This is a genomic window from Treponema sp. Marseille-Q4132, assembly GCF_014334835.1.
GTDB classification, from domain to species: domain Bacteria; phylum Spirochaetota; class Spirochaetia; order Treponematales; family Treponemataceae; genus Treponema_D; species Treponema_D paredis.
Window position 1 is genome coordinate 2246705 of sequence record NZ_CP060591.1, and the last position, 57671, is coordinate 2304375.

The 57671-nt window shown below is 51.5% G+C and carries 50 protein-coding genes and 2 tRNA genes (2 of these 52 running past the window's edge); 26 read left to right on the plus strand and 26 right to left on the minus strand.

What is annotated here, in order from left to right; translation table 11 throughout:
- From H9I35_RS10255 to H9I35_RS10265, 3 genes are all read right to left on the minus strand, one after another.
- Window positions 1–764, minus strand: partial view of a mannose-1-phosphate guanylyltransferase/mannose-6-phosphate isomerase gene (locus H9I35_RS10255; RefSeq protein ID WP_187419287.1) — the 5' portion only. Its footprint begins 286 nt before the window's first position; 764 of the gene's 1050 nt are visible here — the first part of the coding sequence; it begins with the start codon at window positions 762–764; its stop codon lies off the left edge, out of view.
- A 113-nt stretch (window positions 765–877) separates the two neighbouring features.
- Window positions 878–1348, minus strand: a complete 471-nt coding sequence (locus tag H9I35_RS10260; RefSeq protein ID WP_187419288.1) for a type II toxin-antitoxin system VapC family toxin — start codon at window positions 1346–1348, stop codon at window positions 878–880.
- The gene (locus H9I35_RS10265; protein ID WP_016520659.1) at window positions 1335–1595 is read right to left on the minus strand and encodes a type II toxin-antitoxin system Phd/YefM family antitoxin; all 261 of its coding nucleotides are present in this window, start codon (window positions 1593–1595) and stop codon (window positions 1335–1337) included. The genes H9I35_RS10260 and H9I35_RS10265 overlap by 14 nt, the downstream gene beginning before the upstream one ends.
- Before the next feature lie 184 nt (window positions 1596–1779).
- On the opposite strand from H9I35_RS10265, the gene aspS reads away from it, so the two are divergent.
- Both aspS and H9I35_RS10275 read left to right on the plus strand, forming a co-directional pair.
- Entirely contained in the window at window positions 1780–3624 is a 1845-nt protein-coding gene (gene aspS, locus H9I35_RS10270; RefSeq protein ID WP_187419289.1) for an aspartate--tRNA ligase, read from the plus strand.
- Window positions 3625–3665: 41 nt separating this feature from the next.
- Window positions 3666–4748 carry an FAD:protein FMN transferase gene (locus H9I35_RS10275; protein WP_252722650.1) on the plus strand — a complete coding sequence of 361 codons (1083 nt, stop codon included), beginning with the start codon at window positions 3666–3668 and terminating at the stop codon, window positions 4746–4748.
- An 87-nt stretch (window positions 4749–4835) separates the two neighbouring features.
- Here the strand turns inward: H9I35_RS10275 and H9I35_RS10280 are convergent, their stop codons facing one another.
- Window positions 4836–5609 carry a TetR/AcrR family transcriptional regulator gene (locus tag H9I35_RS10280; RefSeq protein ID WP_187419291.1) on the minus strand — a complete coding sequence of 258 codons (774 nt, stop codon included), beginning with the start codon at window positions 5607–5609 and terminating at the stop codon, window positions 4836–4838.
- Between the two features lie 105 nt (window positions 5610–5714).
- On the opposite strand from H9I35_RS10280, the gene pepF reads away from it, so the two are divergent.
- From pepF to H9I35_RS10315, 7 genes are all read left to right on the plus strand, one after another.
- Window positions 5715–7517, plus strand: coding sequence for an oligoendopeptidase F (gene pepF / locus H9I35_RS10285; RefSeq protein ID WP_187419292.1), 1803 nt, complete (start codon window positions 5715–5717; stop codon window positions 7515–7517).
- Between the two features lie 60 nt (window positions 7518–7577).
- The gene (gene add, locus H9I35_RS10290) at window positions 7578–8609 is read left to right on the plus strand and encodes an adenosine deaminase (RefSeq protein WP_187419293.1); all 1032 of its coding nucleotides are present in this window, start codon (window positions 7578–7580) and stop codon (window positions 8607–8609) included.
- A 34-nt stretch (window positions 8610–8643) separates the two neighbouring features.
- On the plus strand, window positions 8644–10575 hold the full coding sequence (locus H9I35_RS10295) for an AMP-dependent synthetase/ligase (RefSeq protein WP_187419294.1): 1932 nt from the start codon (window positions 8644–8646) through the stop codon (window positions 10573–10575).
- A 12-nt stretch (window positions 10576–10587) separates the two neighbouring features.
- Window positions 10588–11802, plus strand: a complete 1215-nt coding sequence (locus H9I35_RS10300; RefSeq protein WP_187419295.1) for an aminopeptidase — start codon at window positions 10588–10590, stop codon at window positions 11800–11802.
- A gap of 65 nt (window positions 11803–11867) precedes the next feature.
- Window positions 11868–11939, plus strand: a tRNA-Cys gene (locus tag H9I35_RS10305).
- Window positions 11940–11990: 51 nt separating this feature from the next.
- Window positions 11991–12932 (plus strand): thioredoxin-disulfide reductase, encoded by a 942-nt coding sequence (gene trxB, locus H9I35_RS10310; protein ID WP_187419296.1) that lies wholly within the window; start codon window positions 11991–11993, stop codon window positions 12930–12932.
- Window positions 12929–14632 (plus strand): glycoside hydrolase family 3 protein, encoded by a 1704-nt coding sequence (locus H9I35_RS10315; protein ID WP_187419297.1) that lies wholly within the window; start codon window positions 12929–12931, stop codon window positions 14630–14632. Before trxB ends, H9I35_RS10315 begins: the two co-directional genes overlap by 4 nt.
- Window positions 14633–14755: 123 nt before the next feature.
- Here the strand turns inward: H9I35_RS10315 and H9I35_RS10320 are convergent, their stop codons facing one another.
- Window positions 14756–15436 (minus strand): tRNA-uridine aminocarboxypropyltransferase, encoded by a 681-nt coding sequence (locus H9I35_RS10320; RefSeq protein WP_187419298.1) that lies wholly within the window; start codon window positions 15434–15436, stop codon window positions 14756–14758.
- Window positions 15433–15744, minus strand: coding sequence for a thioredoxin (gene trxA, locus H9I35_RS10325; RefSeq protein ID WP_187419299.1), 312 nt, complete (start codon window positions 15742–15744; stop codon window positions 15433–15435). The genes H9I35_RS10320 and trxA overlap by 4 nt, the downstream gene beginning before the upstream one ends.
- 144 nt (window positions 15745–15888) lie before the next feature.
- Between trxA and H9I35_RS10330 the strand changes: the two genes are divergently transcribed.
- Window positions 15889–17232 (plus strand): MATE family efflux transporter, encoded by a 1344-nt coding sequence (locus H9I35_RS10330; RefSeq protein ID WP_187419300.1) that lies wholly within the window; start codon window positions 15889–15891, stop codon window positions 17230–17232.
- 71 nt (window positions 17233–17303) lie between these two features.
- On the plus strand, window positions 17304–18602 hold the full coding sequence (hisIE, locus tag H9I35_RS10335) for a bifunctional phosphoribosyl-AMP cyclohydrolase/phosphoribosyl-ATP diphosphatase HisIE (protein WP_187419301.1): 1299 nt from the start codon (window positions 17304–17306) through the stop codon (window positions 18600–18602).
- 393 nt (window positions 18603–18995) lie between these two features.
- Here the strand turns inward: hisIE and H9I35_RS10340 are convergent, their stop codons facing one another.
- The 3 genes from H9I35_RS10340 to era all read right to left on the minus strand — a co-directional run bounded on the left by H9I35_RS10340 (window position 18996) and on the right by era (window position 22703).
- Complete coding sequence (locus H9I35_RS10340; RefSeq protein ID WP_187419302.1) at window positions 18996–20570, minus strand: D-alanyl-D-alanine carboxypeptidase family protein; 1575 nt, start codon at window positions 20568–20570, stop codon at window positions 18996–18998.
- Window positions 20567–21658, minus strand: coding sequence for a chorismate synthase (gene aroC, locus H9I35_RS10345; protein ID WP_187419303.1), 1092 nt, complete (start codon window positions 21656–21658; stop codon window positions 20567–20569). The genes H9I35_RS10340 and aroC overlap by 4 nt, the downstream gene beginning before the upstream one ends.
- Window positions 21659–21785: 127 nt before the next feature.
- Complete coding sequence (era, locus tag H9I35_RS10350) at window positions 21786–22703, minus strand: GTPase Era (protein ID WP_187419304.1); 918 nt, start codon at window positions 22701–22703, stop codon at window positions 21786–21788.
- A 119-nt stretch (window positions 22704–22822) separates the two neighbouring features.
- Here era and glgX point away from each other — a divergent pair, with 119 nt between their 5' ends.
- The 7 genes from glgX (at window position 22823) to H9I35_RS10385 (ending at window position 32776) form a co-directional block, all read left to right on the plus strand.
- Window positions 22823–24937 carry a glycogen debranching protein GlgX gene (gene glgX, locus H9I35_RS10355; protein WP_187419305.1) on the plus strand — a complete coding sequence of 705 codons (2115 nt, stop codon included), beginning with the start codon at window positions 22823–22825 and terminating at the stop codon, window positions 24935–24937.
- Between the two features lie 61 nt (window positions 24938–24998).
- Window positions 24999–27455 (plus strand): glycogen/starch/alpha-glucan phosphorylase, encoded by a 2457-nt coding sequence (locus tag H9I35_RS10360; protein ID WP_187419306.1) that lies wholly within the window; start codon window positions 24999–25001, stop codon window positions 27453–27455.
- On the plus strand, window positions 27452–28354 hold the full coding sequence (locus H9I35_RS10365; protein WP_187419307.1) for a DMT family transporter: 903 nt from the start codon (window positions 27452–27454) through the stop codon (window positions 28352–28354). The genes H9I35_RS10360 and H9I35_RS10365 overlap by 4 nt, the downstream gene beginning before the upstream one ends.
- A gap of 427 nt (window positions 28355–28781) precedes the next feature.
- On the plus strand, window positions 28782–29555 hold the full coding sequence (locus tag H9I35_RS10370; protein WP_187419308.1) for a transporter substrate-binding domain-containing protein: 774 nt from the start codon (window positions 28782–28784) through the stop codon (window positions 29553–29555).
- Between the two features lie 395 nt (window positions 29556–29950).
- Complete coding sequence (locus tag H9I35_RS10375) at window positions 29951–30613, plus strand: amino acid ABC transporter permease (RefSeq protein ID WP_252722761.1); 663 nt, start codon at window positions 29951–29953, stop codon at window positions 30611–30613.
- A complete protein-coding gene (locus tag H9I35_RS10380) occupies window positions 30600–31322 on the plus strand; it encodes an amino acid ABC transporter ATP-binding protein (protein WP_187419309.1) in 723 nt (240 codons plus the stop codon). Before H9I35_RS10375 ends, H9I35_RS10380 begins: the two co-directional genes overlap by 14 nt.
- Before the next feature lie 59 nt (window positions 31323–31381).
- Window positions 31382–32776 carry an MATE family efflux transporter gene (locus H9I35_RS10385; protein ID WP_187419310.1) on the plus strand — a complete coding sequence of 465 codons (1395 nt, stop codon included), beginning with the start codon at window positions 31382–31384 and terminating at the stop codon, window positions 32774–32776.
- Between the two features lie 55 nt (window positions 32777–32831).
- Here the strand turns inward: H9I35_RS10385 and H9I35_RS10390 are convergent, their stop codons facing one another.
- Window positions 32832–33527 carry a DUF3298 and DUF4163 domain-containing protein gene (locus tag H9I35_RS10390; RefSeq protein WP_187419311.1) on the minus strand — a complete coding sequence of 232 codons (696 nt, stop codon included), beginning with the start codon at window positions 33525–33527 and terminating at the stop codon, window positions 32832–32834.
- A 131-nt stretch (window positions 33528–33658) separates the two neighbouring features.
- Here H9I35_RS10390 and H9I35_RS10395 point away from each other — a divergent pair, with 131 nt between their 5' ends.
- From H9I35_RS10395 to H9I35_RS10410, 4 genes are all read left to right on the plus strand, one after another.
- The gene (locus tag H9I35_RS10395; RefSeq protein ID WP_187419312.1) at window positions 33659–34591 is read left to right on the plus strand and encodes an ABC transporter permease; all 933 of its coding nucleotides are present in this window, start codon (window positions 33659–33661) and stop codon (window positions 34589–34591) included.
- A complete protein-coding gene (locus tag H9I35_RS10400; RefSeq protein WP_187419313.1) occupies window positions 34588–35391 on the plus strand; it encodes an ABC transporter ATP-binding protein in 804 nt (267 codons plus the stop codon). The genes H9I35_RS10395 and H9I35_RS10400 overlap by 4 nt, the downstream gene beginning before the upstream one ends.
- A gap of 252 nt (window positions 35392–35643) precedes the next feature.
- Window positions 35644–36771 (plus strand): PTS sugar transporter subunit IIC, encoded by a 1128-nt coding sequence (locus tag H9I35_RS10405; RefSeq protein WP_187419314.1) that lies wholly within the window; start codon window positions 35644–35646, stop codon window positions 36769–36771.
- 162 nt (window positions 36772–36933) lie between these two features.
- Window positions 36934–38553 carry a Na+/H+ antiporter NhaC family protein gene (locus H9I35_RS10410; RefSeq protein WP_187419315.1) on the plus strand — a complete coding sequence of 540 codons (1620 nt, stop codon included), beginning with the start codon at window positions 36934–36936 and terminating at the stop codon, window positions 38551–38553.
- A gap of 49 nt (window positions 38554–38602) precedes the next feature.
- Here H9I35_RS10410 and H9I35_RS10415 read toward each other — a convergent pair whose 3' ends face one another.
- The 4 genes from H9I35_RS10415 to H9I35_RS10430 form a co-directional block, all read right to left on the minus strand.
- The gene (locus H9I35_RS10415) at window positions 38603–39358 is read right to left on the minus strand and encodes an NAD-dependent protein deacylase (RefSeq protein ID WP_187419316.1); all 756 of its coding nucleotides are present in this window, start codon (window positions 39356–39358) and stop codon (window positions 38603–38605) included.
- A 313-nt stretch (window positions 39359–39671) separates the two neighbouring features.
- Entirely contained in the window at window positions 39672–40409 is a 738-nt protein-coding gene (locus H9I35_RS10420) for a DUF4469 domain-containing protein (protein ID WP_016520626.1), read from the minus strand.
- 822 nt (window positions 40410–41231) lie between these two features.
- Window positions 41232–41669 carry a DUF6884 domain-containing protein gene (locus H9I35_RS10425; RefSeq protein ID WP_187419317.1) on the minus strand — a complete coding sequence of 146 codons (438 nt, stop codon included), beginning with the start codon at window positions 41667–41669 and terminating at the stop codon, window positions 41232–41234.
- Between the two features lie 336 nt (window positions 41670–42005).
- Window positions 42006–43277: a leucine-rich repeat domain-containing protein gene (locus H9I35_RS10430; protein WP_187419318.1), complete on the minus strand. Its 1272-nt coding sequence runs from the start codon at window positions 43275–43277 to the stop codon at window positions 42006–42008.
- Between the two features lie 817 nt (window positions 43278–44094).
- On the opposite strand from H9I35_RS10430, the gene H9I35_RS10435 reads away from it, so the two are divergent.
- Window positions 44095–44949: an Rpn family recombination-promoting nuclease/putative transposase gene (locus H9I35_RS10435; RefSeq protein ID WP_187419319.1), complete on the plus strand. Its 855-nt coding sequence runs from the start codon at window positions 44095–44097 to the stop codon at window positions 44947–44949.
- Window positions 44950–45063: 114 nt separating this feature from the next.
- On the opposite strand, the gene H9I35_RS10440 is transcribed toward H9I35_RS10435, so the two are convergent.
- From H9I35_RS10440 to H9I35_RS10460, 5 genes are all read right to left on the minus strand, one after another.
- Window positions 45064–45762 (minus strand): ABC transporter ATP-binding protein, encoded by a 699-nt coding sequence (locus H9I35_RS10440; protein ID WP_187419320.1) that lies wholly within the window; start codon window positions 45760–45762, stop codon window positions 45064–45066.
- A complete protein-coding gene (locus tag H9I35_RS10445) occupies window positions 45755–47395 on the minus strand; it encodes an ABC transporter permease (RefSeq protein WP_187419321.1) in 1641 nt (546 codons plus the stop codon). Before H9I35_RS10445 ends, H9I35_RS10440 begins: the two co-directional genes overlap by 8 nt.
- Window positions 47392–48426 carry a thiamine ABC transporter substrate-binding protein gene (locus H9I35_RS10450; RefSeq protein ID WP_187419322.1) on the minus strand — a complete coding sequence of 345 codons (1035 nt, stop codon included), beginning with the start codon at window positions 48424–48426 and terminating at the stop codon, window positions 47392–47394. The genes H9I35_RS10445 and H9I35_RS10450 overlap by 4 nt, the downstream gene beginning before the upstream one ends.
- A 328-nt stretch (window positions 48427–48754) precedes the next feature.
- Window positions 48755–48828 (minus strand) — tRNA-Arg (locus H9I35_RS10455).
- Window positions 48829–48865: 37 nt separating this feature from the next.
- Window positions 48866–49720, minus strand: coding sequence for an MBL fold metallo-hydrolase (locus H9I35_RS10460; protein ID WP_252722651.1), 855 nt, complete (start codon window positions 49718–49720; stop codon window positions 48866–48868).
- A 165-nt stretch (window positions 49721–49885) separates the two neighbouring features.
- On the opposite strand from H9I35_RS10460, the gene H9I35_RS10465 reads away from it, so the two are divergent.
- Both H9I35_RS10465 and H9I35_RS10470 read left to right on the plus strand, forming a co-directional pair.
- On the plus strand, window positions 49886–50071 hold the full coding sequence (locus H9I35_RS10465) for a type II toxin-antitoxin system HicA family toxin (protein WP_187419323.1): 186 nt from the start codon (window positions 49886–49888) through the stop codon (window positions 50069–50071).
- Window positions 50068–50445, plus strand: a complete 378-nt coding sequence (locus H9I35_RS10470; RefSeq protein WP_187419324.1) for a type II toxin-antitoxin system HicB family antitoxin — start codon at window positions 50068–50070, stop codon at window positions 50443–50445. Before H9I35_RS10465 ends, H9I35_RS10470 begins: the two co-directional genes overlap by 4 nt.
- A gap of 7 nt (window positions 50446–50452) precedes the next feature.
- Here the strand turns inward: H9I35_RS10470 and H9I35_RS10475 are convergent, their stop codons facing one another.
- Genes H9I35_RS10475 through prs form a run of 3 tightly spaced genes read right to left on the minus strand, consistent with a single transcriptional unit; the run spans window position 50453 to window position 53582 of the window.
- Complete coding sequence (locus H9I35_RS10475) at window positions 50453–51106, minus strand: HAD family hydrolase (RefSeq protein ID WP_187419325.1); 654 nt, start codon at window positions 51104–51106, stop codon at window positions 50453–50455.
- Window positions 51103–52326: an FGGY-family carbohydrate kinase gene (locus tag H9I35_RS10480; RefSeq protein WP_187419326.1), complete on the minus strand. Its 1224-nt coding sequence runs from the start codon at window positions 52324–52326 to the stop codon at window positions 51103–51105. Before H9I35_RS10480 ends, H9I35_RS10475 begins: the two co-directional genes overlap by 4 nt.
- Complete coding sequence (gene prs, locus H9I35_RS10485; protein ID WP_187419327.1) at window positions 52323–53582, minus strand: ribose-phosphate diphosphokinase; 1260 nt, start codon at window positions 53580–53582, stop codon at window positions 52323–52325. The genes H9I35_RS10480 and prs overlap by 4 nt, the downstream gene beginning before the upstream one ends.
- A 140-nt stretch (window positions 53583–53722) precedes the next feature.
- Here prs and H9I35_RS10490 point away from each other — a divergent pair, with 140 nt between their 5' ends.
- Window positions 53723–54646, plus strand: a complete 924-nt coding sequence (locus tag H9I35_RS10490; RefSeq protein ID WP_187419328.1) for an MBL fold metallo-hydrolase — start codon at window positions 53723–53725, stop codon at window positions 54644–54646.
- A 211-nt stretch (window positions 54647–54857) separates the two neighbouring features.
- Here H9I35_RS10490 and rpmB read toward each other — a convergent pair whose 3' ends face one another.
- The 4 genes from rpmB to H9I35_RS10510 form a co-directional block, all read right to left on the minus strand.
- Entirely contained in the window at window positions 54858–55112 is a 255-nt protein-coding gene (gene rpmB / locus H9I35_RS10495) for a 50S ribosomal protein L28 (protein WP_187419329.1), read from the minus strand.
- A 64-nt stretch (window positions 55113–55176) separates the two neighbouring features.
- Complete coding sequence (locus tag H9I35_RS10500) at window positions 55177–56079, minus strand: CobW family GTP-binding protein (RefSeq protein ID WP_187419330.1); 903 nt, start codon at window positions 56077–56079, stop codon at window positions 55177–55179.
- A gap of 76 nt (window positions 56080–56155) precedes the next feature.
- Complete coding sequence (locus H9I35_RS10505; protein WP_016520612.1) at window positions 56156–57211, minus strand: NAD(P)-dependent alcohol dehydrogenase; 1056 nt, start codon at window positions 57209–57211, stop codon at window positions 56156–56158.
- 120 nt (window positions 57212–57331) lie between these two features.
- Window positions 57332–57671: the 3' end of an FAD-dependent oxidoreductase gene (locus H9I35_RS10510; RefSeq protein ID WP_187419331.1), read on the minus strand. Its footprint extends 1007 nt past the window's final position; only the last 340 of its 1347 coding nucleotides appear in the window; the start codon falls outside the window, past its right edge — the gene reads right to left on this strand; it ends in the stop codon at window positions 57332–57334.

The window sequence follows — 57671 nt, forward strand, 5'->3', positions numbered from 1 at the left end:
TGTTCCATGACGGCGTAGTCGATTGAATTGCCTTGTACGGCTTCGAAATCGCTTTTATCGAGTTTAACGGCAGTATCCGTCCGTTCGGCATTTTCGTACGCATCTTTTACGTGCGACAGCATTTCCGGCGCGAACGCTTTCATTTCCGCGAGGTACAGTTCGGCGGGGATCACAAACATACCGCTGTTCCAAAAATAATTTCCTTCCGCGACGTATCGCCGGGCGGTCATTTCATCCGGCTTTTCTTTGAACGCTTTGACCGGACGTACATCTTCGAGCGTAGTCGCTTCGGTTTCGATGTAGCCGTATCCGGTTTCCGCCCTCGTAGGTACGATGCCGAACAGCACGTATTTGTTTTTCCGTGCGGCTTTATGCGCTTTTACGACCGCTTTTTGAAAAGCGGGCACATTCAAAATCGTCGCATCCGAGGGGAGGACGAGCATAAGACCGTCGCTTTCGTATTCTTTGCAGTACAGTGCCGCGGCCGCAATCGCCGGTGCCGTATTGCGTGCGACCGGTTCGAGCATGACGGGGCGCTCCAGCTTACCGATATCCGAAAGCTGAGAGCGGACGAGAGCGATATGATGCTCGTTGCAAATCACGAGCGGGGACGATATAAAATCGAGACCGTCGAGCCGCATGGCAGTCTGCTGAATCATCGTTCGTTTTGCATCCGTGAGCGGGAGAAATTGTTTGGGTACGTCGGGTGTCGAAAGCGGCCACAGGCGCGAGCCCGAACCGCCCGAAAGAATTACGGGCAACATGAGAGTACTGTATCACGCTTGGCGCCGAAGAGCAAGGTATGCATTTGCGCGTATCATTCGTGCGATATGCATTTGTGTGCGCGGCGAATAGGAGCGCAGAGTATGAGCGTCTTTTAATTTTTTCGAGATGTGCGCTTTTGTACGCCTTCGGTACGAGATGCGTTTTCGAGCGCCGAATCGAAAGTGAGCAGCGGCAGCTGCAACCGCCCGGAAAGTTCGAGATAGGATGCGTCGTAAAACGAAAGCGAGTACGTATCGGCGAATTCTTGGATTCGCATCATGAGGGCAGTATCGCAGTTTCCGTCGATGACGATCGGAAGTTCGAACAAATCGTATTCGATTTCATGCCGCTCCGTTTTTGTAATGCGTTTGTGCGTCGCAGTGTGCAGGATATTGCCCATTTCATAAAAAAATATATTCGGCACAAAAAATTGTCCGTTTTGCGAAACGATTGCAGAAATCGCCTCACGCGCTTTTGAAAATCCCTGTTCGCGCGAAGTTTCTTTTCCCGTAAAAAGTCCGAGAAAATACGCTGCCATAAACGACGCATCAACGACGGCTGCCGGAGAGTTACGCTCTTCCATCGGTTTTCCACTTGTCTATTTCTTTCAGACTGAGGGGCTTGCCGCGCGAAGCGATGAGTTTTGCCCGTGCTTCGATACGGCGGCAGGCATCGCGCGCGCGCGTCGTATCGGCGGTCGCTTTTGTAAGCGTCGCGACGGGGCGGCCGTTTTTCGTTACGGTAACCGTAATGCCTTTTTCGATTTTACGGAGCAGTTCGGAAAAATGCGTTTTCGCGTCGAATGCACCGACTTCGATTGTACCCTGCATACACATACCTCCGTTGCATATAAGGTAACATAAAAAAAACGGAAAATCAACCGGTTGAAAAGACCGGTTGATTTAAATGAGTACTCTGAAAATAAGCTCCGATTTCACTGCGATGCGTATGTAAAAAAAATCCTTTCGTCCGTTCTCTTCCCACTTCGAGCGCAATGCATTACAATGCGACATTATGGAAAATTCAAAACGAAGCGTTACCTGCGGAGAGCTCCGAAAAAGCGATGTCGGTAAAACCGTAGTTTTAAACGGCTGGGTGCACCGCACGCGCGATTTGGGCGGTATCTTTTTTATCAGTTTGCGCGACCGTTACGGCATAACGCAAGTGCTCGTCGGACCCGATGCGGCGGAAAACGTCAAAAAAACTGCGGCTTCGCTCAAAAGCGAATACTGCGTTGCGGTGCACGGAACCGTTTCCGCGCGAAGCGATAAAGACGTCAACGCCGATATGCCGACGGGCGAAATCGAAGTCATTGCCTGCGATATCGAAATCTTTACGGCTTCCGATCCGCTGCCCTTTGCGATCGATGAAGTGCGCCAAAAAGACGGAAGTGTCGTATTGCCGAATGAAGATCTCCGTTTAAAATACCGCTATCTCGATCTGCGCCGCGCTCCGATGCAGCATCATATCATATTGCGCTCTCAAGTGACCTTCGCCGTCCGCGAATATCTTACGCAGCAGGGCTTTCTCGAAATCGAAACGCCGACTTTTATTAAATCGACGCCGGAAGGTGCGCGCGATTATCTCGTGCCCTCGCGCGTGCATGCGGGGAAATTTTATTCCCTTCCGCAAAGCCCGCAGCTGTACAAACAGCTTTTGATGGTTTCGGGTTTCGATAAATATTTCCAGATTGCCCGATGCTATCGCGACGAAGATGCTCGCGGCGACCGGCAGCCTGAGTTTACGCAGATCGATATGGAGATGAGCTTTACCGACCGCGAAGAAGTGCTCGGCGTGACCGAAGGCATGATGGGCTATGTTTTCAAAAAGACGATGAACTTCGATTTGCCTCTGCGTTTCGACCGGCTTTCGTGGGAGGATGCCTTCGATTTATACGGTTCGGATAAACCCGATCTCCGTTTCGATTTGAAAATGCGGGACGCGGCTTTTATGGCAGAACTTTCGGATTTCAACGCGTTCAAAGCGGGAGCCGCAAACTCGGGGCGCGATATCGAACGGCACAAACGTTCGGCGATAAAAGTGCTCGTTGTTAAAAACGTCGCCGACAAGTACAGCCGGAAAATGATCGAAGCGCTCGAAGCGGTAGCAAAGACGTATAAAGCGAAGGGGCTCGCGTGGATGAAAGTCGACGCTGAGGGCGCGTTCGAAGGCGGCATCGCGAAATTCTACGCGGGCAAAGAAAAGGAGATTTGCGAAAAGCTCGGCGCCGAAAAAAACGATTTGCTTTTGTTTGTGAGCGACGAAAGATGGCAGACCGCCTGCGTCGCACTCGGTGCCGTGCGCAAGCAGCTCGGCAAAGAGCTCGGCCTCTATGATCCCCGTGATCGCTTTCACTTTGTGTGGATCATCGATTTTCCGTATTTTGCGTGGAACGAAGACGAGGGCAAGTGGGAAACGGAACACCACATGTTTACGCTTCCGCAAAAAAAATATTGGGATGCGCTCGAGCGCGAGCCGGGTGCCGTCAAAGGCGATCTCTACGATTTGGTGCTCAACGGCTACGAACTTGCATCGGGTTCCATGCGTATCAACGATCCCGAACTGCAAAAACGTATTTTTAAAATCGTCGGTTACAGTGAAGAGCGTGCGCAAAAAGCGTTCGGCTTTCTCGTACGCGCCTTTCAATTCGGCGCTCCTCCGCACGGCGGCATCGCACCGGGTCTCGACCGCCTTATCATGCTCATGGAAGGGGAAGAGAGTATCCACGAAGTAATCGCCTTTCCGAAAAACAATTTGGCCGCTTCTCCTATGGACGAAAGCCCGAGCGAAGTGGAGCAGATACAGCTCGACGAACTGCACATCGCGATAACCGAAAAGGAAGATGCAAAAGACGTATGAAAAGCGTTTTTATTTTTAATAAGATCCGAGAAAATCGCGTTTTGAAAAATCGCTGTTTCCGCATACCTTTGTTCGAACAATATTTTCAACACTCGACATTCGCCTTATTAATTATTATTTTTTCGATCGGCTTTGCTTCCTGCGAGCGTACTGCGGAGCCGCGCACCGAAGCCCTTATGGGAACGGTGTGTACGGTCAACGCATATGAGGACGGCACGAAATCGCTGTACGACGAACTCTTTGCGCGGCTGCATGAAATCGATGAAACTTTCAGCGTCACTATCGACTCGTCGGAAATCTCCGCGATAAATAAAGCTGCAGGTGAACGAAGCGTTTCCGTTTCTTCCGATACGGCTTACGTCGTCAAAGCATCTCTTTCCTTTGCGGAACTTACCGGCGGCGCCTTCGACCCGACCGTCGGCCCGCTCGTAAAGATTTGGGGCATCACCACCGATCACGCGCGTGTGCCCGCGCAGAGCGAAATCGATGCGGTGCTGCCCTTGATAAACTGGCGCGACGTTTCCGTAACGGACGACAATACCGTCATGCTCAAACGGCGCGGTATGGCGCTCGACTTGGGCGGCATCGTCAAAGGCTACGCTGCAGACGAATTGACAAAAATTTTAAAAGCGCGAAAAGTACGCCGCGCCATCGTCGATTTGGGCGGCAATATCTTCGTGTACGGTAAAAAAAAGGACGGCTCTCCGTGGCGTGTCGGTATAAAAAACCCGAACGATCCCGAAGGCGTGCCTTCGATTGTTTTGAACGTGGCAAATTCGACGATCGTGACGAGCGGTGTCTACGAGCGTTTTTTTACGGAAAACGGCGTACGCTATCATCACATACTCGATGCAAAAACGGGATATCCTGCAGCCAGCGGTTTGCTTTCTTCGACGGTCATCTGCGAATCGAGCATGGCGGCCGACGCGCTTTCGACGAGCGTTTTCGTACTCGGCAAAGAAAGCGGTATGGAGCTGCTTCGCCGGATGCGGTCGCCTGAGCTTTCGGAGATCCCCGGGCTTCACGCGCAAGCGCTCGGTATATTTATCGAAGAGGACGGAAGCATAAGCGCATCGAAAGAGCTTGACGGTTCACTCGAAGCGCCTGCCGTAAAGTTCGAATAGCCTGCTTGCAGCGCAGCCGTGCGTCTGCCGAATCGGACGGTTTGTTAAAATTGCAACAAGAGGTTCGGCAGCGTTTTTTTGCGCTCGTCAGCGTGTCCAATACGAAACGGCTCTCGCGATGATTTTTGCAAGCGCCGAATCGTCTGCAGGAAGGGCAAAGAGACTTCCCGCGCCGCTTTCGGGATTTTGACGAAGCGTTTCTTTTTTTTCGACGATGTACGCGCTCAATTCCGCGCTCAACTCCCGTGCAAAAAACATCGCTCTTTTTTTAAGCGCATCGGGTGGCGCTGTTTGCAGCGTATGCGGTGCGTCTCCCGCGCTTCCGGCGTCGGTCGCGCCGTCAGTCTGTTTTTCAGCCTTTGCTTTTGTGTCCGCGCCCGACACATCTTTCAGTCCATATCCGTTTTCCGCAAGCGGTAGTTTTCCTTCCGCTGCAAATCGCGCGATAAAAGACGCCGTATCGTCCGCAATCTTTTGCGTTTCGCGTTCTGCCGCCCGAGATGCTTCGGATGAAAAAAATTTGCTCGAATGGATAAACGCATACATTTGAAAGAGCGGTTCGATTTCGTACGAACGGAAATACTGTTTGACGATTTTTGCGAGCGCATCGGAAAAGGAAAGCGGGGCGAGTGAATCCGCACTTTCGGGAATAAAGCGGACACCGCTCATATAGTCCGCGCAAAAATCGATCGCCGCTTCACAGATCGCATCTCTGCTCGAAAAGTGATTGTAGAGAGAGGCTTTGTTTACGCCGAGGAGAGAGGCGATGTCGGCGAGGGAGACGGCGCCTGCGCTTTTTTCGAACGCACACGTGAGAAAGGCTTGTATTATTTTATCGCGGTCGATCCGTTTTTTTGCCATGCCGTCATTATATCGAAAAGCGCCGAGTTTGTAATGTGATCCGTCAAGACAAGCTGCTTTGCGCTTTTTATTGTGAGAACATTCGATATGCGCTATAATGACGATATGACACAGCATTCTGTTCCGCTTCGAAAAGACGTTCCTTTTTCGGACAAATGGGATTTATCGTCGCTGTTCGCATCGGACGGCGATTGGGAAAAAGCGCTTTCGGAAATCGAAACGCTCATCGAAAAAGCCGCCGCGTACAAAGGCAGGCTTTCCGAATCCGATAAAACGCTGCTTTCGGCGCTCAAAGCGTACGAAGCTGCCGACAAAAAACTCGAAGCCGTTTTCAATTATGCGAGTTTGCAGCTGACTGCAGATGAAACCGACTCCGCCGCCCAAAACAAAGAAGGGCGCGCTCGTATGGCGTACACGAAATACCTCGCGGCAACGAGTTTTTTCAATCCCGAAGTCCAATCGATTCCCGATGAAAAGCTCCGGGTTTGGATGGAAGAGAACGCTTTCCGCGATTACCGCGTCTTTTTGTCGAAACTGCTCCGCATGAAGCGTTATATTTTAAGCGAAAAAGAAGAGCGCATCATGTCGCTGCAAAGCGAAAGCGCCTCTGCCGCACACAAAGCCTTTACCGTGTTTACCGACGCGGATCTGCGCTTCGGCACGGTGACGGTCGACGGAGCGGAAAAACCTTTGACGCAGTCGACGTGGAGCGTGTTTATGGACAATCCCGATCGGAGCGTCCGCGAAAACGCATACAAAAAATTCTACGGTACTTTCGAAGCTTACGAACACACGCTCGCTTCCCTCTATTCGGGGAGCGTCAATCAGGACGTGTTTTCGATGCGCGCGCGAGGCTATGCGTCCTGCCTCGAAAAAGCGCTCTATCCCGACAATGTGCCCGTAAGCGTTTACCGCAATCTCATCGATACCGTGCATAAAAATCTGCCCGCGCTCCACGAATATTACGCGCTCAGAAAAAAAGCGCTTCATCTTTCCGAACTGCGCCATTGGGACGTATACGTGCCGCTCGTCAAAAACGTGCGTACGAACACGAGTTACGAAGAAGCGGTCGAAATATGCCGCCAAGCGCTTTCTCCTCTCGGAAGCGAATACACCGATCGGCTCTGCAGCGGACTTCTCGGCGGCTGGGTCGACCGCTACGAAAACAAAGGAAAACGCAGCGGAGCGTTTTCAAGCGGCGTATACACGGGAAATCCGTTTATCCTGCTCAATTACAAAGACGACGTTATCCGCGACGTGTTTACGATGGCGCACGAAGGCGGGCATTCGATGCACACCTGGTATTCGGTGCACGCGAATCCCTATATGCAGTACAACTACACGATTTTCGAAGCGGAAGTCGCATCGACGTTTAACGAAGAGCTCGTGTTCCGCTATCTTTTAAAACGGGCGGAAACCGATGAGATGAAAGCGTATCTTCTCGCGACTCATGCGGGCGACATACTTGCGACGCTGTACCGCCAGACGATGTTCGCCGAATACGAATTGAAAGCGCACGAATTCGTCGAGGCGGGAGAACCGCTTTCCGCGGAACTGCTTCGAAAAACCTATCGATCGCTTCTCGAAAAGTATTTCGGAAGCGAAATGCATTTCGAAACAAACAGCGATATGGAAGGCTTGCGTATTCCGCATTTTTACAGCGCGTTTTACGTATACAAATACGCGACGGGGATTTCGGCCTCCCTTGCGCTTGCCGAGCGCGTATTGAACGGAGGCAAAACCGAACGCGACGATTATTTCGGTTTTTTGAAATCGGGCGGCTCGCACTATCCGATCGAATCGCTTAAAATCGCAGGCGTCGACATGAGTGAAAGCAAGCCGATCGAAGACGCGTGCGCCGTATTTGCGCGCATCGTAAAAGAGCTTTCGGCCCTGCTTAAGATTTAGCGAAAATGTGCCGATATATATAAAGTCGGATTTTTTGCAGAAATCTTACGGAGATTATAATTGAAAGAAACCGAGTTTAACTCTTTTTTGGCAAAGATACCGAAAGCGGAAATACACATCCACATCGAAGCCGTCATGTCGTTTCGCACGATCGAAAAATTGTACGAACGGCGCTTCGGCAAAAAGATGAGCGATGCGGATGAAGCCGAACTCTTTTCATACGATAATCTCAACGGCTTTATCAAAGCCTTTCTCGCCGTACAGGAGCTTTTTCAATCGGTTTCCGATTTCAAATACGTTTTCGACGACTTCGGAAAATATCTTGCCAAAAACAATATCGTCTATTGCGAAGCCTTTTTTGCACCTTCCGCATTTTTGAAAAAAGGATTCGACTACGGCGAAATGATTTCTCTTTTTTCGCAAAAGATTGCGGAGATCAAAGAAAAATACAATATCGTCATAAAACTTCTGCTCGACGTATCGCGGACATTCGGCTGCGACAATGCGATGAAAAACTACGAACTGCTCAAGCAGTACCCGTGTAAAGACATCATCGGTATCGGACTCGGAGGCGCCGAACAAAAAGGGCCTGCAAAAAATTTTGAGCCGGTATTTTCCCGCGCGCACGCGGACGGCTTTCACGCGGTCGCACACGCAGGCGAAGACGTCGGTCCCGAATCCGTGTGGGACACGGTCAAATTTCTCCGCGCCGAACGGATCGGTCACGGCATCACATCGGTGCAGGATCCCGAACTCATGGCCTACCTCGCCGAAACGCAGCTGCCGCTCGAAGTGTGCATCACGAGCAACGTGTTTACAAAGCGCTTTGTAAATGCCGTCGCAAATCATCCCATCCGCCGCATGTACGACGAAAATATCTTCGTCACCGTAAACACCGACGATCCTCTGTTTTTCAAAACGGATCTCATCGAAGAATATTGGAAGTGCTATAAAGATTTGCATTTTACGCTTCCCGAAATCAAACGTCTCATCTGCAACGGCTTTAACGCGTCTTTTCTCTCCGATACGGCAAAAAAATCCTACGTCAGACAAGTAAACGCCGCGTGGAAAGCTTTCGCGCCCAACGATTGACGAGCTTTGTTTTTTACAGTTATACTTTTCATCTATGGAACAAACGCTCCCGAAAATGCTGAAAAAAACAGCTGCCGATTTTCCCGAAATCGCGGCGCAGTATTCGAAAAATGCCGAAGGCGTTTTCGAACCGACATCGTATCGAGAACTGTATGAAGCTTCTCTGAATTTTGCCGCAGCTTTAAAACAGATAGGCGTAGTGCGCGGCGAGCCTATAGGTCTTATCTCCGATAACCGCAAAGAGTGGGAACAGGCCGATATGGGGATTATGGCGCTCGGCGCCGTTGATGTTCCCCGCGGCTGCGATGCGACGCTTATCGACTTGCAGCAAATTTTATCGTTTACGGAATGTGCCGTAGTCATCGCCGAAAACGCCGCACAGATTAAAAAGATCGTTTCCGTAAAGAGTGAATTGCCTCATCTGAAAACGCTCATTTCGTTTGAAGACGTCGGCGACGATATAAAAGCGGATGTAAAAAAATCCGGAATCGATTTATTATTTTTTAATAATTTATTGAACGAAGGTAAAAAGTACAATATCGAACACAAGGCTGAAATCGAAGCCGAACTTGAAAAAGGCGAGTGGAACGATACGGCGTGCATCATCTTTACGTCGGGTACGACGGGTATGCCCAAGGGTGTCGAACTTTCGCACGGCAATTTTTTGACGCAGCTCGACGAACTGCAGGAGCGAATTTATTTGAACCCCGGCGACCGCGCCCTGTGCGTGCTTCCGGTGTGGCACGTGTTCCAGCGTTTGTGCGAATATGTCATTTTGATTCAGGGAGCTGCGCTCTGTTATTCGAAGCCGGTCGGAAGTATTCTTCTTGCGGATTTTCAAAAGGTCAATCCTCATCTTATGCCCGCCGTTCCCCGCGTATACGAAGCGATCTACGACGGCATCAACCGCAAAATGCGCAAAACCGGCGGCTTCGTTTACATGCTGTTCCGGTTTTTCGTCGGAGTTGCGATTTTGCATTCGCGAATGGACAGACTCCTTTTCCGGAAAAACGTGCGCTTCGGACCGGACTACATCGGAGCGCTGTGGGCGCTGCTCGTCATTCCGTGGCTTTTGCTCTATCCTCTCAAATTACTCGGAAATGCGCTCGTGTTTCGAAAAATCAAATCGATGCTCGGAAAAAACTTCCGTGCGGGCGTTTCCGGCGGCGGTGCCTATCCGCGCAACATAGACGAGTTTTTTTGGGCGATCGGCGTAAAGGTCGTCGAAGGCTACGGTCTTACTGAAACCGCTCCCGTTATTTCCGTGCGACCGATAGCCGATCCCGTATTCGGCAATGTCGGCTCTCCCATCCGCGGCGTCAAAGTGCGCATCGTCGATCAGGACGGCTATGTGCTCGGCCGCTGCAAACAGGGCGTCGTGCAGGTAAAGGGCGGCACGGTTATGAAAGGATATTACAAGCGGCCCGATTTGACGGAAAAAGTGATGACCGTCGACGGCTGGTTCGATACGGGCGATATCGGCATCCTTTCGATTCATGACGAAATTATTTTAAAAGGCCGCATAAAAGATACGATCGTACTCCGCGGCGGTGAAAATATTGAACCGCTTCCGATCGAACAAAAGCTGCAGGAATCGCGCTTTATCAAAGCTGCCGTCGTCGTGGGACAGGACGAACGCTATCTCGGCGCCCTGATCCTCGTCGATGAAGAAGAGGTAAAGGGGTATGCTGCGGAGAACGGCATTCAATACGATACTTATGAAAATCTGCTCGCATCCGAATATATTCAAACGCTGTATGCGAACGAAATCAACGGACTTATCAATTCGAAAAACGGATTTAAGATGTTCGAGCGTATCAATAAATTCGCGCTTATCACAAAGCCCTTTGAAGTCGGCGTTGAACTTTCGGCGAAACAGGAAATCATGCGTTTCAGGATCGGCGAGATTTACGGTAAAGAAATCGCTTCGTTGTTTGTCCAGGATCCGAAAACGACGGATATGTAGAGGAAATTGAATATGAAAGACGTACTGCCTGCGGAGTTAATCATCCGCGATGTGTGCCGTGTAAAAAAAGGCGAGAGAGTTCTTATCGTTGCAAATCCGGAAACGAATATGATCGCGCAGGATTTATTCGAGTCGGTAAAAAAAGCCGGCGGCGTGCCGGTGCTCGTGTTCCAAACCGCAAAAAATTCGTTCGACAACGCATCGCCCGAAGTGCTCGCGGCGATCGCTACGAATCCCGACCTGTGTTTTTCCGTGTCTTCGTCAAAGCTCGGAAAAGACCCCGCGGCCTCGGCGCATCCCTATGTCGACGACAAGGGTACGAAATTCATGCATATATTCGACTTTCTGCTCGACGGTAAAAAATCGATGCGTGCCGTGTGGATGCCGGGCATCACGCAGGATATGTACGAACGTGCGGTCCAGATCGATTATAAAGAGCTTGCCTCCCGCTGCGCGGCATTGAAAAAAGCGTATGAAAAAGCCGTGAGCGTACGCGTTACTTCTCCCGGCGGAACGGATGTCGTCGTACCGGTTTCGGGGCGTAAAGCGCTCGACGACGACGGAGATTTTTCAAAGCCCGGTTCGGGCGGAAATATCCCCGCGGGAGAAGTGTTTATCAGCCCCGTCGTCGGTACGGGAAACGTGCAGGATGAGGGAAATCTCATCGATAAAATCAAACAAAAGATCGGAGCCCAGGGCGATGCCGAAGATGCGGATACTGCCGGCGTAAAGGAAGAAAAGCTTGCACCTTCCGCGTTCGGCACGAACGGTAAAATCGTGTTCGACGGTTCGATGTCTTTCGGCGACGGAGACGCGCTCCTTGAAACGCCGATCGTTGTACAGGTTTCGGACGGTTTTGTAACCGACATAGAAGGCGGAGAAGAAGCCGCGCGTTTGAAAAAAACGATCACCGATGCGGAAGCGAAATCGCTTGTGATGGAAAAAGAAGGCAAGCTTCCCGAAGGTATGGGAAGCGTGTACCGCAGAAATGCGCGCAATATCGGAGAACTCGGCATCGGCTTGAATCCCGCCGCCGTCATCACGGGGAACATGCTCGAAGACGAAAAAGCGTTCCGAACGTGTCACTTTGCCATCGGTGAAAATTACGACAACGATGCGCCTGCATTGATCCACCTCGACGGCGTCGTTCGCGAACCGACGATCGAAATAACGTATGAGGACGGCTCGACGCGGACGGTTTTGCAAAACGGAGATCTGATGCTCTAGGCTGTGTCAGCGCGATCGGAAAAATCGCGTTGACATAATGTGTTGTTTTTTGTTATAATCATTTCGGCGTCGTACCCAAGTGGTAAGGGACGGGTCTGCAAAACCCTTATGCAGCGGTTCAATTCCGCTCGACGCCTTGGGCCGGAATATCGCATGATGTTCCGGCTTTTTTTTCATCGGGGCGGCTTATGGAAACCATTTCGTGCGATTACATCATTGTCGGTGCCGGCAGCGCGGGGCTTGCTTCGGCTCAATATGCCGCGCGTGCAGGTTTGCGCACGGTCGTCTTCGATCCTCTCGGGCCGGGCGGACAAGTTCTGCAAATCTTCGACCTTGAAAATTATCCGGGCGTTTTTCCGGCCGTTACCGGAAGCGATTTTATCGATACGATGAAAAAGCAGGCGGAATCTTTCGGTGCGCGGATCGTACAGGCAAAAATTGATTCGATCGATAAAATTAAAAATACGTTTTACGTTCATACCGAAATCGGCGAATACAGCTCTTTTGCGCTCCTTATTGCAACGGGTGCCGAACACCGTATGCTCGGCGTTCCCGGCGAAAAAGAATTGACCGGAAGAGGCGTTTCGTACTGTGCGACCTGCGACGGACCTTTTTTTCGTAATAAAACGGTCATCGTGGTCGGAGGCGGAGATTCGGCATGTACCGAAGCTCTCTATCTTGCCTCAATTTCTCCGCACATTACGCTCGTTCATCGCAAAGCCCAATTCCGCGCACAGTATGCCGTCGTCGAAAAAGTGAAAAACGATAAAAATATAAACGTCAAATACAATACGGTCGTAAAAGAAATCCGCGGAAACGGACGGGTGCAATCCGTGCTGCTCGAAGATACGGAGACGGGCGATGAAACGGATCTGCCTGCCGATGCCGTATTCATCTTTGTCGGTATGAAAGCGCGTACGGAACTTTTCGATACGCTGCCGAAAGACGGGGCGGGCTATATCGTGACGAACGAAAAAATGGAAACGATTGTGCCGGGTCTGTATTGTGCGGGCGATGTGCGCGCAAAGCCGTTCCGGCAAATCGTCACCGCGGTTTCAGACGGCGCGATTGCGGCGCATGAAGCCGCCGAATACGTAAAAAGCATTTCGCCGTCCGGAGACCGAGCATGAATCGCTTTGCAAAATCAATATTATTAATTATTAATATGGCGATCGCCGTTTTACCGAACCTTTTTGCACAGAGCGGAACGAGCGCCGAAACGCTTCCTCAAAGCGTTACGTTTTGGAGCGATTATCCGGCGGAGACGCTTGCGCGCACGATCGTCGAGCGCATGAGCGACGCGGAAAGCCTTTCGCAGATTTTTATGTTCGGCTGGGCGGGTGCGGAGCCCGAACAGCTTTTGTACGATTGGGTTTCGCGAGGGCTCGGCAGCGTAAAAGTGTTCGGATGGAACACCGACGATATCCGCCTCGTTGCGAGTTCCGTTTTTTCGTTGCAGCGGAGCGCATCGCAGACGAGATTTAAAATACCTCTGTTCGTAGCGACCGATCAGGAGGGCGGCTGGATCCGCCACGTCAAAGGAGAAACCTCGATCACTCCCGGCAATATGGCGATCGGAGCTGCGGGCTATCCCGTCGATGCATGGTACAGCGCGTATTATATTTCGCGTGAAATCAAAGCGCTCGGCATCAATATGAATTTTGCTCCGACGGTCGACCTCTTTACCGATCGCACTTCTTCGATCATTGGTCCTAGATCGTTCGGAGACAATCCCGAACACGCAGGCATTCTCGGTGCGGCTTTTTCGGCCGGCAGCGTTGCGGCGGGCGTTATCCCGACGGCAAAACATTTTCCGGGACACGGAGACACCGACGGCGATTCGCACGTAAAGCTTCCCGAAATCGATATAGACGAAAAAACCTTTACGCATCGCGAACTCGTTCCGTTCGAATACCTTGTCAGGCAAAAAATTCCCGCGATCATGTCGGGACATTTGAGTTTTCCGAAAATCGATTCGAGCGGCGCACCCGCATCCCTTTCAAAATATTTTCTCACCGATTTGTTGCGCGGAAAGCTCGGCTTTGACGGATTGATAATTACCGACGATATGATGATGAACGGCGATACGCTCTACGCCGGCTCTTTGACGAACGCATTTTACCTTGCGATAACGGCGGGAAACGATATTCTCATTTCTTCGACGACGGCGCGCTTAAACGAACCTTTGTGGGCGGTAAACCTTGAACGCATGAAAACGGATGCCGCTTTCCGCGAGCGTGTAAAAGACGCGGCGTACCGCGTCCTAAAAGCGAAACTCGTTTATTTTAAAAGCGGAAATGCGGCACCGCTTTATCCCGATGCGGCTTCGATCGGCAAATATATTCCCGATAAAGAAGGCGAAAAGTTTTTTTTCGAACAGGCGTGCCGGTCGATTACGTTGTACAAAAAAGGTATGGTACCGCTTTCGAGCCGTGATGCCGGCCGCGTCCTCTTTGTCGGCTCTCCGTCTCGATTTTTCAGTGAAGGAAAGCGGCGCTATGCGTCTTCCGGCGATTATCGGTTTTCTTCGGAGCCGGGGCCGAACGAAACGCAGTATATGTGCGACCATATCCTCGAAAGCGCCGCACCCTACAATACGGTCGTATGCTGTGTTTCGAATGCGCAATCCGCGCGCATTGCCCGCACGCTCAAAGGAAGCGGAAAAAAAGTCGTGATCTTTTCGATCATGTCGCCGGAACACGCGCTTGAGTTCGGCTGGGCCGATTCCGTCGTTATGGGATACAGCTGGTCGGCATATACGTTCGACGCTATGTTCGGCGCACTCGCAGGCGAATACGAAGCTCAAGGTACTTTGCCGTTTAAGCCGTAAAGCGCTTGCACCGATTTTTGAGAGAGGTTTCGCACACTTTCAACCAACGTGCTTGCCGAACGGCATTCGCGCATTTTTAACCCGCTCTCCGCTATCGCCTTTTTTGATCCGCTGAAAAAATTATTAATTTTTCGGGATCGTAACTTTTTTCGTGTATTTCCAGTTGTAACTGTGCGTGTCGGGAAGCTTGCCGTCGATGCGGTCGTTTTGCGCCTGCAGCTGATCCCGAATGAGTTTTCGGAACGCCGTCATAAGCGGTTCGGGATTTACGTTTTCGTTTGCAAGGTGTACGGACTGCAGCTCTTTTATGAGATAATAACAGGATTCGACCGTGGAAATATAATCGGGAGAAGGTTCGCGCTTAAACGTAAACTCGGAGCGGTAGCTGCCTGCAAACGAGAGACGCGGAAGGTCAAGTAAAAAGGCGCTGTGCTCGATCACTTTGCGCGAACAAAACCACGTCGCGTCGATGACGATCACGAGAAGCGTTTTGTCTCCGACGAGATCGGCGAATCCTTCGGTACGCACCGTGTGCGCATCCTTTCCCGGGTAGAGAAGTACGGGAAAATAACGCGGATCGGCGAGGAGTTCGTGCAGCCGCACATTTTTTGAAAAATCGATTCCGACGAGGATCTCGGAATCGACGAGCGATACGTGCGCGATGCGCCCCGTTCCCGTGCGCTCGCGCTTTGCTTCTTTTGGATGCATGAGCAGTACGAATTTGACGCCCGCGTCTACCGGCTCCGCGTATTTGCAGAGACAGAAGCGCACGGGCCGAAAGCAGCGCCAGCAGCGATCGCTCATGCGCCGAGTGATTTTAATAAATCGTCTTTGCTCATCGCGCCCGTTCGCTGGGCTGCGGCTTTGCCGTTTTTAAACAGGATAAAGGTCGGAATGCTCATGACGTTGAATTGTGCGGCGAGACTTTCCTGTTCGTCCACATTGACTTTGCCGACTTTCAGCACGCCTTTTTTTTCTTCGGCGATTTCCGAAACGACCGGCCCCATCATGCGGCAGGGACCGCACCACGATGCCCAAAAATCGACGAGTACGGGAAGATCCGATTCCAGCACTTCGCTTTTAAAATTCTCCGCAGTAAACGTGAGCTCCATAATTGCCTCCGGTGTGTTATTTATTATATTTAAATATAGTCTTTTCTTGTTGTAAAAGCAAATAAAATTCGCTACAGTGATAATCGCGAATTTGCCGGTTTTCGCAATGCGGCCGACTTTCCGCACGTTTTTACGGGTGGTGTTATGACAAAAGATTTGACACGGGGAAAACCTTTTCCGCTCATCCTCGAATTTTCGATTCCGGTGCTGCTCGGCTATCTGTTTCAGCAGTTTTACAACCTCACCGATACGGTCATCGTCGGGAAATCGCTCGGCGTTCAAGCGCTCGCAGCCGTCGGTTCGACCGGCGCGGTGAATTTTTTAATAATCGGATTCGTTATGGGCGTGTGCAACGGTTTTACGATTCCCGTATCGCAGCGTTTCGGTGCAAAAGATTTTTCGCTCATGCGGAAGTACGTCGCAAATATCGTATATCTGTGTATCGCATTTTCCGTTATCATGGCGGTCGGTACCGTTATCTTTTGCGATCCGCTTATGCTTGCCATGGAAACGCCGGAAGACATCCTCGTGCGTGCGGGCGACTATATCAGGATAATCTTTGCGGGCATTCCGCTTACTTTTTTATACAATACGACATCCGGTTTGATCCGTGCGCTCGGCGACAGCAAAACGCCGGTGTTTTTTCTCGTGCTTTCATCGGTGCTCAACATCGCGCTCGATTTGATCTTTATCCTCGTATTTCACTGGGACGTGCAGGGAGCGGCGCTCGCTACGGTTATCTCACAGGGAGTCGCCGGCATCGCATGTTTTTTATATATGATCAAAAAATTCGATATCATCAAACCGAAAGGCGACGAGCGAAAATTTAATAAAAAATACTGCAGCGTATTGTGCGGCGTCGGCGTGCCGATGGGACTGCAGTATTCCATAACGGCAATCGGAAGCGTTATCCTGCAGGCGTCGGTAAACGGACTCGGTTCCGCCGCCGTCGCCGCAGTTACGGCCGCGACCCGCGTGGGTCAGTTTTTTTGTACGGTCTTCGATGCGCTCGGCACCACGATGGCGACTTACGGCGGACAAAATACGGGAGCCGGAAAAATCGACAGACTCGGCGCGGGTGTGCGCGATAGTATGATTATCGCCTGTGCGTATTCGGTGATTGCACTCATCGTATATTTTATCTTCGGCGATTATCTTGTCATGCTCTTTATGAACGGAGATCAAACGGAAATCGTTAAAAATGCGAAACTCTTTTTGCTGCAAAACGGTTCGGCTTATATCCTTCTGTCGGCTGTTAATATCTATCGTTTTATGATTCAAGGTATGGGATTTTCTCGTTTTGCGATTTTTTCCGGCGTATTTGAAATGATCGCGCGCATGCTCATGGGTGTTTTTATGGTGCCTCATTTCGGTCTTGTAAGTGCGGGTTTCGCTTCTCCGTTCGCATGGCTTTTGGCCGACTTCTTTTTGATACCAGCGTTTATCCACTGTAAGCGCAAACTCGAAAAACATTTCGAAAAGCGGTAGTCTCCGATCGGGCTCTGTTTTAATAATTTTTTTATGTTGCCAGTCCTTTCTCTTTCTGCTACACTGCGCCTATGGTCATATCTTCCATCGATTTAAAAGACGGACATGTCGTTCAGTTGAAAAACGGCGAACATCCGGTACTCGCGCGAGACGATGCGGAAGCGCTCATCGAAGAATTCGACAGGTACGGTGAAGTCGCCGTCATCGATTTGGATGCGGCGCTCGGAAACGTCGATGCGCGCGGCGACACGAAAAATACGCCGCTTTTAAAGAAGCTTTTGCGCAAAGGCAACGTGCGCACGGGCGGCGGCATACGCAGCGTGGAGCGCGCAAAAGAACTCGTGTCCCTCGGTGCGGAAAAAGTGATCATCGGTTCGGCTGCGTGGAAAAAAAATCCGAAAGCGGGGGAGTCCCCGATCGATGTCGATTTCCTCGAAGCTCTCGTACAGGCGATCGGCCGCGAGCGCATCATCATCGCCGTAGATGCGAAAGGCGGAAAAGTTGCAGTGCACGGATGGACCGAAACGACCGACGTGCCGTTTATAGAAGGAGCCGTGCTGGCTGAAAAATACTGCAGCGAAATTTTATTTACCTGCGTCGAAAAAGAAGGCTGCATGCAGGGCGCCGATACGGATGCGGTCAAAAAACTGCGCGAAGCGGTGCAGTGCCGCATCGTCGCCGCAGGCGGCGTTTCGTCGGCGGAAGAAATCGTACGGCTTGAAAAGCTCGGATGCGACGTGCAGCTCGGCATGGCGCTCTATACTGGAAAGGTTTCTCTCGCCGATGCGTTTATCGGCTGTTTGAATTGGGATAAAGTCGATCTCATTCCAGTGATCGCGCAGAGCGTAAACGGAGAGGTACTTATGCTCGGCTATGCGAACCGCGCGGCGTTTGAAAAAACCTTTGAAACGAACAAGCTGACTTTTTTCAGCCGTACGCGGGGAGTGCTGTGGACGAAGGGCGAGAGCAGCGGACACTGGCTTACGGTGCAAAAACTTCGCGCGGACTGCGATCGGGACACGGTGCTTGCGACGGTCGTTCCTCACGGGGGCGTGTGCCATACGGGAAGCTTTACCTGCTTTACGGGCGAAGCCGGCGAAGCGTCGTCCGCCGGAAGATTATACGACATCATTGCGGACAGGTTCGCGCATCCGAAGCCCGGCTCCTATACGGCGACGCTCGACGGAAAGCGCGTCCGCGAAAAGATTTTGGAAGAAGCCGAAGAGCTGTGCAGCGAAGCCGAGACGAAGCAGGATGTCGTTTGGGAAGCCGCGGATCTCTTTTATTTTATGAACGTACTCATGTACCGCGAAGGCGTTACCTGGCGCGACGTTTATGCAGAGCTGGACAGACGACATAAGAGCACATAAATCCGAGCAGTGCGCAGGATTTATGTGCGTCTCCTATCACAAAGCGCGCATAAACGCCGCGCTTTGTGTCCTCATAAGGAATTGCAGTCGGCTTTCATACCTTTTATAGCATCCGAAAGGATGTGGTATGAAAGCCTCCGCACGGATAAAAGAAAAACGGCTTTGCCGTTTTTCAACTCCCGACTTCAAGAATGATTCCGAACAGTGTTCGTTCGCGGTACATCCGTGTACCGCTCACTACCGCATTTTTGCTTTGCAAAAATGCGCAGTTGTTTTGCAAAAGTGCGACCCGGCATCCCTGCCGTGCATTGCATGAAGCGAAGTTTCCCGCGCGACTTGCAACGAGCGCGGAGCGCGAAGTTCCCCGCGCAGGAATCCGCCGGCGGCTCCCGGCTATTGCCTGTGCGCGAGTACTACCCGTGCAACGACGTCGCTTGCCGAAACGAAGGGGTTGGCTTTTGCGATGGAGCGGTCTGCAACGAGGGGGATCGCTTCGAGCGTTTTGCCGTCGAGTACGTATTCGATGCTGCCGTATTCGTTTCCGGCTCGTACGCCGCCCTCTATCGAACGCGGCAAGTTTACGAGGACACGCACGGATCGGGCGGCGTCTTCGGGCGAGGTGCCCAGTATAAACGGAACGGTGAGCGCGGTAAAATCGTAGGCGGGCGTGAGGTATGTCCACTGCGCTTTTGCACCGGTGACGGGGATAAAATAGCGGTGCACGGCGTCGGTTTTTTTGCAGTCGGCAAAACGCGCAAACGCCCATTCCATGAGCGTCGTTCCGTCCTGCACCCGATACGCATCTCCTTCTTTTCTGTTGCGTCCCGGCCCGTTCATCGTTACCGATAAAAAGCGCGTCGTTCCGCGGTGTGCGGTGAGCGCGAGGTTGTATCCGCTTTCATCGATGTAGCCCGTCTTTAAGCCGTCGCAGCCTGCGAGTTTTCCGAGCAGCGCGTTCGTGTTCTGCTGTGTAATACCCATCGTGATCTTTTCAGGCAAGCCCTTTGAAAAATCCTGCGCGGTCGGTTTGCTTCGGTCTTCGACTGCGAGGTTATGAATTTGGGGATAGGTAAACGAAAGACGCGAATGAAATTTGACGAGGGTGTCCGGAAACTTTGTGATATATACGCGCGCGAGCATCGCCATCTCCCGAGCCGTCGTTTCGTTGTCGGCGCTGTAGCCTGACGCTTCGGCAAAATGCGTTTTCGTCAATCCCAAAAGCCGCATTTCGCGGTTTATGCGTTCGACAAAAGCTTCCATACTTCCCGCGATATAATAGGCGAGTGCGTATGCCGCGTCGTTTCCCGAACACACATCAAGTCCGGTTAATAATTCTTCGACGGTGACGATTTGATCTTTGCCTAAAAACATGAGCGACGAATGGGGCATCATATTGCATGCCCATGTTTCCCGCGGCAGCGGTACGATATCGCCGTAGGAGATATTCCCTCGCTCGATTTCCTGCATGACGACGTACATGACGGCGATCTTCGTCATCGATGCCGGAGGGATGATCCTGTCCGCTTTTTTTTCGTAGAGGATGTTGCCGCTTGCGACGTCGATGAGGATGGCCGACCCCGCTTCGACGGAAAGCTTTGCCGGAACTACCGGGTAGGGAAGCTGTTTCAAAATATCGTTCCGTGCGGGATACGCTTTATCGAGCACGTTGTCGAGCAGCTTTCGCTCGTCTTCGGTGAGCTCTCTCGGAGGCGTCGCCTGCTTGAACCGATAGAGACGGATACCCGCAGTTCCGACGAACGAAGAGACGAACACCGCAGCGAAAATAATAATTATTAATCGTATACGCCGGATGATAGTTCCGTTCCGTGTGCGCGTCGCGCGTCGGACGATGTCTCCGCTCTGCGTGCGGGATTCCCGCCGTACCGCATTCCGTCCGCTGCCTTTTTGTCGTTCGCCTTTTGCCTTGCCGTCTTTTCGTTCGCTCATCTTTTTACTGTCGGTATTCAAATCCGTGCGCTCCGGTTTCGAAGAAGCATATCGGCGAGGACGATGGCTGTCATCGCTTCGATGACGGGAACGATCCTCGGGCACAGGCATGCGTCGTGCCGCCCTTCGACCGATATGTCGCTGTCGAAATAGGCGCCGCCTTCTTCGCGCACCGTCTCCTGTGTAAGTGAAATGCTCGGCACGGGTTTTATCGCCGCGCGGAAAACGATATCGTTTCCGTTCGATATGCCGCCGAGTATGCCGCCTGCGTTATTTGAAAGAAATTCGACTTTGCCGTCTTTGCTTTTCATCGCATCGTTGTTTTCGCTTCCCGTGAGAGAGGCCGCTCCGAACCCCGCACCGAATTCGATACCCTTTACCCCGCCGATCGACAAAACGGCTTTGGCAATTTCCGCGTCGAGTTTGTCGAAGACGGTTTCACCGAGACCTGCGGGAACGCCGCTCGCCGTACATTCGACGATGCCGCCCGCGCTTTCGCCTTTGGCGCGGAGACCGGCGACGCGAGAAGCCATCGATTTTGCGGCTTCTTCATCGCATGCGCGGAAAGAAGTGCGTTCGACTGCGTCCATATCGCGCGCTTTGCAGGAAACGCCGGCTGCGGAAATCGTATACGCTTTGACTTTTATGCCCGCCGTTTTAAGCACTGCGTTTGCGACGGCACCCGCGGCGACGCGCGAAGCCGTTTCGCGCCCGGACGAGCGTCCGCCGCCCCGCCAGTCGCGTACGCCGTATTTTTTGAAATACGTCCAGTCGGCGTGTCCGGGACGGAACAAATGCGCGAAGTCGGAATAGTCTTCGGATTTTTGGGAATTGTTTCGTATTGCGATTGCGATGGGCGTTCCTTCCGATACGCCTTCGAAGACGCCCGAAAGGATTTCCGCTTTGTCGCTTTCATTTCGCGATGTGACGGCGGGATTTTGTTTGCCGTCCGTCGCCCCGGGTTTTCGTCTGTCGAGTGCGCGCTGTATGTCGTCCGCATCGATATGTATGCCTGCGGGACAGCCGTCTATGACGACTCCGATAGCGCTTCCGTGGCTTTCGCCGAATGTCGTAACGCGGAAAATTGTTCCGAACGTATTGCCTGCCATAACTCGAGTATAGCATAAAAGCGGAAAGCGGGGAACACGCAGCCTGTTTTGGACAAGCCGTTGTCTTTCGGAGAGGCATGTGAATTTTTCGTTCTTTGGGATAATACTCCGATAACTCCGCGTACGGTTATTTTATTAATTTCTTCAAAACCGTATCTTTTTGACGCCAGTTTTTATCGACTTTAACTTGCAGGTCGAGATCGACAGCGTAATCGAAGACGGTGCGGAATCTGTTGATCGATGCCGTGCGGATCGCTTTTATCATCGAGGCGCCCTTACCGATGACGATGCCTTTTTGACTTTCGCGTTCGACGCAGATGCTCGCTCTTACCCACAGCCGTTTGCCGCCGTCTTTCATTTCCATATCCATGATATCGACATAGAGGCAGTGCGGTATTTCTTCTTCGAGTCGGTTGATCGCTTCTCCGCGTATGATCTCCGCAATGCGAAAGCCGACGTCCTGATCGGTATAATATTCCCTCGGATATAATTCGGGAGCGACGGGAGCGAGTTCGTACAGCGCTTTCAGCACGTCGTCGATGTTTTCATCGTTTTTTGCCGATACTTCGATGACGCGATTTTCAGGAATTTCAGGCAGTGCGTTTTTTATAAAGGCGATGGCATCGGCGGTTTTTGCGTTCGGCGCGTCGCGCTTGTTGACTGCGACGACGGTGCGGTCGGCAAAGGGTTTGACGAGCTCTGTGACGAGCGCTTCTTCTTCTCCCGCAGCTCTCGTACTGTCGATGATGTAGAGCAGAGCATCGGCGGTTTTCAGCTGTTCGGCTGCAATCGATTTCAATTTGAGATTGAGTTTTTTTTCGCTCGCGTGGTAGCCGGGCGTGTCTATGCATACGAGCTGGCCGAGCGACGTATTGATGATGCCGCGGATCGCATCGCGCGTCGTCTGCGGTATTTCCGATACGATGGATACGAGCTCTCCGCATGCCGTATTGAGAAAGGTCGATTTGCCTGCGGAAGGCCGTCCGATGATTGCGACGATGCCCGCTTTCCGTCCGCCGCTTTGTGCCGTGTGTTCCGTGTTCATGTGTGCATCACAGTATAGCGATATGGCGTATGCTCGGCTACTCGGCGCTTGCATGCCGGCAATGCACGCCTTACAGGCAATGTTGCTTTTTATTATTGTCTTATGATAAAATATCACCTATGGATGCTTCTCGTGTGCTTGCAGGCAGACCCATGCAATGCGGTGCCGTCGTCGCGGACGGAGGCGTGAACTTTTCGCTGTTCAGCAGAAATGCGACGCGCGTCGTGCTCTATCTTTTCGACTCGCCTGCTGCAAAAACATTTTGCGATACGATCGAATTCGATTCGAAAATCAATAAAACCGGCGACGTATGGCACGTTTTTATCAAAGATTTGAAAGCGGGAGCGCTCTATTTGTATCGCATCGACGGGCCGTACAACCCTCCTGCAGGCGATCGGTTCAATTTTAATAAATATCTTTTCGATCCGTGCGCAAAAGCGTTTACGAACGGTTCCGTATTCCGCTCCTACCGCACGCAGCGTGAACACGGGAAAGCCGGTATCGAAAACGGCCTTCTTTCCGACTTGTCCGATTTTCCGAAATGCGTCGTTATCGACGATGCCGATTTCGATTGGCAGGGCGATAAGCCGCTTGCGCGCTCGCTCTCCGAAACGATCATCTACGAAACGCATGTAAAGGGCTTCACCCGTTCCCCGACGTCCGGCGTGCAAAATCCCGGCACGTATCGCGGCTTTATCGAAAAGATCCCCTACCTCAAGTATCTCGGTGTTACTGCCGTCGAACTCATGCCGATATTCGAATTCGACGAAGCGGAAAACGAACGCGTAAACCCGCGCACGGGACAATTATTGACAAATTATTGGGGCTACAATACGATCGGTTTTTTTGCGCCGAAAACCTCGTATGCTGCGGACACGTCTCCGGGAGGGGCGGTGAGGGAGTTCAAAGAACTCGTGCGGGAATTGCACCGCGCGGGTATCGAAGTGATCCTCGACGTCGTATACAATCATACGGCGGAAGGGAACGAACACGGGCCGACTTTTTCTTTCCGCGGCATCGAAAACGGCGTATACTACATGCTCCCTCAAAACCAAAAGCAATACTATGCCGATTATTCGGGCTGCGGCAATACGGTCAACGCGAATCATCCGACGGTGAGCGAATTCATCCTTGCGAGTTTGAGACACTGGGTCGTCGATATGCACGTCGACGGATTTCGTTTCGACCTTGCGACGGCCTTGAGCCGTTCGGAGCTCGGTCATTTTATCGCTTCGGGGCAGCTGCCCTATGCGATCGCCGAAGATCCGCTTCTTGCAAAAACGAAGATCATCGCCGAGCCGTGGGATGCCGGCGGCGGCTATGCAGTCGGTTCTTTTGCGGGGGGCAGGTGGTGCGAGTGGAACGGAAAATTCCGCGACGATATGCGCCGCTTTATCAGAGGTGATGACCGCTCCGCGACGGAAGCTGCGACGCGGATGACCGGCAGTTCGGATTTGTATAAAGCGAACGGACGTTCTCCGGTCAATTCCATCAATTACATCACGTCGCACGACGGTTTTACGATGTACGATTTGGTGAGCTATAATGTAAAGCATAACGAAGAAAACGGAGAGGGAAACCGCGACGGCAGCGACGACAATTTCAGCTACAATAACGGTTTCGAAGGCGATTCGACGAATCCGAAAATCGTGTCGGTGCGCCGCCGGAAAATAAAAAATTTCCTTACCTGTCTGTTTCTTTCGCAGGGAACGCCGATGCTCCTTTCGGGCGATGAGATGATGAGAACGCAGCGGGGCAACAATAACGCGTATTGTCAGGACAACGAAACGTCGTGGATCGACTGGCACGGCTGCGATAAAAACAAGGACATATTGCTGTATACGAAAATGCTCATCGAACTGCGCAAAGCGTATTCGCTGTTCCGCCGCAATACGTTTTTTACGGATTCGTCGGAAATCACGTGGTACGATGCGAGCGGAAAAAATCCCGATTGGGCGAAGCTCGACCGATTTCTCGCATTTAAAGTCGATGAAGCGGCCGACGGCATCGGCGTCAACGAAATCTACTTTGCGATAAATACCGACATCTACGATTTGACGGTTACGCTGCCTTCTCCCGCGGGCGGAAACGTATGGTACCGCATCGCCGACACGTCGATCGACGGAGAAGACGCGGTTCGGAAACAGGGAGACGAAGAATTGTTAAAGGAACAGTACCGCTATGTTTTGCCTTCCGACAGCCTCGTACTGTTGATAAGTAAACGGAGTCTCTGAAACGCCAAGCGATTTTCAGAGGTGTCGTCGATTTTTTAATTAAGTTTAAGGAGACAGGCGTATGCAGTTCAGCGCTGAAGAGTTCAAACGTAATCTTGAAAAAAGGCTTCACGACCGCTACGGCAAAAATATTGCACGGGCGACGAAATACGATCTGTTCGATGCGGTTGCCGCTTCCGTGCTCGATCCCATCGTCAAAAATTGGATGGCGACGAGAGAAGCTTACGAAGCGCATCCGGTACGGCAGCTTTATTATTTTTCCGCAGAGTTTTTGATGGGACGCGCGTTCGGCAACAACCTCATCAACGCGGGAATCGAAAAGCAGGTAAAGGAAGTGCTCAAAGACATGAGCATCGATTACGATATGATCGAAGACAGAGAACCCGACGCGGGTCTCGGAAACGGAGGACTCGGCCGGCTCGCCGCGTGTTTTCTCGACAGCCTCGCAACGCTCGATTATCCGGGTCACGGCTACGGCATCCGCTACGAATACGGCATGTTCGAACAGAGAATCGAAAACGGCCGGCAAGTCGAATACCCCGACCGCTGGCTCAAGCACCGCGATCCGTGGGAAGTGAAGCGAAGCGATTTGGCGGTAACCGTCCGTTTCGGCGGTACGATCGTGTACGACAGAACGCCCGACGGCCGCATGCACTTTTCTTTGCAAAACGCGGAAGAAGTGACGGCCACTCCTTACGATACGCCGATCGTCGGCTACGATACGAACACGGTGAACACGCTGAGATTGTGGGAAGCTTCTTCTCCGAACGGTTTTGACCTCCAGCTGTTCAACGATATGCAGTACAACCGCGCGGTCGAAAAACAAAACAGCGCCGAAAACATCAGCCGCGTACTCTATCCGAACGACAGCGGACCGAGCGGAAAAGCGCTCCGCCTCAAACAGCAGTACTTTTTTTCGTCGGCGAGTTTGCAGGATTTGACGCGCGCCTATGTTTCGCGCTTCGGAACCGATTTCGGCAAATTCGTCGAACTGCACGTCATCCAGCTGAACGACACGCATCCTGTCGTGGCGATTCCCGAACTGATGCGCATCCTCATGGACGAATACAACGTGGGCTGGGACGATGCGTGGAATGTCGTGACGCATACGTTTGCGTATACGAATCACACGATCCTTGCCGAAGCGCTCGAAAAGTGGCCGATCGAAATTTTTCAAGGTCTTCTTCCGCGCGTGTATCAAATCGTCGAAGAGATCAACCGGCGTCTGCTCATTTCGCTTCGCGAAAAATATCCGAACGATTTCGAACGTCAGCAAAAACTGTCGATCATCAACAACGGACACGTTTTTATGGCGTGGCTTGCAATCCATTCGTGCTTCAGCGTAAACGGAGTCGCCGAACTCCACACGGAATTATTGAAAACGCGGGAACTGAAATCGTGGTACGAACTCTATCCCGAAAAGTTCAACAATAAAACGAACGGCATCACACAGCGGCGCTGGCTTTTAAATGCGAATCCCTCTCTTGCGGAATTCATCACGGCGCGCATCGGAGGAGGCTGGGAAAAAGATTTGACGAAACTCAAAGCGCTCGAACGTTTTTCAAACGACGAAGTTTCTCTTAGGGAGCTTACGGCGATCAAAAGATCGAACAAACAGCGCTTGGCCGAATATCTCAAGCATACGCAAAACGAATTTCTCGACCCCGACAGCATTTTCGATGTGCAGGTAAAACGCCTCCACGAATATAAGCGCCAGCTTTTGAATGTTTTGCACATCATGTATCTGTATAACCGCATCATCGACGATCCCGATTTCAACCCGCCGCCTCAAACTTTTATCTTCGGTGCGAAAGCGGCGTCGGGCTACCGCAGAGCGAAAACGATCATCAAACTGATCAACACCGTCGCCGACCGCGTCAACAACGACCGGCGCGTGCACGGAAAAATCCGCGTCGTGTTCGTCGAAAACTACCGCGTCAGCGTTGCGGAAAAAATCTTTCCGGCTGCCGACGTTTCCGAACAGATATCGACTGCGGGCTTTGAAGCGTCGGGTACGAGCAATATGAAGTTTATGGTAAACGGTGCACTCACGCTCGGTACGATGGACGGCGCGAATATCGAAATTATCAAAGAAGCCGGAAAAGAAAACGCGTTCGTATTCGGACTTTCCGCCGAAGAAATTATTAAAATGGAAACCGAGCACAGCTATAATCCGCAGGAATACTTGGGACGGAACCCCGAACTTTCCCGCGTCGTACAGCAGCTCGTCGACGGTACCTACGATCCGACGCATCAGGAATTCAAAGAGCTTTACGATTCGCTCGTCTACGGCGTCGAAGGTCAGCGCCCCGACGTGTTCTACGTTCTTGCGGATTTCGGTGCATACTGCAAAGCTCACGAAGAAGTCGAAGCGGCTTATCAAAATACGAAAGAGTGGGCGCGGAAAGTGCTTATCAATATTGCGAACAGCGGCAAATTTTCTTCCGACCGCACGATCGAAGACTACGTGCGCGATATTTGGCATCTTAAAAAAGTGACGCCGCTTGCCGACGTATGAACGCAAAAAGCGTATCGTTTTTTGCGGGAGCAGGGCTGCTCCTTGCAGCGTGCATTTGGGGATTTGCGTTCGTCGTCGTAAAAGACAGCCTCGACTATATCGGCGCGATCTATATGCTCGCTTTCCGTTTTTCGATTGCGGCGGCGGCTCTCGCCCTTATCTTTGTGCGCTCTCTCAAACTGATCGATGCTTCGTATTGGAAGCGCGGGGCGATACTCGGCGCTCTGTTGTTTTTTGCCTACGCGCTGCAGACGGTCGGCTGTGATTATACGACCGCCGGAAAAAACGCATTTCTCACGACCGTGTATGTGATGCTCGTGCCGCTTTTCGGCTGGCCGCTTTATAAAAAATTTCCGGGCGGACACGTCTTCGCCGCTGCCGCGATTTCGCTTTTGGGCATCGGTTTGCTCGCGCTTTCAAAAAGCGACGGAGTTCTCCTTTCGATCAATTTCGGCGACGCCCTTACGCTCGGCTGCGGCGTTTTTTACGCGCTGCACATTCTCTATACGGCCGAATGCAATGCCCGTCACGATCCGATCGTGCTCACCGTTTTGCAGTTCTTTTTTGCCGCCGTCTTTTCCTGGGCCGCAGCCTTTTTCTTTGACGGCGCCTTTCCGGCTGCAGCCGTAAAAAATACGCGCGTTATCGTTTCGATGCTCTACCTCGGTCTTTTCAGCACGATGATTTCCTTTGCGCTGCAGAACGTCGGCTTAAAATACGTCCGCTCCTCTTTTGCCGCTCTCCTCCTTTCGTTCGAATCGGTGTTCGGCGTGCTGTTCAGTACCGTCCTTTTGCACGAACGTTTGACTTCGCGCATGACCGCAGGCTGCATTCTCATCTTTTTTGCCGTCATCCTCGCCGAAACGAAATTCGATTTCGGATCGAAAACGGCACGATAAAACAGGATCGCAGCGGTTTACGGACGGCACCTATGTGCGATCCCGCCCTCCGCGGCTCACTCGCGCTCGGCCTCCTCGCTCGCCTACGCTCGCTCCGGTGGCTGCCTGCGGCACCGCTCCGGCCGTGCGTAGGCGTCTCGTTTAAACCTTCCTATAAATGCGGCATTGCAGAAAATGTCAATTTTCGAAAATGCCGCGTTAGTGCGCGAGCCTCGCAACGAGCGCATAAGCGCGAAGTTTCGAGCGGCGCACACGTATATCCGCGAGTTTTCAAAAGAAAACTCGAAGTTAAACGAGACGCGCCATTTCAGCGGCTCGTTTAAACGTTGACATTTTGTATACCAAATTTTATACTTTCGCAGGCGGACAAAACTGCGTACGCAGTCTTTTGTCCCTTTTTGTTTTTTTTCAACAGGAGGAATACAATATGAAAAGGATTATGTTTGCGGTTTTTGCCGCGCTCGTGTTATTCGGCGTACTTTCGTGTTCGAAAAAAGCGCAGGTGAACATCGCTTCGGCGGAAGATTTGAACGGTAAAAAAATCGGATGCCAGGCGGGAACGACGGGTGAAATCTATGTTCAGGACAACGTAAAAGGCGCGACGCTGAAATCGTTTAAGACGGGTATGGACGCGGCTCTCGATCTGAAGAACGGCGCGATCGATGCGATCGTACTCGACGAACTGCCTGCAAAAGAAATCGTAAAACGCAACCGCGACTTAAAGGTGCTCGACATCCGCTTTGCAACCGAAGAATATGCGATCGCCGTAAAAAAAGGAAATACCGCTTTGCTCGATTCGATCAACAAAACGATTTCCGTAATGAAAGCGGACGGAACCTATGAAAAACTCGTAAAGGCGTTTATGCCTGCCGACGGCGCCATCGTCGTTCCCGAAGCAGTTCCGTCGAACGGAAGCGAAATTATTAAAATGGGAACCAATGCGGCCTTTCCTCCGTTTGAATATATCGAAGGTACGGATCCCGTCGGTTTCGACGTGACGATGAGTCAGCTGATCGCACGCGATTTCGGAAAAAAACTGCAAGTCGTCGATATGGCTTTCGACGGATTGATCGCGGCTTTACAGTCGGATGCGATCGATTTTATTGCGGCGGGTATGACCGCAACCGACGAGCGCAGAAAAAATGTCGATTTTTCCGAACCGTATTATTCGTCGAATCAGGTCATCATCGTTCGAAAATAATTGATAGATCGAATATCGAGTTTGGAAAGTATTGCTAATAGCGCTGTGTTTACGGCGAGAACTTCGTTCGCTGCGCTCACTACCGAGTTTGCGGAGCAAACTCGCGGTATAAGCCGCGGTCGAGCTTTTTAAGCTAGGCTTCCGTAAGCCTAACGCTCGAAACGGCACGCAGCCGGAACCTCGCCGTAAACATAAGTTTATTTGTTTTCCAAACTCGCTATTCAATTATTGCGTGAAACAGATGGAAAAGGGGCTGTCTTAAAAATTACTTATTTTTTCGACAGTCCTGCGAGTTTTAGAAAACTCGAAATTGACCCTAATATTGACTGCAACGTTTTGAGCCGGACGCTGCGTTCGGCTCGAAGCGGTTTTACGAGGAGCGGATTGTGTTTCAAATGTTCTATGACACGATGATTGCGAATATGCGCTGGAAGCTCATATTTTACGGGCTCGGCACGACGCTGCTCATTGCGATTTGCGCCGTCCTCATCGGTTCGGTACTCGGCTGCACATTCGCCCTTTTTAAGATTTCAAAAAACAAAGTGCTGCAAAAGATTTCGCAAATTTATACGACGGTCATACGCGGTATACCGATGGCGACGCAGCTGATGATTTTTTATTTTGTAATCTTTTCGCCGATCGGCATGAGCAATGCGGTACTCGTCGCGATCATTGCCTTCGGCATCAATTCCGGGGCATATTGTACGGAAATCTTCCGCGCAGGCATTCAAGGAGTCGATGCCGGACAGACGGAAGCCGGCCGCTCGCTCGGTCTTTCGTGGCGGCAGACGCTTGTTAAAATCGTTATGCCGCAGGCGTTCCGCGTCATCATTCCGACGTATACGAGCGAGTTTATCGCCCTTATCAAAGAAACGTCGGTTGCGAGTTTTATCGCGGTAGTCGATCTGCAAAAAGCCTGCGACAATATCCGCAACGCTACGTACAACGCATGGCTTCCGCTTTTGTCGTGTGCGGCGGTTTATCTCTGCCTTACGGTCGGATTGACAAAACTGTTTTCGATTTTTGAACGAAGGATGGCGCGCAGTGATCGAGGTTAAAAACTTAATAAAGAAATTCGGAGGAGAGGCCGTACTCAACGATATCTCCGAAACGATCGTTAAAGGCGAAAAGATCGTCATCATCGGGCCTTCAGGTGCGGGCAAGAGTACGTTTTTGCGCTGCCTCAATCTCCTCGAACGTCCGGATGCCGGCCGCATTTTTTTTAACGGCGTCGATATAACCGCCGAAAAGACGAACGTCGACGAACTGCGTGCAAAGATGGGCATGGTATTCCAGCACTTCAATCTTTTTCCTCACTTGACCGTTTTGCAGAACATCACGCTCGCGCCCGTCACGCTCAAGCGGCAAACGAAGAGCGAAGCCGAAGCGAACGCTATGAAACTTCTCGCAAGAATCGGTCTTGCCGATAAAGCTTCGACTTATCCGTCGAAATTATCCGGCGGGCAAAAGCAGCGCATTGCGATCGTGCGCTCGCTTGCGATGAACCCCGACGTGATGCTCTTTGACGAACCGACGAGCGCGCTCGATCCCGAAATGGTCGGCGAAGTGCTCAACCTCATGAAAGGGCTTGCCGAAGAGGGCATGACGATGGTCGTCGTTTCGCACGAAATGGGATTTGCGCGGGAAGTCGCCACGCGCGTGCTCTTTATGGACGGAGGCGTCATCGCGGAATCGGGAACCCCTGACGATATTTTCAACCGGCCGAAGTGCGAACGGCTGCAGCAGTTTCTAAAATCGGTTTTGTAAACGGGCGCTTCTGAGAAAACGGTTGGATTTTCAGCGGTGTCCGAATAATTATTAATCCTATGTCCGATACGTCTTTATTGTTTTCGCCGAAAGATTTGCGGCGTCTCATTTTGCCGCTCATCGTCGAGCAGCTCCTTTCCATATTTCTCGGCATGGCCGATATCGTTATGGTATCGACGCTCGGCGAAGAAGCGGTATCGGGCGTCTCGCTCGTAGATTCCCTGAACGTCCTGCTCGTCCAGCTCTTTGCAGCCCTCGGTACGGGAGGCGCCGTCGTCGCCTCTCAGTATATCGGACACGGCGCGCACGATATGGCATCGAAAACCGCAAAGCAGCTTCTCTATACGATCGTCGCCGCCTCGCTTGCCGTTTTGACGCTCTGCCTCGCGTTCAACCGCCAGCTCCTTTCGTTTTTATTCGGCAGCATCGACGACGGCGTTATGAGCGCTTCCCGCACGTATTTTTTTATTACGATTTTTGCGCTTCCTTCGATCGGTTTGTACAACGCGTGCGCGGCGCTGTTCCGCGCTCAGGGTAATTCCCACGTGTCGATGTTCATCTCTATCCTGATCAATGTTTTGAATATCGGCGGCAATGCGATCCTGCTCTACGGCTTTCGATGCGGGGTCGAAGGAGTAGCCTTTCCGACGCTCGTGTCGCGAACTGCGGCGGCCCTCGTTTTGCTCGCGCTTTTGTACAAGGGCGGAACATACAACGGACAACCGGCCGTTTCGATACGCGGCATATTCCGTTTCGAATTCGACGGAGGGATCATCAAACGCATCCTCTCGATCGGGGTTCCGAACGGACTTGAAAACAGTATGTTCCAAATCGGAAAGATACTCGTGCTTTCCCTCATCGCGACGTACGGCACTACGGCGATCGCCGCAAACGCCGCGGCGAATACGCTTTCTTCGTTCGAAACGCTGCCGGGTTCCGCAATGAGCCTTGCCATGCTGACGGTGGTCGGCCAGTGTATCGGTGCGGGAAAAACGGAACAGGCCGAATACTATACGAAAAAACTGCTCGCGCTCGCATTCGCTTCGATTGCCGTGTTGAATATTCCGTTTCTTTTATGTGCGCGCTCCCTTTTGCGCCTGTATGCGCTTTCAGCCGAAACGACGCGCCTTGCATGGTATATGACACTTTTGCACGGCGTGTGCGCCATGCTCATTTGGCCCGTATCGTTTACCTTTCCGAATTCGCTCCGCGCTGCGGGAGACGCCGTGTTTACGATGATCGTTTCGATGATTTCGATGTGGGCGGTACGAATCGGTATGAGCTATGTACTCGATCGGACGGATATGTTCGGCCTGATGGCGAGATTCGGCTGGCCCCCTTCGTTCGGCGCGCTCGGAGTTTGGTTTGCGATGATACTCGATTGGATCGTGCGCTCGTCATGCTTTGTGTACCGCTTCCGAAGCGGCAAATGGAAAGGAAAGCGCGTCATATAAAAAACCGCCGCAGTGCGCGGCGGTGGAAATTATTAACAAATTGTGTCGGACAATTTTACCGGACGGCTGAAATCGTAACTTTTTGCACGCCTTCCGAATACGGCGCGACCGTATAGGGCTCGAAATAAACGGTGAGCGTTTTGCCGTCATACGTGAACGTCTGATAATTGCCCGCTTCAGGTATGGTGCCTTCGGCGATCCAGTCGGTGCGCGCTTTTTTCGCTTCCGCGCTGTTTCCGCCGTAGCTTAAGCGCTTCATAAAATAATCTTTGCATTGCGTTGCGATATCTTTGATCGATAAGCCGGATGCTTCCGTGATCGACACTTCTTTTTTCAGCGCTTTGTCGTAGGTGATCGAATCGAGCTGTGTTTCTCCGTGCGCACCTCCTTCATAGCGGTAGGCCGTAAAGAGCATCGAAATATATTTGTCGCTTACGATGATCGAATCGCAGGCGGCTGCGTATTCGAACGGAGGAAGCTTTTTCGCAGAAGTGTTTTCGAGTTCACGCCGCGTTTTTTGTGCGGACGATTTGAAATCGTTGTACGCGCCGAGCGTGCGCGATTTGATAAGAGAATTGAGATCGTCGAATCCCGCAAACTGAGGATAGACGATTTTCGCTTCGAAGACATCGGTTTTTTCGGAAACCGTCGTCATTTTGTAAGGCGCCGCTCCCTTTTGAGATGCGGTTTGACATCCTGCAAATACAAGAGATGCAAGCACTGCAGAATACACGATGTGTTTTGTTTTCATAAAAACCCCTTTTGTCAAACGGCGGCGATTGCATTAAAACGGATACGCATCTGCGCTTGCCGTTTCGGATTTGCCGCCTATTCACATAAATGAAAAAAAATATTACTATAAATAGTTACAAGGGAGTCTGCATGATTTACAGTATTTTAATCGAAGGTTTGATATACGGCATCATGGTGCTCGGCGCCTTCGTGTCGTTCCGCGTTATCAATTTTTGCGATATGACGGTCGACGGAGCCTTTCCGCTCGGAGGCTGCATCCTTGCCGCGTGTTTGCTGCACGGCATACCGCCCGTTTTCGCGCTTTCGCTCGCATTTTTCGGCGGCGCTTTTGCGGGGCTCGTTACGACGCTCATCTATACGCGCTTTCGCATACCCGATTTGCTCGCCGGCATCCTCGTCATGACGATGCTTTATTCGATCAATCTCCGCATCATGTCGAACCGTGCGAACATATCGTTTTTGCGCATCGAAACGATTTTCTCAAAGAGCGCCGCTTGGACGGAGCGCGTCTTTCCCGCACTTCCTCCTGAAGCGGGCATCCTTTTGTTTTTAATAGTTTTCGTCGCCGTCTTAAAAGGACTCCTCGATCTCTTTTTTCACACCGACATGGGTTTGACGATGGGCGCGCTCGGAGCGAACGAACAGATGGTCGTTTCGCAGGGCGTCGATCCGAAAATACTCCGCGGTATCGGCGTGTCTTTCGGCGACGGACTTGCTTCTCTTTCAGGCGCCTTTGCCGCAATGTACAACGGCTTTGCGGATGTGGGAAGCGGTACGGGCGTCATCGTCGGAGGGCTTGCATCCCTCATGCTCGGAGAGTTTATCATCCGTTCGAATAAAATTTCGATGCAGACGCTCCGCGTTTTGCTCGGATCGATTTTATACCGCGCGCTCATGTTCGCAGGCAGAAGTTACGGATATCGAATCGGCTTGACGAGTAACGATCTGAAACTCGTTACCGGTTTGCTTATCATTTTGTGCCTCGTGATATCCAATTTGAAAGGCAAGGCGAATCTTAAATCACATCTCTTACGTCCGTCGAAAGCGGGAGGCGCGCAATGATTGAATTGAAAAATATAGCCATAACGTTCAATCCCGGCACCGCAGACGAAAACACGGCACTTAAAAATATCGATTTGACGATCAATAAGGGCGACTTTATCACGGTGATCGGATCGAACGGAGCGGGAAAGTCGACGCTGTACAATGTCATCGCAGGTACCCTTTCTCCGACTGCCGGAACGATTTCGCTTTCGATGAACGGTTCCGTGCGCGACATCACGAAAGACGAAGAATACAAACGGGCACTGTACATAGGGCGCATCTTTCAAAATCCTCTGCTCGGCACTGCGGGGAAAATGTCGCTTGAAGACAATATGATGATATGCAGCAAAAAAGGCTGGAAGGGTTTGAAGATCGGCTTGAACGCCCGCACTCGCTTATATTTCCGAAGCGAACTCAAACAGCTGAACATGGGACTTGAAGAGCGCCTTTCCGACAATGTCGAACAGTTTTCAGGCGGACAGCGGCAAGCCTTGACGCTGCTCATGGCGGTTATGTCGCGTCCGGCTCTTCTTTTGCTCGACGAGCATACTGCAGCCCTCGATCCTTCGAACGCCGCCCTCGTTATGAATTTGACGAAGCGCTTTGCGGAATCCTACAATCTCACCGTAATGATGGTGACGCACAATATGCAGCACGCGCTCGACTCCGGCAATCGTCTTATCATGATGGACAAAGGCGAAATCATCTTCGACATAGCCGGAGACGAAAAAAAGAATTTGACGATGGACGATATCGTGCAGCGCTTCCGAGCCATAAAGAAGACGGCGCTTACGAGCGACCGCATGATATTGCAGTGAAAGAGCGTCGAAACGTTCCCTTCGTTGCTCTCGTATAAATTCGATCGAAACGCCGCATCGCCGCTCATTGACCGAAATGACGCTTGCCGTTCATGCGGAGAAGCGCTATACTTTTCAGCGCAGATGTTACGTTTGTGATAGCCTACAGCCGAATCCCTTGCGGCGGCATTACCGGCGCCCACGGCGCGCCGCGTATCAGCATCGACAAAGTATATCAATTACCGAAATTATTATTTTTCCTCGAGGTGTTCTATGAACAAGTATTTCAAACGGTATGTAGTCGATGCGTTCGGCGGAATGTCGCTCGGCCTTTTTTCCACGCTCATCATCGGATTGATTATAAAGCAGATCGGCGGATTTTTTCCGTCCGCAGACGCTTTGGGCGGCGCAGGCGGTACGAGCGTCTATGCATCTCTTGCGTATGCGGGAAGATTTTTTAAGCTCACGGGTCAAGTGCTCACCGTACTCACGGGAGCCGGAATCGCGTGCGGAGTTGCGCATTCGCTCGGTGCGCCGAAGCTCGCTTTGTACGGAAGCATCCTCACCGGCACGATCGGCGCGTATTCCGTAAAATGCGCCGCCTATTTGAGCGCAGGGCAGTCGGCCTTTATCGCGGAAAACGGAAGCGTGCTTTTGGCGGGGCCGGGTGATCCGCTCGGCGCGTTTGCCGCGGCTTTAGTCGGCGCCGAATGCGGAAGGCTCGTCGCGGGAAAGACTAAAATCGATATAGTCGTCGTGCCCGCCGTAACCGTCGTCACAGGCGCCGCCGCCGCATTGCTCTTCGGGCCCGCCCTTGCGTCCGCATCGGCCGCTCTCGGAAGCGGCATACAGAAGGCGACGGAACTCGAACCGTTTTGGATGGGCATCGTGCTCTCCGTCGTCATGGGGATGATTTTGACGCTGCCCATAAGTTCCGCTGCCGTCGCGATCATACTCGGCATGACGGGGATCGCGGGAGGAGCTGCGACTGCGGGCTGCTGCGCGCAGATGATAGGCTTTGCCGTCATCAGCTTCCGCGACAACGGCTTTAACGGTTTTTTCGCGCAGGGACTCGGAACGTCCATGCTGCAGATCCCGAACATCTGCAAAAATCCTTTTATATGGATTCCGCCGATCCTCGCTTCGGCGATCACCGGCCCCCTCGCGTCGTGTCTCTTTAAGATGCGCACGCTTCCTGCGGGAGCGGGTATGGGGACGAGCGGACTTGTCGGGCCGATCATGACGTTTCAAGCGATGCAGGGAGCGGAGAGCGCCCCTCTTATCATCCTAAAGATAATCGCAGTCGATGTGATCTTTCCCGCCGTACTCGCATACGTTTTTTATGCGGTACTCCGCGCTCGGGCTTTGATCCGCGACGGTGATATGAAGCTCGACGCATAGCGGAATTCGCGCGACGGGGTGCGCTCATCCGCGTCCGCTACGCGCGCCGGAGTACGCTCATCCGCGCTCCGTACGCGCGTCGGCGGAAATCCCTACGGCAAGACATGAAAGAGCGAATATGCTAAAATAGATCATCCTGTCATATCCAGTTGGAGGATCATAATGACCAGTTTCGGTATGTGGGGCATCATTCCCCCGCTTTTAACAATCGTGCTTGCCTTCGTCACCAAAGACGTGATCGTATCGCTCTTTTTGGGCATTTTGTCGGGCACGCTTATCGTCGCGGGGGGCAATCCCGCCCTTGCGCTCATGCATCTCACCGATGCGCTCGCTTCTTCGCTCGCCGACGGATGGAATATCCGCATTTTCCTTTTTTGCGCGCTGCTCGGAGGCCTTGTCGGTATGCTTTCGAAGACCGGGGCGGCCGGCGCTTTCGGCAAATGGGCGTCGCTGAAGTTGAAGACGAGCAAGGGATCGCTTGTCATGTCGTTTATTTTCGGCTTGATAATTTTTATCGACGATTATTTCAATTCGCTTACCGTCGGTACGATCATGCGTCCGATCTGCGACAAGACGAAAGTCGCGCGTGCGAAACTTGCCTACGTGCTCGATTCGACGGCGGCTCCCGTGTGCATCATCGCTCCGATTTCGAGCTGGGTCGTTACCGTTATGTCCATCGTAAAGGGAGCCGAAGGCTTCGATGCGATGCAGATGACGCCGTTCGAGTTTTTTATCCGCTCCATACCGTACAACCTCTATGCGCTCGGCACGCTCGTCTTCGTACTCGTCATCATTTTAACAAAACGCGATTTCGGCCCGATGAAGTCTTCCGAAGCGCGCGCGGCACAAGGGAAACTCTTTTATGAAAGAAAGTACGGAGCCGTTGCGGGCGAAGTCGAAAACACCGTAAACGATTCGGCAAAGCCCGCCGATATGCTCTTTCCGATCATCGTTCTCATTGTGACGGCGCTGATCTTTTTTCCGGTGACGACGTGGATGAGCGCGGTCGACGGAAAATCGATTATGTCCTTTGCCGATGCCGCGAAAACGATCCCGCTCGGAGACGCATTCAAAGATACCGACGCATCGGTCGCGCTTTTTTACGCCATCATCTTTACGATCTTCGCGACGTATATTTATTATATTGCAAGAAAATTGTTAAACTTGAGCGGAGCGGGAGAAGCGCTTCGGGACGGCATCAAATCGATGATACCGGCGCTTATCATTTTGTCGATGGCGTGGACGATCGGAACGATCATCAAATCTTCGCCGTCGGACGGAGGTCTCGGACTCGGCATCTACCTTTCGGAAATCGTCGTCAAACAGCGCTTTCCGCTTGAACTCATTCCCGTCATCGTCTTTGCCCTTTCCGCTCTCATTTCATTCGCGACCGGCACGAGCTGGGGTACATTCGGCATTATGATCCCGCTTGTCATGCCGATCGCGACGGGACTTGCGCAGGCGAAGGGATTGGATCAAGCGTCCCTCGTGAACGCATGCATGATCTGCATCGCAGCCGTCGTCGGAGGAGCCGTGTTCGGCGATCACGCATCTCCCATTTCCGATACGACGATCCTTTCGTCCACGGGAGCGGGCTGTCCGCACCTCGAACACGTTGCGACCCAAATGCCCTACGCGGTGTTTATCGCGTTCTGTTCTGCGCTCGGCTTTATCGCAGGCGGTTTTTCCATGAACATGATCGCGGCATGGCTTTCGTTCGCGCTCATCCTCGCTGTCGGCATCGTCTTTTTGCCCAAAACGGTAAAAGCGAAAGCGGACTGAAAAGCGGAGGCGTGATTTCCTGCGTGAGCGGTAGGAGTGCGCCCTCCGTTTACGCGGTTTTTACGGCGCCGAGCACTTTTCCGATCGAATCACGGATGACGAGCGTTGCGATCGCATCGCCTCCCGTCGCGGTTTTATTGATAACGACGAGTTTGTTTCCGCGGTAATAGTTTACGAGACTTGCCGCGGGATAGACGACGAGAGATGTGCCGCCGATGATGAGCATATCCGCGTCCCGTATGGCGCGGACGGCTCCTTCGATGCAGGCGCCGTCGAGACCTTCTTCGTAGAGCACGACATCGGGCTTAACGATGCCGCCGCACTTTGGACAGTGCGGTATGCCGTCGGGAGCCTTCGCGCTTTCGGCGATAAAATCGATATCGTAGGAAGCGCCGCATTTCATACAGTAATTGCGCAGCGTGCTTCCGTGCAGTTCGAATACGTTTTTACTTCCCGCCGCCTGATGCAGTCCGTCGATGTTTTGCGTGACGACGGCGGTGAGCTTTCCCGCCTTTTCGAGTTCCGCAAGTTTTTTGTGCGCCGCGTTCGGCTTTACGCCTTTGACGATGAGCTTTTCGCGGTAAAAGCGGTAAAACTCCGCGGGGTTCGCGTCGAAAAAACTCCTGCTGAGCATTTGTTCGGGAGGATATTTCCATTGTTGGTGATACAGTCCGTCCGTACTTCTGAAGTCGGGGATACCGCTTTCCGTCGAAACGCCCGCTCCGCCGAAAAATACGATAGAGCGGCTTTCGTCTATCATGCGCTGGAATTTTGCAATCGCTTTATCGAAATCGTTGTCGTTCATAACATACAGTATAGCGCGTTTTCGGTGCGGCGTCAGTTCCGTCTTGTAGGGGCAGTTTGATGCCCCGTTTTGCAGGGGCGCGGAATGCGGTATACGGGAAGTTCGTATCGCCGTATACGAGCGCTTCGTATGGCGGTATACGAGAGATCCGAGTCGCGGCATACGAAAAGCGCGTATCGCCGTATACGAAGAGTTCGTAAGGCGCTATACGGGCGGTACGGGATATACGATCGGATCAAGCCTGTGCATGAATAAAATATCCGCTCGAAAGGACTTGCCTTTGAGCGGACAGCCGGATGCGATTGCTTTGCGATTATCTTTTGGCGGTGCAGCTAAGTTTACAGACGATTTCGCGTAGCTCTTTCAATACGGTTGCGCTTCCCGTGTATTTTGTGCGCACGATAACGGTCGTTTTGCCTTCGGGAAGCGATGAGGGAACGCGGGCGATGAGCTGACCGGGCTTATTGACCGAAAGGCGGCGGGATGTTTTGTGCTCCGCGCCGTCGGCCCCTTTGAAAAACACACCCTGAGCGGCATCGCTTTCATCGACTTTGATTTTTTCTCCTTCGATGATGAGATCGTCTCCGATCGTGATCGTGCCGTCCGACAATCCCGTCGCCGTGTCGGTGACTGACGTGATGCGGAACGAATCGTCTTTTAAGCCGAGTACTTTTACGGTGATATCGTCGAGGACGGCTTTGAAGTCGTGCGTCGGAATGAGGTCTACGGTACGCTTGTGTACGGCCGCGTTATAGGGCGAGTTTTCGGTTTTCCACACACCCGTAACGCGCGGGGCGATCTGCACGATGCCGTCGATAAAGCTCATGCCGTCCTGAATGAAGTTTTTTACCGCTTCATCGCGGAGGTTCAAAATATTGATGATGGTTTCGCGCCGGAACTCGCTTCTTTCTTTTGTGATGACGTCGGCGATGTCTTCGTTCCGTTTCGCTCCTCCGCGGAAACGGACGTCCGCGATGCAGTCGCGCTCGGTATCTTTTGAAAGCGTGTTCGGACGAAGGTAGACTTCCCATACGAACTTTTTCTTTGACATGGTGTTCTCCTCATAAGGGGGAGCCCTTAGACCCCGTCTTGCAGGGGCAGGACGACACCCCCGTTCAGGGCAGGGGTTTCTTCCTGCCCCTACGACCCCATCCTTCTTCCTCGCACTGCTTAGGGCTCCGCCCCTAAGAAGCGCGAAGAATAAAGAGCGGGATGCGCTTATGGAACCTTCGGGCGGGGGGCCGCCGGAAGACGCGGGTAAACCGTAAGAAGAGCGGCGCGTGTAAGTGGGCGGTTTACCTTTTGAGTGTCTTTTTTACCTCCCATAAAAAACTTTTGCAGGAAATATCAATTTCCGAAAAAGTTTTTAGCCGTGCGCGTGCGCGCACACGTTTAATAGTCGAGTTTGCAAAATAAAGCGTATCGTATTTATGCGATTTTTATCGAAACACTACGTATACACATTTTCTGCAAACATCCGCGCAAACTCGAGATAAAAAGCGACGGCGATATTTCAGACGGCGTTTTTTATCGTACCTCCTTATGTAATTGATAGGTCGAAAGTCGAGTTTCGAAAGTATTTCTAAATAAAGATATGCTTTCGGCGAGAACCCGTCCGCTAAGCCGCGGTCGAGCTTTTAGGGTACGCTTCCGTAAGCCTAACGCTCGAAACGGCACGCAGCCGGAACCTCGCCTCCGCATCATTTTATTTACTTTCGAAACTCGCCATTCAGTTGGTGAACGAAACGGATGGAAAATTTCGAGTTTTAGAAAACTCGAAATTGGACCTGATAATTTGTACTGTGTAACGGATTTATCAATTACACAGTACGGAAAATTACCCGTTGAAACGCCGGCCGCTTCCGGCAGTCCGCTAGGCTTTGATGCCCCGTTTTGCAAGCTCTTCTTTGAGCCAGTGTAATTGGTTGCCTATTCCGCCTATTTTGTGCAGGGGCGTGCTGCAGTTTTTGAGCGCGGGTTTTAAATATCGGAAGTGTGTTTCCCCTGCAAGGATGATGAACTCGTCTTTTTCTATGTCCGTCTTTTCCTTTAACGAAGCAAGGACTTTTTGCGCCCATGCTTTTTGTTCGTCGCGGGTCTGTTCCTTCAGATCAACTTCATACCACGCAACTTCCGCCGGCAATTCGAGCAGATGATATTTATCCGAGAGGATGAATATCATATCGGGTTTTAGAACGTGTTTTGCATAGGCAAGCTCTTTTTTATACAGCGGACTTATATATAAATCTTCCGCAATATGTTTGGCAGGGTCTTTTTCTTTTGAACACGAAATCAATACGACCTTTTTCATTTTTCTTCCTTCCATAAAAACTTTTGCAGGTACTTGCAGCGAAGCTTCAAGCAAGGTGCAACTTCCGAAAAAGTTTTTAGCCGTGCGCAAAAGCGCACATGTTCAATAATCGAGTTTGCGAAACTGTACTGTATCGTAGCCTTTCAATTTCATCAAAACGATACGTATGCATAGCTTCCGCAAACATCCGTGCAAACTCGAGATAAGAACGCTGCGATTTCGAACAATGCACAGAAATCGCGAGTGTCTCCGATAAAAGAAAAACGCTTCAGCGTTTTTCGGCTCTCGACTCCAGCGCCGCCTCTTTTCAGACGGCGCTTTGTATCGTACCTCCCCTCAGGGAACTTCCGTTATTTGGCTTGCTTTTATATCGCTTTTGCTGTTGAGCAATAAGTTCTTTCTGTTGCCGCCCGCCTTTACCGTAAATACGGCATCCGCTTTACAGTTTTTGAATGCCTCGTAGCCGATAGACGTAAGCTGGATACACTGGGTGAAATCGAAGGCGGTTACCTTATTACAGTTTTTAAAAGCACCCCAGTCGATGTGCTTAAGGCTTGCAGGTAAAACTACCGTGCCCGTTATCTCCGTACAATTTTCAAATGCACATTCGGCTATTTCCGTAACGCCTGCGGGTATGACGAGGGCGCCCGAAGGCGTTTCATTATACCCTTTAAGCACGCCGCCTTCGATACGCAGATTGGGGTTTACAAGCGGTTTTGCCGAAGCGAAAACGGTTTTGTTTTCATTGAAAAGGGCCGCATCGTTTACGTCGATTCCCGCCGCATCGTCGAACTTCCAGCCTTCGTTTTCCCAGCCCGTCTCATAGGTTACGAGGGCTTCGGCGCCCGAGCGTATATCCTGCCATACCGCACCCTTATCGGCGGTAAAAGTGTTTTTCGTGTGTACCGTTACGTGTTCGCCTCCGGTAACGGTGATCGTTATTTTTTCAGGCACTGGCGCTCCCTGAGCTTTGGCGAGGGCGACGACGGTTTTGTTTTCATTGAAAACGGTCGTATCGCTTATGTCGCTCCCTGCTGCACTGTCGAACTTCCATCCTGCAGCTTCCCAGCCGGCTTCGTAGGTTACGAGGGCTTCGGCGCCCGAGCGTATATCCTGCCATACCGCACCCTTATCGGCGGTAAAAGTGTTTTCCGTGTGTACCGTTACGTGTTCGCCTCCGGTAACGGTGATCGTTATTTTTTCAGGCACTGGCGCTACCTGAGCTTTGGCGAGGGCGACGACGGTTTTGTTTTCATTGAAAACGGTCGTATCGCTTATGTCGCTCCCTGCTGCACTGTCGAACTTCCATCCTGCAGCTTCCCAGCCGGCTTCGTAGGTTACGGTAATATTCCCTTTTATCGCACTCCACGCCGAGCCTTTGTCGACGGTGAGCGAAGCGGGTTCGGCCTTTTGTACGTGTTCACCCTTTGCGACCGTCAGCGTTACCTTTTGTTCCGCAGGCGGTACGGAAGGGTTTTGTGTTTGATTTTCCGGAGACTGCGGGCAGCCCGTAAACAAGAATACCGCTGCCAACAGTGCGGCCGTGATGAGCGCCTCCGCTCCTCTGCACGTAAAAGCTTTTGCCTTCGTGTCTTTACGTTTTGTCATAGATGACTCCCATAAAAACTTTTGCAGGTACTTGCAGCGAAGCTTCAAGCAAGGTGCAACTTCCGAAAAAGTTTTTAGCCGTGCGCGTATGCGCACACGTTCAATAGTCGAGTTTGCAAAATAAAGCGTATCGTATTCATGCGATTTTTATCGAAGCGAAACATATACACGTCTTCTGCAAACATCCAAGCAAACTCGAGATAAGAACGCTGCGATTTCGAGCAATGCACAGAAATCGCGAGTGTCTCCGATAAAAGAAAAACGCTTCAGCGTTTTTCGGCTCTAGACTCCAGCGACGGCGATATTTCAGACGGCGTTTTTTATCGTACCTCCTTTTGGGTGAGAAAATAAAAAACGCACGGAGACTTTGTCCCGTGCGTGCGGTATGCGGTGAGAAAATGCTGTATGCGGAGAGCGTGTTATGTAAGCGTTTCGGGGACGGGCGGGTAGGGGTTACGCTGCGAACGAACGAACGAACGATGATGCACAATTCGGCGGCTTTGTCAAGTACCGGATCGTAGTTTTGCGTTACCGGTATATACGTTGTGCAGGCGTCGGCGTACATGGCTCCCTCTCGTCGTAGGCAATCGGATTGACGTAAGATGTCCTCTGCAATTATTATAACCCGTTTTTATGCGGATTGCAATCTTTCGCATAAAAAGCGGTAATGGGGGAACGGAGCTGTGGCTGCGGGATGTGTGCGCGGAGGGGGTATCCGTTTATTTTCATAAAAAACCGCGTAATTTGTTAATTTACGGGCGATATATATTGCAGCGGCTTTCCCGGCGGCTCTATCTCAACAATCGAAGGTATCCTCATGGTATATACCCACAAACCTGTCGAAGAACTTACCTTTACCGACGACTTTATGTTCGGCACGGTCATGAAAAATAAAACGATATGCAAGGGCGTCATCGAACGGCTTTTGCATATCAAAGTCGGAAAAATCGAATATCCCTCGCTGCAAAAAATGATAGCTCCGTTTTACGAAAGCAAGAGCATACGCCTCGATGTCTATGTTTCAGACCCCGAGCACGTCTTCGATATCGAAATACAAACATCGATTCCGCCTTTTCTTCCCAAGCGTACGCGCTATTACCAAAGCCTTATGGATGTCGATAACCTCTTGAGAGGACAAAGCTATGCGGAATTAAAAGAGAGCTACGTCATTTTTATCTGTACGCAGGATCCCTTCGGCAAAAGCTTGCCTGTCTACGAATTCCGCAATATCTGTACCGCCGACGGTACTCTTTTTCTTGATGACAAATCGTATAAAGTATTTTATAATACGGGTGCCTACGGTAAAGAAGATGAGCCTGAATTGAGCGCCTTGCTGCAGTATCTTTGCGAGGGGCGGGCGACGAGCGGTTTTACACAGCACATTGATGCGCTTATCGAAAAAGCGAAACGGAACGAAAAGTTCAGGAGCATATATATGTCGTTGAATATTCATGAAGATGACTTACGCATGGCAGGTGAAAAGATCGGCTTTGAACGGGGGATGCGCAAGGGCAGGGAAGACGGAATTTTACAGGGTCGACGCGACGGTATTGCTGCGGGAGCGTATCAAAAAGCACGAGAAACGGCCAAGCTGATGCAGCGAGAAAGCTGTTCTGTCGATTTTATACAGCGGATGACCGGTCTTTCGGAAGCGGAAATTAAAAAGCTGTAGTGTCATTTGCCTGTCGCAATTCGATATTCGGTCTTTTGGATAAAATTGATTTCAGTGTGCGGGCTTCACGCGGTGATGACGGCATCGCTACGATGCGGATCGGAACCTTTACCGCTATCCGAGCATCGATTCGTTAAAGTCTTCGGGCGCTCCTTCCCATTTTTTTTTGCCGTTTTCCATTACGATAACAGTGTCCGCGACGGCTTTCGCTTCGGCTATGTCGTGCGTAACGAAGATGCCGGTAAAGCCTTCTTTCTTTTGGCTTTTGCGGATATCGGATGCGAGTTTTTTCCGTAGCGGTGCGTCGAGCGATGAAAGCGGCTCGTCGAAGAGGACGAGGGGCGGCTTTACGATAAGCGTCCGCGCGAGCGATACGCGCTGGGCTTCGCCGCCCGAAAGCGTGTCGGGCATGCGTTTTCCGAAGCCTGCGAGCGCGAATTCCGCAATATATTTTTCGGCTTCCGCTTCGGCTTCTTTTTTACCCATACCGCGGCTTCGAAGTCCGTATGCGACGTTTTCCGCAACGGTCAAATGCGAAAAAAGCGCAGGGCTTTGAAAGACCATGCCGATCCCGCGTTTTCCGGGTGCGGTCTTTGTCAATGTTTTTCCGTCGAGCCTTACGGTGCATTCTTTTCCGTCGTTCCGTTTGCCGCTTTCTTCGAGCCCTGCGATGAGGCGAAGCACGGTCGACTTTCCGCTTCCGCTTTTTCCGACGATGACGGTCATCGTACCCTTTGCCGCCGCAAATGAAAAGTCGACGGTAACCGAATCCCACACGCGATAGAGATTGTCCGCGCAAAAATAATTATCCATAGAGCGATCCGAAATTATTGATTTTATTGCCGAACGCAAAGACAAGAGCACATAAAGCGCAGAGGATCGTACCGCAGATGCACGCGTCGGAAAAGCGATATGCGGACGCGAGCCGGTACGTATACAGCGACAAAGTGTCGAAGCGCGGTACGGAAAGAACGAGCGGCAGAGCGGTGTCTCCCATACTTACGGCAAAGCAAAAACCGAATGCCGAAACGATCCCTCTCTTTGCCGACGGGATCATGATGCGGAATATCGTGTCGGGTGCGACCGGTGAAAGCATGCGCCCGGCGTCGATCGCCGCTTGCGGCACGGCGCACAGCGATGCGTAGATTTGCCGGAAGGCGAGCGGCCACGCGAGGGCGGCTTCGGCTAGAACGAGCGTCGCTATGGAAGCGCTGCGCACGGCGATCATCATACCGACTCCCATGACGACCGAAGAAAGCGCCATCGGAAGCATGGGAAGCGTTCCGAGTATTTCCGATTTTCCGAGCGGGTCGCGGAGGCGGATATATGCCGCGTAAGTGAATCCTGCAATGACGCATAAAAGGGCTGTGCAGGGGGCGGTCATGCACGTGCCGAAAAGCGCGTTTTTGAATCCTTTCGAAGTTATAATTTTAATAAACGATACGATCCCGCCCTGTGCCGAAAATCCTCCTGCTGCGATCCCTGCAAGCGGCGCGAGAAAAAAAAGCGCGACGAGAAAGGCGATGACTGCGGCAAAGGCGTATTCGATTATTTTCGTACGCTTTTCTTCATAAGGCGCACAGCCTATCGGAGGCGCGTCGTTTTTTTTCGTACGTTCAGCGGTTTCCGTTCCGGCAGCGCCTTTGCGCGCGCCGTAGATAAAGAGTACCGTCATGGCGCACAGCGTTTCGATGAGCGCAAGAGCCGCCGCCGTTCTGAAGTCGAGGGAGGCGCGCGCGGCCCGGTATATTTCCGTTTCGAGCGTTGAAGATCCGGGGCTTCCGAACAGGAGTACGATCATAAAGCTGAAAAAACAGTAGAGAAAAACGGGAACGCAGGCTGCCGCTATCGCGGGGGAAAGTTCGTGCAGCGTTACGGTAAAAAAGATACGCTTCTCGTTTGCTCCGAGCATGCGCGCGGCATCGCGCTTTACGGGCGAAAGCGCTTCCCAAAAAGATGAAACGACTGCGGTGACGAGCGGAAAATTGTAAAAGCCCTGTACGATGATGATGCCTGCCGTCGAATAGAGGAGCGTGAGCGGTGCTTTTTTCAGATGAAAGATTTTTATTAAAATCGAATTGACCGTACCGTTGATGCCGAATACGGCGACAAAGCCGAGCGCGATGATCAGCGACGGAACGCACAGCGGGACGGCGGAAAGCGAAAGGATAAAGCGCTTTCCCGGAAAGCTTCTGTTTGCGGTAAAAAAAGCCGCACCTATGCCGACCGCCGCCGCCGTCAGCGTGGAAAAAAACGCGATAGCGAGAGTACGGAGTGCCGTGCGGGCTATATACCCGCCTGCGATGCGCGCGCTTTCGGTTTTTACAAAGAGCGGTGAAAAAGAAGCGGCGAGGGGGACGGCAAAGGCTCCGATTATTAAAATGAAAAGCGCCGAAGCGAGTATGCATACTCCGTATTCGACGCTTCCGCTGCGGCCCTTTGTCATTTGCCGAGCGCTTCGATGATGTGCGGCACGGCACTTTCGACGGCGAGCGCGTCGTATGTAAGCGTTTTCGATTCTGCAGGCGCTGCGAGCGCATAGCATTCGGGGAGAGCGACGGTTTTATTTGCAGGATACATCCACTGCGTGAGCGGTATCGCGTTTTGCGCTTCGCTTCCGATGAGGTAGGCGATAAACGCTTTCGCACCTTCCGCATTCGGCGCGCCTTTTACGATACCCGCGCCTTCGATCTGTTCGACGTGTCCTTCGCCGAATATGAGCGCTCGGTAGCGGTCCGTTTTATCGGCATAGACGTGATAGGCGGGACTGGTCACGTAGCTTACGACGAGCGGCGCTTCTCCTTTCGTAAAGAGACCGTAGCCGCTGCTCCAGCCGGACGCCATCGTCAGCACGGAAGGTTTGAGTTCCTGCCAATAGCGTTCGTAATCGCTTCCGAACACGGCGATCGTCCATGCGGCAAAGCCGAGTCCCGGCGTACTCGTTCTCGGATCCATGAGGATGAGTTTTTTTGCGTATTCACTCTTCGTTAAATCTTTAAGGCTTTTCGGCGCGGGCGTATTCGACTGCGTGTCGTAGATGATCGCGAATTTGCTCCAGTCGTAGGGCGTAAGGAGCCAGTCGCCGCCCAAGCCGTCTGAAAGCTCTGAGGGGATGAGGTCGTCCGCGCCTTCGGGTTTAAAAGAAACGAGGACGTTTTCTTTTCTTGCTTTATTTATTAAATTGTTGTCGATGCCGAGAAGTACGTCCGCCTGCACTTTGTTTTTTTCGAGGACGGCTTTCGAAAGGATCTGCGCCCCGTCTCCGCAGTTTACGTATACGGCCGAAAAGCCCGTCGCTTTTTCAAAGCCGCTTGCGATTGCGCTTCCGGGGCCCCATTCGCTCATAAAGGAATCGTAAGTGTAGATGACGACTTCTTTTTTTTGAGAAACCTGCACCGCAGTTTTTTTACTGCACGCAGCCGATACGAAAAGATTGGTAATTAATAAAATTGAAAGAATGAAACGATGAGCGTTCATAGTCTTCCTCCGCCGGCATTATCCGGATCAGGTTGGAATACCGTACGGTATTCTGCGGGTATGATCTCAGGTCGCGACATTGTCGTTTCCACCCCGGTTATGAACTCAGTATAGTAAAAGATTTTTTTTGCGTCAAGATTAGGGTTTTGTGTGACATTTTGCAAAAAATGTGCAAGCTTGGGCGCACGCGTTAGGTGCCGGAGCAACGCGAAGCGGCCGCAGGAGCGAAGTATACGAGCGAGGCGGCTGGAGCGGAAGCGGAATTGCGCAGGCACCGGCGGGCGAAGCCCGCAACGCCCTATTTCCGAATTTTAATAATTAATAATTACGGCCCATACGCGATTCGAACGCGTTACCTATTGCTTAGGAGGCAATCGCTCTATCCAGGTGAGCTAATGGACCAAATCTATTTTTCTGCGCGGCTTCGGCGGCAGGCGCGCTATATGCCGAAATCGTAATAGACGCCGCGCTTTGTGAATCCCGCAAAGCCGTCTTTTTTAGCGTCGTACTGATCGACGTTGTCTCCGTAGTGGCACAAAAGCATTTTCTTTTTCATATCGGCCGGAAGTTTTTTTAAGTCTTCGTAATACGCGTGTACTCCTCCGGGGAAAAATTGACAATCGTGAAAAATGTATTCGATGTCGTAGGTGCCGCACATCCAATCGAGCAGCTCCCTGTCGAACTGCGTGTCGCCCGGAAAGAGGATGCGGTCGTCGATGAGTATACCGACCGAATAAAAAGAGGTACGCCACGAACCCGTTTTGTCGGGGATGTGATGCGTACGGTAGAGTTTGACGTTGATGGAGCCGACGTTCGCTTCGTAGAGCGGGCGCGGACTTCGTGCGATTTGGCGCGGTTTTATCTGGTCGAAATAATCTTCAAAGGTCATAAAGGCGCCGTCGGTGTATTCGCCGTATGCACAGCCGCCTTTGAGCGATTGGTTCCATAAGATTTTTTTATACTGATCGGTGATAACCATCTTCGGACGGATCTTCGTCGTGTAGCGGCCGACGAGAGCGACTTCTTCGAGTCCGCCTATGTGATCCGCGTGCGAATGCGTGATGAGCAAATTTCTTACCGACGCGATGGACGAATTATATGTGTACATCGCATAGGGGCAGACCGCGCCGCAGTCGACGAGCAGGTGATCTTTGCCCTTGATAATAAGCACGTTATTCTGAAAATACTTTTTCGCAAAGGCGCTTCCCGTTCCGATAAAAAAGAAACGGAGGCTGCCGTCGCTCGTAAATTCGATTGTCTGCTCAAGCTTTTTGGTTTTCACGATAGACCTCATATCTTCATATTATTACATATAATGTAAAAATAATCAAATAAAAATCCCTTGCCTGCCTTTGCCTGCCGATCAATAAGCGGCGACACCGTTATATACGGCGGTATTGAGCGGCACGATACGGATAAGTTATTGACAATACGTGTTATACGTACTACACTTGTAAAAGTGAAAGATAAAGACCTTTTGAAATTATTATTAAAAGACGGCTGGAAATTGGTATCGGTAAAAGGCAGCCATCATAAAATTACCAAAAACGGAAAAACCGAGATAATCCCCGTGCACGGTAAAGATGTAAAAAAAGGTCTTTTAGCTGCTATTTTGAAAAGAACCGAACCGGAGGCAAAAAAATGAAAGTCATATATCCTGCTGTTTTTCATAGCGAAGACGGCGGTTTTTGGGTTGAGTTTCCCGATTTACCCGGATGTTCCACCCAGGGCGATACGGAAGGTGAAACGTATGCGAATGCCGTTGAAGCGATGGAGCTTTTTTTACAAGACGATTATACGGTCGATACTTTGCCTAAGGCATCGGCCGCACATAAAATTAAAACGGATAAAAAAAGTTTCGTATCTTTTGTATGCGGCGATTTTAAAATAAACGAAAAAGCCGTAAAAAAGACATTAACAATTCCTGCTTGGCTTAATATGCAGGCTGAAAAGGCCGGCGTCAATTTCAGCAAAACATTACAAGACGCATTGTGTGAAAAATTAAATCTTGTAATATAGCGCAGTTTTATATTGCCTTGTGCAGCACATTCGGCAGTTCGTACACGTCCGAAACTCCGTCAACGAGGATCCCGCCCATGCCCATGTCAAGCGGCAGAGCTATATCGATGTCGTAGCGGTCTCCGACGCTGAGGCATTCTTCGATTGCCGCGTCCGTTCTGCGCGCGGCTTCTTCGAAAGGCTCCCGCGCGGGTTTCGATTTTCCGAACGTATCGAGACCGATGACAGTTTCGATGCAGTTTTCGACACCGAGCGCTGAAAGCGTTTTGCGTCCGACGTCTGAGGGATTGTTCGTAACGCAGAGGAGGGCGTACGATTCTTTGAGCGTCTGTAAAACTTCGAAAAGTTTTTCATCGCGCGATAAAAAACGCTCAGGTTCGATGAGTTCGTTCCGCCACGCGACGCTCGTTTCGATCGGAATGCCGAGGGCTGCTAACGTATTGCATTCGCTTATTTTTTTTCCACCGTGCGTTTTCGACCATTCGCTTCGGTAATCGTCGAACATCGTTCGGGCTTTTTCTTCCGATATGCCTCGCACTTTTGCGAAACGGCGGAGCTGAACTTCGCTTTGATGAGATACGTACGCATCGTTCGTGTACAGCGTCGAATCGATGTCGAAGACGATTGTCTTGAGTTTTTCCGGCAAACGATAAATTTTCATAAGGCGTTCCGAGGTTTGTATATTTTAATAATTTTTACGAGGGAAGAAGCGGCTTCTTCGAGCGAGCCGTATACGCCCAATCCCGTAAAGGCGGCTGCCGCATCTCCTATAAGCTCAGCATCGGGGCACGCGGTGAGCGCAAGCGGAATACCGGCGTAATCGCATTTCATCTGCATCCATTGTTCGTTTTTCGTTTGGCCGCCGGTTACGACGACGGGAAGCCGAACGCGGATATTGTTTTTTTCGGCTGCCGCGAGCAGGGCGGAAAACGATTGGTGCAAATTTTCCGCTATGAGAGAAAGGATTTCGAAGCCGTCGCTTTCGGGGTGTTCGATGCAATAGGCGATGAGTTCTTCGTATGAAAACTCTCTTTCCATGATCGCTTCGACGATCGTCTTATAGTTGACGAACATGCGTCCGCTTTCCGTCTGCAGTATGGCCGCGTTCCAAAGACCCGGTATGACCGAGGGCAGAGGGCGGACCCGCTCTTCGTGCAGCGGAAAGGGCGTGCAGATATTGACGCCTTCGCTTGAACCGGCGCGGTCGTATATCTTTCCGACGGAGAGGGTATTCGTTCCGATCATCGCGGCGATAAAATCCGGTCCTCCGCAAAAAACGCGTACCGGTTTTTTTAAGCCGAGAGCGGCCGTCGCTTTTTCGTGCGTCGTTCCCGCATCGCTTGCGATCGGAACGTAGGGCGGGAGTTTGCCTTCGGGTACGGAGGCGGCATCGAGTTGTTCGCGCGTCCAATATGCGCTCTCGTAGCGCGCTTCCGGCAAAATCGTCAAGTCCGCTCCGGTGAGTTTATGGATGAGGTATTCCGGTCCGGAATAGATGTACGGAGAAGCGTTCCATTCGGCGGGAAAGAGTTCTCGGAAAGCCGCTATGCGCGGGATAAAAAGCGAATGTGCGGCGAGAGTTCCCGCGATCGGTGCGGGCTTTATGTCTGCATTCCACAAGAGCGTCGTTCCGTCTTCGGAAACTATCGTCGGTCCGTTTCCCGAAATGCCGATCGCCGCTATATCCGCTTCTCCGGCCGCATCGATGAGTTTTTTTGACGCGCTGCACAGAGCGGAAAACCATTTTTGCGCGATATACCGGTCATCCGGCTTTTCAAACGATTCTTTTGCAAATGCTTTGACCTTGCCCTCATCATCGATCAGTGCGGCTTTCAGCGATGTCGTTCCGATGTCGGCCGAGAGTACGGTCTTTTTCGTCATGTTTTCGGCTGCAGCGGCTGCGTCTGCTTTTCCATCTTTTCGATGAGCGTGCGGTTTTCGAGCAGACTGCTCAGCGATTGGTTATAGTGAACGCGCATGATGACGTTTGCAAAGAGGCCGCTTACGCTCGTGTTGATGTACCATTCCCGTTTGCACAGCGCTTCATGATAGACGGCGTTCGTTCCGATGATGCGGTAAAAAAGCCCCTGCCGGTACGCTTCATCGAAGAGGTCGATCGCGTTGCCGGTAAAAAACGGCAGGCTGATCGCGGCGATCACTTTCGTCGCTCCCTGTTCTTTTAAAAAGGCCATCGCTTTTAAAAGCGTGCCGCCGGTGCCGAGCATATCGTCGGCAAGGAAAGCTACTTTACCGTGCACGTCGCCGAGCAGCTTTATCGATTTGATATTCGTGTTCTTTGCGTTTTGCGTGACTACCGAATAATCGCGCTCTTTGTAGATCATCGCGAGAGGCAGCTTCAATCCGACCGCGTAGAATTTGTTTCGGTCGATGGCGCCCGTATCGGGAGACACGACGACTAAATCCTCCGTTTCACCGGTCAAGTCGACGATCTTACTCAGCTCGCGGATGATTTGATAGCTTGCATGCAGATTTTCAAGAATGATCGAACTGAACGCGTTGACGATTTCCCGCGAATGGATATCGAGCGTAATGATCCGCGTTACGCCGAGCCATTCGTAAATGTGGCCGAGCATACTCGCCGTAAGCCCTTCGCGTCCCTTTTTTTTGTGCTGGCGGCTGTAGGGGTAGGCGGGTACGACGAGCGTAATGGCCGCAGCTCCCGCCTGCCGCACCGCGTCGATCGTTACGAGCATGGACATGACGTGGTCGTTGACGGAAAGGACGGCTTTGTTCGTACCGTCGTTCAGCGAAAGCTCTTCGTGATTTTCTATGTCCTGAAAGATATATACGTCTTTTCCGCGTATGGATTCGAGCAGTTCGGTTTTGAATTCGCCGTTTGCAAAAAACGTAAAGCGCGCGGAAATTTTAAAAGACGGCGCCCTGTATTTCGTCACATCGCCTTTGATGTAAAGTTCGGGAGTGTCGATATCGTTTTCGAAATTGATTTTTTTGACGAGATCGTCTTTGTTCATTTCGTAGCGTTTTGAAATGACATCGTTTTTAAGCGTAAAACGATGTTTGTACATGTGCTTCAGATGCGTAATCACTTCGTCGGCGAAACGTTCTCCGCCCGGACATGCAACGACGGCCAGGTTCATCGGTTCGGAATACGGCATGATTCAAGACCTCTCTTTTGCGATTTCGCGTGTCGTTTTTATAGTATCATTTTTTTTGCGATGTGGCAATCGGCGGATTGTGCTTGACGATTGCGCCGTGTACGATTGCCCTCCGCTCGTATCGGCGTTATACTGATCGTATGCGGATGATTTTAACCGGCACCGGTACGAGTCACGGCGTGCCTGCGATTTCGTGTCATTGCAGCGTGTGTACTTCGCTCGATCCGAAAGACAAGCGCTTTCGGTGCAGCGCGTACATATCGCATCGAAACGCCGACGGAAGTGAAACGCACATCGTCATCGATACGGGGCCTGAGTTCCGTATGCAGGCGCTCGCGCATCATATCGATTCTCTCGACGCCGTGCTTTTGACGCACGCTCATGCCGACCACATTGCAGGTCTCGACGACCTGCGCATCTACAGCCACACGAAATCCGAAGGAGCGCTCCGCGGTACGCACCGAGCGGAGACGGATGAATCGCCGGGAGCGGGGCTTCCCGTATATGCGGATGAGAATACGATTTCGGGCATACAAAAAAGATTCGACTATATATTTAAGCCGACGCAGATCGGAGGGGGGAAGCCCAAACTGCATTTGATAAACGCATCGCGCTTTTCGGGAAAGAAGCCGCTTTATATCGGAGAAGTGCGCGCGATTCCGATCCCGATGTTTCACGGAGAGCTTAAGACGACCGGCTGGCTTTTGAGCGTTCGAGACGGTGCTTCATTCCGTTCGATCGCCTATCTCACCGACTGCAGCCGTATACCGAAAAGCTCGATCGAAACGCTCGTCGCATACGGCGGAATCATAGAACACGCGGTCATAGACGGACTTCGCGAAAAGCCTCACGCGACGCATTTTTCGTATTTCCAAGCGATGGAAAGTGCGGCTCTTATCGGACCGCGCCGTACCTGGCTTACGCACATGAGCCACAATATGAGCCATGCCGATATAACGCGGTACTGCATACGGCGGACGGAAGATCTTCCGGTTTTGTCGGAAATCGTAAAAGCCGGCGGTTCGGTGCTTCCCGCATACGACGGTCTCGTCCTCGATGTGTAGCGGCGTTCGGAAAAACGTCTGCAAGACACGCATCGGAAAACTTCCGTGTGTCCCTTTTTTGAAATACGTTTCTGCCGATTGCTGCCGCTTAGTACAGCTTTCTAAAACAAAAAACCGCCTGCGAGGCGGTTTGTAAGATTGCGATAAAACGATGCGGTAAAACGGCTTTTGGGAACTTCTAAAAATTGCAGTTTTTAGAAGTAACTTTACCCTATTGCGCTTCTGCCGCTTTTTTATCCTGCTCGGCGAGAGCCATGCGCACGTCTTTGGGAAGACGCACTTTTTTGTCGATATAGTCCGAGCGGATGCATTTCGCGCATACGTTGATCGTGCGCGTCGTTCCCTCGACGATCGCTTTTACTTTGTGGATATTCGGCCGCCACGTGCGTTTCGTATGATTATATGAATTGCTTACTTTGTGACCGTACATGAGCGATTTTCCGCAAACATCACAAGTTCTGGACATATTTGTACCTACCTTTACCGAATTGTACGATATTTTATCACTCTATCGGAAAAAGGCAATTCTGTCAACAGCTGAACATCAGCTTGAGCGCGTTTTTGTCGAGATTTTTGCCGATGACGGTAAGTTTCGATTCGCTCATCGCATCGCAGGTTTCGATATTGTAGCGTTTGTCGACGACGTCGAATTTCGCCCACTGTCCGTTTATCGGGACAAAGCCTTTGACGCGGTAGACGCGGCCGAAGCGCTCGGCGATGAGCGCCGAAAGACAGCTTATCAATTCTTCTATGGATTGAATCGTGATGCCGGTAAAGCTCGCCGTTTCCAAATCGGGGGCGGCCGAAAGCGGAAGCGGAAACAACGCAGTTTTGCCGGTAAACGCATTTTTCGTTATATCGAAAAGTGCTTCCCACCATGCCGCATCGATGGAATCGTAGGGCTGTGCCGTTATATCCGCTTCGGGATTGAGGTCTTTGAGCGTACGGACGGCTTTTTCGATTTCCGCTTCGCTTTTGTTTTCGGTTTTGGAGACGACGATATGAGAAGCGTTTTCGATTTGATCGGCGTAAAATTTTTCAAAGGTGGTAAGATACGAATCGATACAGTCGATATCGACTACGGTAAGGGGTTTTAAAAGCCGTATGTGCTCATATTCGATTTTGTGCAGATTTGCGATGACGGAACTTAACAAACCGACACCGGTCGGTTCGACGACAAGGTATTCGAAGTCTGCGCCGTTTGCAATCGTCAGTACGGACATGGCGAAGTCCGATTTTTTCGAACAGCAGATGCAGCCTTCGGTGAGTTCCCATACTTTTAAGCGGTTTTGTTCGAGCAGATTTCCGTCTATGCCGGCATCTCCGTATTCGTTTTCCATGACGGCAAAGCGTTTGTCGGTTTTTTCGGCAAGTTTTCGGATAAAAGTCGTTTTGCCGGCGCCCAAAAATCCCGAAACGATCAATATGTTCATATTATTTTTAAAATTATTTAAAAAGGAAGGGGCCGGCGTGAAATCGATCGCCGCCCCCTTCTCATATAGTTGCAGATCAGATGATGACAACCGGTTTGATCAAATCGGCCGGTTTATCTTTCATCAGCATCAGCGCTTTTTCAACGTTTTCAAAGCCGTTGAATTTATGCGTGATCAGTTTGGAAAGATCGAGTTTGCCGACCGAAACCAGGCTGCTCAATTTTTCCATTCTCAGTCTTCCGCCGGGCATGAGACCGCCGTTGATCTGTTTGTGTCCCATACCGACGCCCCATTCGACACGAGGAATCTTGATGTAGGTGCCTTCGCCGAGGTAGTTTACGTTGCCGATCTTTCCGCCCGGTTTTAAGCATTTTACGGCTTCGTCGAATGTGTCGACCGTACCGCCTGCGATGATAACTTTATCGACGCCTTTGCCGTGCGTTAAGTCCAAAACCTGCTTATCGATCGGACCGTTTTTGTAGTTGATGATATCGGTTGCGCCGTAGAATTTTGCAGCTTCGACACAAGCGGGGCGGCTTCCGACCGCGTAGAGTTTGGATGCACCGCGGAGGTTCGCGCCTGCTACCGACATGAGACCGACCGGTCCTATTCCGATAACGAGAACCGAATCTCCGTACTGAACGTCCGCGAGTTCGGCTCCGTGGAATCCGGTGGGGACCATATCCGACAACATCGGCGCATATTGGATTTCTACGCCGGCGGGTATGTGGGCGAGGTTTCCGTCCGCATCGTTTACATGAAAGAATTCGCCGAATACGCCGTCTTTAAAGTTGGAAAATTTCCAACCGGCGAGCATGCCGCCCGAATGCATCGAATAGCCTGCCTGCGCTTCGAGGGAGTTCCAATCCGGCGTGATCGCGGGAACCAAAACTTTGTCGCCCGGTTTGAAATCTTTGACCAATGCGCCGACTTCGACGACTTCGCCGCAGCCTTCGTGACCCAAAATCATATTGTGTCGGTCGCCGATTGCGCCTTCCCAAACGGTGTGGACGTCGGACGTACACGGGCTGAGCGCGAGCGGTTTACAGATGGCATCCATCGGACCGCATTTCGGCCGATCCTTTTCGATCCAGCCGGTTTCGCCGATTTTGAGCATTGCAAATCCTTTCATATTAAATCCTCCTGTTTTTTCAGTATACTTGAAGTATATGAAATACAATAACAGTATATATGAGGATTACCGATTTTGCAACAAAAAAATATGCGCCGTCAAGCCTGTACCATCCGTATCCTACAGAGCAAACAGATCGTTTAAACCTTCCGACATCGTAGGATGCGTATAGATAAAATCACGCAGTACGGTATACGGAATATTATGATCCATGGCAAGCTTTATCGTATTGATTATTTCGTGCGATTCGGCGCAAAAGAGCGCGGCGCCTAAAATCAAGCCGGTTTTATCGTCGATAAGCGCTTTGAGCATGCCTTCGCTCTTTTTCAAAACTTTCGATTTCGGGATCGCCGCCGCATTCATCTTTACGACGCGATAATCGAGATTTTGCGCTTTCGCTTCTTTTTCCCCGAGCCCGACTTTTGAATACGGCGGGTCGATAAAAACCGAATAAGAAAAA

Coding starts and splice junctions, on each gene's coding strand:
- trxA (WP_187419299.1), bottom strand. CDS start 15,744: ATGGAGCTCACGTTTACTGCGGAGAATTTTAAAAGCGAAGTGCTGGAA.
- H9I35_RS10490 (WP_187419328.1), top strand. CDS start 53,723: ATGCGGATGATTTTAACCGGCACCGGTACGAGTCACGGCGTGCCTGCG.
- H9I35_RS10360 (WP_187419306.1), top strand. CDS start 24,999: ATGCAGTTCAGCGCTGAAGAGTTCAAACGTAATCTTGAAAAAAGGCTT.
- trxB (WP_187419296.1), top strand. CDS start 11,991: ATGGAAACCATTTCGTGCGATTACATCATTGTCGGTGCCGGCAGCGCG.
- H9I35_RS10400 (WP_187419313.1), top strand. CDS start 34,588: ATGATTGAATTGAAAAATATAGCCATAACGTTCAATCCCGGCACCGCA.
- H9I35_RS10385 (WP_187419310.1), top strand. CDS start 31,382: ATGTCCGATACGTCTTTATTGTTTTCGCCGAAAGATTTGCGGCGTCTC.
- H9I35_RS10470 (WP_187419324.1), top strand. CDS start 50,068: ATGAAAGTCATATATCCTGCTGTTTTTCATAGCGAAGACGGCGGTTTT.
- H9I35_RS10500 (WP_187419330.1), bottom strand. CDS start 56,079: ATGAACATATTGATCGTTTCGGGATTTTTGGGCGCCGGCAAAACGACT.
- H9I35_RS10405 (WP_187419314.1), top strand. CDS start 35,644: ATGAACAAGTATTTCAAACGGTATGTAGTCGATGCGTTCGGCGGAATG.
- H9I35_RS10395 (WP_187419312.1), top strand. CDS start 33,659: ATGATTTACAGTATTTTAATCGAAGGTTTGATATACGGCATCATGGTG.
- aspS (WP_187419289.1), top strand. CDS start 1,780: ATGGAAAATTCAAAACGAAGCGTTACCTGCGGAGAGCTCCGAAAAAGC.
- H9I35_RS10315 (WP_187419297.1), top strand. CDS start 12,929: ATGAATCGCTTTGCAAAATCAATATTATTAATTATTAATATGGCGATC.
- H9I35_RS10430 (WP_187419318.1), bottom strand. CDS start 43,277: ATGACAAAACGTAAAGACACGAAGGCAAAAGCTTTTACGTGCAGAGGA.
- H9I35_RS10320 (WP_187419298.1), bottom strand. CDS start 15,436: ATGAGCGATCGCTGCTGGCGCTGCTTTCGGCCCGTGCGCTTCTGTCTC.
- aroC (WP_187419303.1), bottom strand. CDS start 21,658: ATGGCAGGCAATACGTTCGGAACAATTTTCCGCGTTACGACATTCGGC.
- H9I35_RS10330 (WP_187419300.1), top strand. CDS start 15,889: ATGACAAAAGATTTGACACGGGGAAAACCTTTTCCGCTCATCCTCGAA.
- H9I35_RS10445 (WP_187419321.1), bottom strand. CDS start 47,395: ATGACAAAGGGCCGCAGCGGAAGCGTCGAATACGGAGTATGCATACTC.
- hisIE (WP_187419301.1), top strand. CDS start 17,304: ATGGTCATATCTTCCATCGATTTAAAAGACGGACATGTCGTTCAGTTG.
- H9I35_RS10415 (WP_187419316.1), bottom strand. CDS start 39,358: ATGAACGACAACGATTTCGATAAAGCGATTGCAAAATTCCAGCGCATG.
- H9I35_RS10365 (WP_187419307.1), top strand. CDS start 27,452: ATGAACGCAAAAAGCGTATCGTTTTTTGCGGGAGCAGGGCTGCTCCTT.
- H9I35_RS10280 (WP_187419291.1), bottom strand. CDS start 5,609: ATGGCAAAAAAACGGATCGACCGCGATAAAATAATACAAGCCTTTCTC.
- H9I35_RS10295 (WP_187419294.1), top strand. CDS start 8,644: ATGGAACAAACGCTCCCGAAAATGCTGAAAAAAACAGCTGCCGATTTT.
- H9I35_RS10420 (WP_016520626.1), bottom strand. CDS start 40,409: ATGTCAAAGAAAAAGTTCGTATGGGAAGTCTACCTTCGTCCGAACACG.
- rpmB (WP_187419329.1), bottom strand. CDS start 55,112: ATGTCCAGAACTTGTGATGTTTGCGGAAAATCGCTCATGTACGGTCAC.
- H9I35_RS10390 (WP_187419311.1), bottom strand. CDS start 33,527: ATGAAAACAAAACACATCGTGTATTCTGCAGTGCTTGCATCTCTTGTA.
- H9I35_RS10435 (WP_187419319.1), top strand. CDS start 44,095: ATGGTATATACCCACAAACCTGTCGAAGAACTTACCTTTACCGACGAC.
- glgX (WP_187419305.1), top strand. CDS start 22,823: ATGGATGCTTCTCGTGTGCTTGCAGGCAGACCCATGCAATGCGGTGCC.
- H9I35_RS10265 (WP_016520659.1), bottom strand. CDS start 1,595: ATGCAGGGTACAATCGAAGTCGGTGCATTCGACGCGAAAACGCATTTT.
- H9I35_RS10370 (WP_187419308.1), top strand. CDS start 28,782: ATGAAAAGGATTATGTTTGCGGTTTTTGCCGCGCTCGTGTTATTCGGC.
- H9I35_RS10505 (WP_016520612.1), bottom strand. CDS start 57,211: ATGAAAGGATTTGCAATGCTCAAAATCGGCGAAACCGGCTGGATCGAA.
- H9I35_RS10460 (WP_252722651.1), bottom strand. CDS start 49,720: ATGAGGTCTATCGTGAAAACCAAAAAGCTTGAGCAGACAATCGAATTT.
- H9I35_RS10475 (WP_187419325.1), bottom strand. CDS start 51,106: ATGAAAATTTATCGTTTGCCGGAAAAACTCAAGACAATCGTCTTCGAC.
- era (WP_187419304.1), bottom strand. CDS start 22,703: ATGAACACGGAACACACGGCACAAAGCGGCGGACGGAAAGCGGGCATC.
- H9I35_RS10410 (WP_187419315.1), top strand. CDS start 36,934: ATGACCAGTTTCGGTATGTGGGGCATCATTCCCCCGCTTTTAACAATC.
- H9I35_RS10375 (WP_252722761.1), top strand. CDS start 29,951: ATGTTCTATGACACGATGATTGCGAATATGCGCTGGAAGCTCATATTT.
- prs (WP_187419327.1), bottom strand. CDS start 53,582: ATGCCGTATTCCGAACCGATGAACCTGGCCGTCGTTGCATGTCCGGGC.
- H9I35_RS10260 (WP_187419288.1), bottom strand. CDS start 1,348: ATGGAAGAGCGTAACTCTCCGGCAGCCGTCGTTGATGCGTCGTTTATG.
- H9I35_RS10425 (WP_187419317.1), bottom strand. CDS start 41,669: ATGAAAAAGGTCGTATTGATTTCGTGTTCAAAAGAAAAAGACCCTGCC.
- H9I35_RS10440 (WP_187419320.1), bottom strand. CDS start 45,762: ATGGATAATTATTTTTGCGCGGACAATCTCTATCGCGTGTGGGATTCG.
- H9I35_RS10450 (WP_187419322.1), bottom strand. CDS start 48,426: ATGAACGCTCATCGTTTCATTCTTTCAATTTTATTAATTACCAATCTT.
- pepF (WP_187419292.1), top strand. CDS start 5,715: ATGACACAGCATTCTGTTCCGCTTCGAAAAGACGTTCCTTTTTCGGAC.
- H9I35_RS10300 (WP_187419295.1), top strand. CDS start 10,588: ATGAAAGACGTACTGCCTGCGGAGTTAATCATCCGCGATGTGTGCCGT.
- H9I35_RS10480 (WP_187419326.1), bottom strand. CDS start 52,326: ATGACGAAAAAGACCGTACTCTCGGCCGACATCGGAACGACATCGCTG.